This is a genomic window from Alistipes sp. DJF_B185, assembly GCF_964250025.1.
Taxonomy (GTDB): Bacteria; Bacteroidota; Bacteroidia; order Bacteroidales; family Rikenellaceae; genus Alistipes; species Alistipes finegoldii.
In genome coordinates this window covers 571,428-629,098 of sequence record NZ_CAXUDY010000001.1, presented here as the reverse complement: position 1 = coordinate 629,098, position 57,671 = coordinate 571,428, and the positions used below count along the sequence as shown (strand labels likewise).

Sequence of the window (57,671 nt, the reverse complement as noted above, 5' to 3'; positions counted from 1 at the left end):
TCGAAAGCTTCTCGGTGATGATGCAGGTCGGCTACTTCAAATACACCAAGCGCAAATACGGCGAAGGCCACCGCCTGCTGCTGATGGCTCCCGTACACCACCATTTCCAGAAGAAGGGACAGTTCGAGACCAAGATCGTCCTGCGTTTCTGGATCATCTCGCTGCTGCTGGCGGCCATCACCCTCGTAACGTTAAAGATCCGGTAATCATGAAAAAGATAGCAGTGCTGGGCGGCGGCATCAGCGGATACGGCTCCGCGATCCTCGCCAAGAAGAAAGGGTTCGACGTCTTCCTCTCCGATGCGGGGCGGATCGCCGACCGCTACAAGGCCAAGCTCGACGAGTGGCAGGTGCCCTACGAGGAGGGCGGCCATACCGAAGAGCGCATCCTCGACGCCGCGGAGGTCGTCAAGTCGCCCGGCATCCCCGAAACGGCGCCGCTGGTGCGAAAACTCCGCGCCGCAGGCATTCCCGTGATCTCCGAAATAGAGTTCGCGGGCCGCTACACGGGCCGGGCGAAGTGCATCTGCATCACCGGCTCGAACGGCAAAACTACCACCACGTCGCTCATATACAAGATCATGCGCGACGCCGGGATGCGGGTCGCTCTGGGCGGCAACATCGGCGAGAGCTTCGCCTACTCGGTCGCCACGGGCGATTACGACTGGTACGTGCTGGAGCTGAGCTCGTTCCAGCTCGACGGCATGTACAAGTTCCGGGCGCATATCGGCGTGCTGATGAACATCACGCCCGACCACCTCGACCGCTACGACCACTGTTTCCAGAACTACGCCGATTCGAAAATGCGCATCACGCAGAACCAGACTTCGCGCGACTATTTCGTCTATTCGGGCGACGACGAAGTGATCTGGCAGCAGCTTCCGAAATACGACCTGCGCATGAAGCAGCTCCCTTTCGCGGCGAAAAATGCTGTGGCCAGCGGCGCGGGGGACGCTTTCCTCTGCGACGGCAAATTCACGGCGGCCGTCGGAAAGGCCTCGGTCGAGATCGACACCGCGAAACTGCAGATCAAGGGCCTGCACAACGCCTACAACGCCATGGCGGCGGCGCTCGCAACCCTCGCGGCAGGAATCGCTCCGGCGGCGATCCGCCGTTCGCTCTACGGCTTCGCGCCCGTCGAGCACCGGCTCGAACCGGTCAAGGAGAGCGGCGGCGTGCTGTGGATCAACGACTCGAAGGCCACCAACGTCGATTCGGTCTACTATGCGCTCGAAAGCATGAAACGCCCCGTGGTGTGGATCGCCGGCGGTACGGACAAGGGCAACGATTACGGGCCGCTCAAGGATTTCGCCCGCGAGAAGGTGCACACGCTCGTCTGCATGGGCATAGACAACGCCAAACTGCTCCGGGAGTTCACGGGCGTCGTGCCCGAAGTGATCTCCACCGATTCGCTCGACGCCGCGATGACGGCGGCCAAAGCCGCCGCACGGCCCGGCGACGCGGTGCTGTTGTCCCCGGCCTGCGCAAGCTTCGACCTTTTCAAAAATTACGAGAACCGCGGCGAGCTGTTCAAGGCGTGGGTAAACGAAAAGGCATAAGGCGATGAAATTCGGCGAACGGAAACAGACACAGGGCGCGCAGCAGGCGCAGGAACCTTGGTCGGAAACGGCCGGGAACGCTCCGCGCACGGCCGGAGCGGCGGCCGCAGAGACTGCTCCGCACGGTAGCGAGGGGCGGGGCGGCCGGGGCAAGAGCCGATCCGGAGCCGAGTACGGGACCGCTGCGGACGAGGAAAACCCGCAGGCGGCGAACGCGTGCGGCGAAACGGCCGAAAAGCCCAAATTCAGGCTTTTCACGGGCGACCGCGTGTTGTGGATCATCATCGCGGTGCTGGCGGTGGTTTCGGTGCTGGTGGTCTACTCCTCGACGGCCAAAATGGCTTACGACGCCCACACGGCCCGCACCACGGCGCATTTCCTGCGCCAGCAGCTGATGATCCTGATCGTCAGTCTCGTCGTGATGGTCGCCGTGCAGAAGATCAACTGCCGCATCTACAACCTCTTTTCGCGCCCCGTCTACATCCTTTCGGTCCTGCTGACCGTCGCCGTCTACTTCATCGGCGCCACGACCAACGGCGCCGCCCGCTGGATTCCGCTGGGACCCTTCCAGTTCCAGCCCTCCGAAGCGCTGAAGGTCGCCACAGTGCTCTTCCTCGCCAGCCAGCTGGCGGGACGCCAGTCGAAGATCGACAAAATCCGCATCGTGCCGTCGCTCAGGTTCTGGACATGGCGTTCGTCGCGCGAACAGCGCCGCATCTGGCGCGAAGGGACATGGCCGATCCTGATGCCCGTGGTCGTCTCGTGCACCGTGATCTTCCCGGCCCACACCTCGTCGGCCGTGCTGGTGTTCCTCGCCTCGTGGGTGATGATGCTCATCGGGCGCGTCCGTTTCGGCGAACTGATGAAGCTCGTCGGGCTGGCCTGCGTGGGCATCGTCCTCATTATGACGCTCAACCTCGGCCGCAGCGAAACCGCCGAAGGGCGCGTCTCGACATGGATACACCTCTGGACCCGTTCGCAGACCGACAAGCCGATCGAACACCTCACCGACACCGAGCGTTCGATGATCGCCATCTACAACGGCGGCATCTTCGGTGAGGGAGCCGGACAGAGCGCCATGCGCGTGGAGATGATCCACCCCGAAAGCGACTACGCCTACGCCTTCTTCGTCGAGGAGTACGGCATCGTGCTGGCCATCGCGCTGCTGATGCTCTATCTGTGGATCTTCTTCCGCGGAATCGAAATCTTCCGGCGGTGCGGCACGGCCTTTCCGGGACTGCTGGTGCTGGGACTGGCGCTGCTGATAACCTGTCAGGCGCTGCTGCACATCATGGTGACGGTAAACCTGATCCCCGAAACGGGGCAGACGCTGCCCCTGATTTCGCGCGGCGGCTCCTCGACGCTCTTCACCACCATCGCTCTGGGCATGATCCTCAGCGTCAGCCGTCAGAACGACGAACAGTCGCACGACACGCCCCGCAGCGAATCCATTTATGAAAAGTAACGACCTATGGACGACATCAGACTGGACAAATACCTCTGGGCCGTGCGGGTGTTCAAGACCCGCAGCGACGCCGCGGACGCCGTCCGCAACAACAAGGTGACCGTGAACGGCGCCTACGCCAAACCTTCACGCGAAGTCAAGATCGGCGACGTGATCGCCGTACGCCGGATGCAGGTGACCTATTCCTACAAGGTCCTCGACCTCGTGTCGAGCCGCCAGCCGGCCAAGAACGTTTCCCTGTACTGCCTCAACGTCACGCCGCAGGAGGAGCTGGACAAACTCAACGTTCCGCGCGAGACCGTCTTCGTATTCCGCGACCGCGGCACGGGCCGCCCCACCAAGAAGGAGCGCCGCGAGCTGGACGGCCTGATGGACGAACTCTATTACGACGAGGAGTAGGCGCACACCCCGCTGCGGGGCCGCGACATGCCGGCAACGGCTATCCGCCGCCGCTCAAGACGCCGCCCGAAGGCGGCAGGCCGGCCATTCCGCCAACCGCCCGACGCTCCGCCTCCGAAATCACGCCGCATTCGCCGTGTCCACACCGCACGGCGCGATTTCCACGGCGAAACTGCCGAAAACGACAAGATTCCTGCGGAATACACAAAAACGAAAAACCGGGCCTTTCCGTGCAAGCACGAAAGCCCGGTTTCCCGTTTCATATGCCGGCAGGCATCTATTCTTGTTTTCGGCTACTTCTTGTTGAAGAAGTTCATCGTCCGCTCCACGCCGATCGTGGCGAACGACAGAATCGCGTCGCAGAAGACTTTGAGCCGTTCAGGCATCGCCTTCCGGTCCTCTTCGCTCCACTCGCCCAGCACGTAATCGACCTGATGCCCCTTCGGGAAGTCGCCGCCCACGCCGAAGCGCATCCGGGCGAAATTCTCCGTTCCCAAAAGTTCGGCAATATTCTTCAGGCCGTTATGCCCTCCGGCGCTCCCCTTCGGGCGCAGCCGCAGCGTACCGAACGGCAGTGCGATATCGTCCGAAACGACCAGCAGATTCTCCGGGGCGACCTTTTCGGCCTCCATCCAATAGCGGACGGCCTTGCCCGAAAGATTCATATAGGTCGAGGGTTTGAGCAGAATCAGCGTGCGGCCCTTGTGTTTCACTTGGGCCACATCGCCGTAACGCGCCGTGGTAAAAACAGCGTTGGACGCCTCTGCGAGGGCGTCCAACACATTGAATCCGATGTTGTGTCGGGTCCCGGCATATTCGGCGCCGATATTTCCCAGCCCAACAATAAGATATTTCATACGCTACCGGACTAATCCTGAGCCGCAGCGCCGCGCGAAGCACGGGTTACGCGAACGGCGCAGACAGCGGTGGTTGCGGGAGTAACGAATTTCAGGTTCTCGAACTTGAGGTCGCCCACGAAGATCGTCTTGCCGACGCCCAGCGTGGTCACGTCTACGACCAGTTCGTCGGGCAGGTTCTCGACCAGCGCGCTGACGACCAGCTTGCGGGCCGACAGAGCCAGCTTACCGCCGACCTTCACACCCTCGGCGTTACCCGTCAGGCGTACCGGAATCGCGATCGAAACGGGCTTGCCGTCGGCGATACGGTAGAAGTCGAGGTGCAAGATCTGCTCGCGGACGGGGTGGAACTGAGCCTCACGCAGCACGGCCTGCTCCTTCTTGCCGTCGAAATCGAACTCGACGATGTAGGAGTTGGGGGTGTAGATCAGGGGTTTGATCTCGCGGGGGTCCACCGAGAAGGCGACCGACTCGCCGTGGCCCGACAGTACGCAGGGAACCATGCCCTCGCGGCGTACGGCCTTGGCTGCTTTCTTGCCGTACTCTTCACGCTTTACGGCCTTTACAGAAATGGTTTTCATTGCAATTTGTTTTTAATGTGTTACCTTGGGCGGTTCTCAGCGAGACCTCGCGGGCCGCGCCCCAATTCCGCCTGTTTCGGAGCGCAAAGATAAGCCAAATTATCAAGAATCAAAAACCGGACGCGGAAAATTCGCCCTCGGAGCAGAAAAATTTCGGATTCGGATTTAACTTTCGCACCTTTGATGCGTCTTATTGACAAACCCTCATGGAGACGACCCGCGACATATCGGCAGAAGAGCTTGCGGCGCTGCGCGACCCCGGCGTCCGGCACGGGGCCTTCGACCGGCTGGTCGGGGCGTACCTCCGTCCACTTTACTGGCATGCGCGGCGGCTGGTGGTGGTCCACGAAGACGCCGAGGACGTGGTGCAGGAGACCTTCGTCCGGGCATACGACAGGATCGGCACCTTCCGGGGCGGGAGCGACGAGATGGGGGCATGGCTCTACCGCATCGCCACGAACACGGCCCTGACGCTGCTCCGGCGGCGCAAAACGGGACTGTTTGCCTCGCTCGACGAAGTGAGCCGGACACTGGCGGGCCGCGTGGCGGAAGAGTGCGGCGAGGACGCCGACCAAATGCAGGTGCGTTTCCAGCAGGCCGTGCTGGAACTGCCGCTCAAGCAGCGTCTGGTCTTCAACCTCCGCTATTACGACGGGATGTCCTACGGACAGATAGCCCGCGTGCTGGGACAGCGCGAACAGACGCTCAAGGTCAATTACCACTATGCAGTACAGAAACTGAAAGAAAAACTAACGCAGGAAATATGAACCGTGAATTTGAAAACAGCGGCCGGGAAATGCCTTACCGCATCCCGCCGCAGAGTCTCGAAGCGCTGCACGAGCGCATCCTCAGCCGGACCTCCCGCCGCCCGGCATCACCTCCCCGGACCGTCCGCAGATACTGCCTGACGGCCGCCGCCGCGGCTGCCGTGCTCGTCATGGGCCTGCTCGTTACCGAATACCGCACCCGCAGGGCCGACACACCGGCCCCGGACCTCGAACAGATGCTCGCCACGACCCCGGCCGAGACGCTGCGACAGGCCGCCGCGGAGAATTACGACGACATCCTTTACAACCAGCAACTCTAAAAACATTTCAGCTATGAAACATATCCTGCTTTTCCTCTGCACCCTGCTGTTCGCCCTGACGGGAAACACCGCACCGGCCTGCAACGAATCGGAACAACTGCTGGCCGAGGCCCGCACAGCGACGAACGCCGCGGGGAGCGTCTCCTCCGGCGAACTGGAACGCGCCATGGCCGAAGCCCGGCGGACCATGGAGGCGACCGGCCGGGAGATCGAACGCGCCGTGGCCGAAGCGCGCCGTGCGACGGAGCTCTCCGACCGTGAAATCGCGCGCGCCGCGGCCGAAGCCCGGCAGGCCATCGATGCGGCGGAACGCATCGACTTGGCCAACCAGTCGCTCGAAGAGCTGAACAAGGCGGCCCGCGAACAGATCGTCCGCGAGCTGGGGCTGAGCACCCGCCAGCGCAGGGAGTTCGAACCGATCTACAAGGCCTACCGCGAAGCGCTCGACAAAGCCGTCGACGCCCGTGCCGGCGCTTCCGGCGCCGACGAAGCCACGCAGAAAAACAGCCTGAAGGCCAAACTCTCGAACATCGCCGCCACGGCGCAGGTCAAGCGCGACTATGTGGACAAATTCGCCGCCGTGCTCACCGCCGAGCAGATCCGCCGGCTCTACAACACCGAAGGCGAGATCGGCACCAACATCAAGCGGGCCGCCTTCGACCGGAGCAGCCGCACCCGCAGCGGACGGCTCAAAGGCAGCGGACGCATGGTGACGCAGGACTGGGGCAAGGCGGGCGACTACACGGGCATCTCGGCCGCGGCGTTTTTCGACATCACCGTCAGCCCCGCGGCCAAAACCATCAGCGTGACGGCCGACGACAACGTCATCGACTATCTGGTGCTGGAGCGCGACGGCGGGAAGCTGAAATTCCGCGTCAACGCCAACAGCACGGAAAACATCTCGGTCTCGGTCACCGTTCCCGCATCGGCCTCGCTGCGCGAAATATCGGCAGGCTCCTACGGCAAGGTGAACTGCAAAATGCCGCTGAAAGGGCCGTCGGTTTCGGTCTCCGTATCGAGCTACGGATCTGTGAGCGCCGACATCGACACGCCCGGCGCCGCGAAACTCGACGTGTCGAGCTACGGCAAATTCGCAGGCTCGGTGCGCTGCAGCGACGGCGAGCTGCGGATTTCGAGCTACGGATCGGCGCAGGCTCCCGTGGAGTGCCGCAACAGCTGCAAACTGACAGTGGGCAGTTACGCCAAATTCTCGAACGACATCAAAGCCTCCGACCTCACGGTCGAGGTCAGCAGCGGCGCCAGCGTCGGCAGTACGCTGACCGCCGACGCGCTGACGATGCGCATCGACAGCTACGCCAAATTCTCCGGCACGGTGACGGTAAACGCCCGGCAGGCGAAGCTGACCGTCAGCAGCGGCGGCTCGTTCAACGGGACATTCAGCGGCAGTTCGCTCGAAGCGAGCGTCGGAAGCTACGGCAAAATCTACCTGAAAGGCGCGGCGCAGGTCGCCGACGCCACGGTCCGGGTTTCGTCGGGCGCGAATTTCTCGGCCCCCGAACTGCGGGTCTCGGATTACGACCTGACGGTGTCGAACTACGCCAAAGCCGACGTCTGGTGTTCGGGCCGTCTGAAAATCAACGCTTCGACGGCCGCCAAAGTGACGTACGGCGGTCCCTGCACGGTCGAAACCGTCTCCGACAACATCCAGCGCAGAAAGTAAATGCCAACAACCATAAGCGTATTTACGGAAACGGGCCGCTCTTCGGGGAGCGGCCCGTCGTTTTTCCCCGCTTCCGGCTCGAATCCGGCCTTCGGAAGAGGTTTCCCGCAACAAATCGGCGGCCGTGCGACAAATTCCGAAAGGTTATAATCCGTAAGCGCTCCCGGCCCAAAGCCGCCGGACTTTCGCCGGATGCTCTCCCCCGGCGCCGAATCTGTAATGAAAACCCCGCCCGAACGCACTCCGGCACGGGCGGCGCGGCAAACGAAACTTGCGCAGAATGAAGGGATTCGGAAATATTTTTAATATATTTGTTGCCAAGGTTAGTTAGATCAAGTCCTATTATGTGCGAAAAACTTTTTATTTTCGACACCACGCTCCGCGACGGCGAGCAGGTGCCGGGCTGTCAGTTGAACACCACCGAGAAGATCGAAGTCGCCAAACTCCTCGAAAGTCTCGGCGTGGACATCATCGAAGCGGGATTCCCGATTTCCAGCCCCGGAGACTTCAACTCCGTACTTGAAATTTCGAAGGCCGTTTCGGCCCCGACGATCTGCGCGCTCACCCGCGCCGTGAAAAAAGACATCGACGTCGCCGCCGACGCCCTGCGGCTGGCCAAGCACAAGCGCATACACACCGGAATCGGCGTATCGCCCCAGCATATCTACGACAAACTGCGCTCGACGCCCGAAAAGATCATCGAATCGGCCGTCGAGGCGGTGAAATACGCCAAGCGCTACGTCGAGGACGTCGAGTTCTACGCCGAAGACGCCGGGCGCGCCGATCCGGAATACCTCGCCCGCGTGATCGAAGCGGTCATCGCGGCCGGCGCCACAGTGGTCAACATTCCCGACACCACGGGCTACTGCCTGCCCGGCGAGTACGGCGCGAAGATCAAATACCTCGTCGATCACGTCTCCAACATCGACCGGGCGATCATCTCGACCCACTGCCACAACGATCTGGGCATGGCTACGGCCAACACCCTGAGCGGCATCCTCAACGGCGCGCGGCAGGCCGAGGTGACGATCAACGGCATCGGCGAACGCGCGGGCAACACCTCGCTCGAAGAGGTGGTGATGACCTTGCGCTGCCACAAAGAGCTGAACGTCGATACGAACATCGACGCACAGCTCATCACCAAGGCTTCGCACCTCGTGTCGAGCCTGATGAACATGCCCGTCCAGCCCAACAAGGCGATCGTCGGCCGCAACGCCTTCGCCCACTCGTCGGGCATCCATCAGGACGGCGTGCTGAAAGACCGCCAGACCTACGAGATCATCGACCCGCAGGACGTCGGGCTCAACCAGTCGGTCATCGCCCTGACGGCCCGCAGCGGCCGCACCGCGCTCGTGCACCGGCTCGAACTGCTCGGCTACAACCTCACGCAGGAGGAGACGGACGACACCTACGCCAAGTTCCTCGAACTGGCCGACAGGAAGAAGGAGATTCACGATTACGACCTGCTGTATCTGGTGGGCGACATCGACCGCATGAAACAACAGTCCCTGTCGCTCAAATTCCTGCAGGTGACCACCGGAACGCTCGTTCCGACGGCGACCGTGGTGCTGAAGTTCGGCGACCACGAACGCATGGCCATCGCCACGGGCAACGGTCCGGTGGATGCGGCCGTATCGGCCATCAAGACTCTCATCAACGAGAAGGTCGTGCTCACGGAATTCCTCATGCAGGCCATCACCAAGGGGTCGAACGACGTGGGCCGCGTACACGTGCAGGTGCAGTGCGGCAGCCGCACGGTCCACGGATTCGCCGCACATACCGACACCACACGGGCGTCGATCGAGGCGTTCCTCGACGCGCTGCGCATACTGAACGTAACCGAACGCAAGGAAAAGGAGGCGTAAGATGGGAAAGACTCTTCTGGACAAAATATGGGATGCGCACACCGTGCGCACCGAAGACGGGGGACGCTGCGTGCTCTACATCGACCGGCAGTACATCCACGAGGTGACGTCGCCCGTGGCTTTCGCCGGACTCGAACGGCGCGGCATCGGCGTGGCGCGCCCGGCGCAGATCACGGCGACGGCCGACCACAACATCCCCACCGTCAACCAGCACCTGCCGATCGCCGAGCCGGAATCGCGGCGGCAGGTCGAAGCGCTGGCGGCCAACTGCGCCCGGTTCGGCATCGAGCATTTCGGCGTGGGCGACCCCCGGCAGGGCATCGTGCACATCATCGGTCCCGAACTGGGCTTCACCCAGCCGGGCATGACCATCGTCTGCGGCGACAGCCACACCTCGACGCACGGGGCGCTGGGCGCCGTGGCGTTCGGCGTAGGGACGTCGGAGGTCGAAATGGTCTTCGCCAGCCAGTGCATCATCCAGTCCAAGCCGCGGAGCATGCGCATCACCGTGGACGGGACGCTTCGGCCGGGCGTCGAAGCCAAGGACATCATCCTCTACATCATCTCCCGGCTGACCGCTTCGGGCGGCACGGGCTATTTCATCGAATTCGCCGGCGAAGCGATCCGCTCCCTCTCGATGGAGGGGCGCATGACCGTCTGCAACATGAGCATCGAATGCGGGGCGCGGGGCGGCATGATCGCCCCCGACCAGACCACGTTCGACTACCTCCGCGGCCGCGAACGCGCGCCGCAGGGCGCCGCTTTCGACCGGGCCGCGGCCCGCTGGCGCGAACTTCACAGCGACGCCGACGCGGTTTTCGACAAGGAATACCGCTTCGACGCCGCCGACATCGCCCCGATGATCACCTACGGCACCAACCCCGGCATGGGTATGGCCGTCGATGCGGAGATTCCCGCCGACGCCGACGACAAGGCGTTGAAATACATGGGATTCGAATCCGGCGAAACGCTGCAGGGCAAACCCGTCGATTACGTCTTCGTCGGCAGCTGCACCAACGGCCGCATCGAGGACCTGCGCCTTTTCGCACGGCTGGTCGAAGGCCGCCGCAAGGCCGACAACATAACGGCGTGGATCGTCCCCGGCTCGAAAGGCGTCGAAGCCGCCGCAAGGGCCGAGGGGCTGGACCGGATTCTGGCCGACGCGGGATTCGAACTCCGCCAGCCGGGCTGTTCGGCCTGTCTGGCGATGAACGCCGACAAGATTCCGGCGGGCAAATACTGCGTTTCGACCTCGAACCGCAATTTCGAAGGGCGTCAGGGTCCGGGCGCACGGACGATGCTTTCGGGCATCGCGGCGGCCGCCGCCGCTGCTGTCTGCGGGCGCATCGAAGACCCGCGCAAGGTGTTTGAAATGTAAAAGTCAAGAAAAATGTCCATACCCAAATTCGAAACTTTCACGTCGGGGGCGGTGCCTGTCCGCACGGAAAACATAGATACCGACCAGATCATCCCGGCGCGCTTTCTCAAAGCCACCGAGCGCAAAGGCTTCGGCGACAACCTCTTCCGCGACTGGCGTTACGACGCCGAGGGTCGGAAGGTCGCTTCGTTCCCGCTCAACGACAGCCGCTACGGGGGCCGCATACTGGTCGCAGGCCGCAACTTCGGGTGCGGCAGTTCGCGCGAACACGCCGCATGGGCCATCGCCGACTACGGCTTCCGCGTCGTGGTGTCGAGTTTCTTCGCCGACATCTTCCGCAACAACGCCCTCAACAACGGTCTGCTGCCGATCACGGTGAGCGACGACTTCCTCGCAGCGATCTTCGCCGCCATAGACGACGATCCCGCGGCCCGTTTCACGGTCGATCTGGAGGGGCAAACGCTGACCGCCGAAGCCACGGGCCGCAGCGAGCGGTTCGAGATCGACGCCTACAAGAAACGCTGCCTGCAGAACGGCTACGACGACGTGGATTACCTGTGCAGCATCTCCGACCAGATCCGACGGTTCGAAGCCGCCCGAAAATAGCCCCGCGACGATGCTTCCCCCGGTCGAAATAATGGATACCACGCTGCGCGACGGCGAGCAGACGTCGGGCGTTTCGTTCAACGCCCGCGAAAAGCTCTCCATCGCCCGGCTGCTGCTGGAGGAACTGCGCGTCAGCCGCATCGAGATCGCTTCGGCGCGGGTCTCGCAGGGCGAGCAGGAGGCCGTGCGGCGCATCGCCGAGTGGGCCGCCTCCAAAGGCTATTCGGACCGCATCGAGGCGCTGGGATTCATCGACGGCGGCATATCCCTCGACTGGCTCGGCGACGCCGGATGCCGCGTTGTGAACCTGCTGACCAAAGGGTCGCTCAAGCACTGCCGCGAGCAGCTCCGCCGCACGCCCGAAGAGCACCTCGGCGACATCCGCGCTACGATCGACAAGGCCGTCGCGCGGGGCATGCGGGTAAACATCTATCTGGAAGACTGGTCCAACGGCATGCAGCATTCGCCGGAGTACGTCTACGCCATGCTCGACGCACTGGCCGACGCCCCCGTGCAGCGTTTCATGTGCCCCGACACGCTGGGCGTGCTCGATCCCTACGCCACCGAACGGTTCTGCGGCGATCTGGTGCGGCGCTATCCCCGCCTGCGCTTCGACTTCCACGCCCACAACGACTACGATCTGGCCGTCGCCAATACCGCCGCGGCCGTAAAAGCCGGATTCCACGGGGTCCACGTCACGGTAAACGGGCTGGGCGAGCGGGCCGGGAACGCACCGCTGTCGAGTACGGTCGCCGTCCTGCACGACCGCCTGCACCGCGCCACCGGCATCGACGAGACGAAGATCAACCACGTCAGCCGCATGGTCGAGACCTACACCGGCATCCGCATTCCCGCCAACCGCCCGATCGTCGGCGAAAGCGTCTTCACGCAGTGCGCCGGCATCCACGCCGACGGCGACAACAAGAACAACCTCTACTTCAACGAACTGCTTCCCGAACGGTTCGGCCGCGTCCGCGAATACGCCCTCGGCAAGACTTCGGGCAAGGCCAACATCATGAAGAACCTCGAAACGCTGGGCATCGACCTCGACGAAGCCTCGATGCGCAAGGTGACCGAACGGGTCGTGGAGCTGAGCGACAAGAAGGAGCTGGTGACCGCCGAGGACCTGCCCTACATCATTGCCGACGTACTGCGTTACGATCTGGCCGAAAATCCGGTCCGCATCCTCAACTACAGCCTTTCGCTGGCGCAGGGGCTGCATCCCGCGGCTTCGCTCAAGATCGAGATCAACGGACGGGAGTACGAGCAGACCTCGGCCGGCGACGGCCAGTACGACGCCTTCATGCGGGCGCTGCGGCAAATCTACGAGCACCAGCTCCGGCGCGAGTTCCCGATGCTGCGCAACTACACCGTCTCGATCCCGCCCGGCGGCCGCACCGACGCCTTCGTGCAGACCATCATCACGTGGGAAATGGGCGGCAAGGTATTCAAAACGCGCGGTCTGGATGCCGACCAGACCGAAGCCGCTATCAAGGCGACGATCAAAATGCTGAACATAATCGAAACAAACTATAACGACCATGAATGTTAACATAGCCCTTTTAGCCGGCGACGGCATCGGTCCTGAGATCATCGCGCAAGCCGTCAAGGCGCTGGACCACGTCGCCCGGAAGTATGCGCACAACTTCACCTACCGCGAAGCGCTGGTGGGCGCCTGCGCCATCGACGCCACGGGGGATCCCTACCCGGAGGAGACGCACAAAATCTGCCGCGAAGCCGACGCCGTGCTGTTCGGCGCCATCGGCGACCCCAAATACGACAACGACCCCAAAGCGCCGGTACGCCCCGAACAGGGGCTGCTGCGCATGCGCAAGTCGCTGGGACTGTTCGCCAACCTGCGCCCCATCGCGCTCTTCGACACGCTGGCCGACCGCTCGCCGCTCAAGGCCGAGGTGGTGCGGGGCACCGACTTCGTCTGCGTCCGCGAACTGACGGGCGGCATCTATTTCGGACGGCCGCAGGGCCGCGACGAAGGGGGCGACCGGGCCGTGGACACCTGCACCTACTCGCGGCAGGAGATCGAGCGCGTGCTGCACGTGGCGTTCCGGCTGGCCATGAGCCGCCGCCGTCACCTGACGGTAGTCGACAAGGCCAACGTCCTCGAAACCTCGCGCTTCTGGCGCGAGATCGCCCAGCAGCTCGCACCCCAATACCCCGAAGTGGAGCTGGACTTCATGTTCGTGGACAACGCCGCGATGCAGATCATCCGCCAGCCGACCCATTTCGACGTGATCGTCACCGAAAACATGTTCGGCGACATCCTCACCGACGAAGCCAGCGTCATCAGCGGGTCGCTGGGCATGCTTCCGTCGGCCAGCGTGGGGTCCGAAGTCGCGCTTTTCGAGCCGATCCACGGCTCCTATCCGCAGGCCGCAGGCAAAAACATCGCCAACCCGATGGCTGCGATCCTCTCGGCCGCCATGCTGCTCGAACATCTGGGGCTGACCGCCGAAGGGAGCGCCGTCCGCGACGCCGTAAACCGGGCGCTCACCGAAGGGATCGTCACCGAAGACCTCGCCGCACAGGGCGAACGGCGCTATTCGACCTCCGAGGTCGGGGATTTCATCGCTGCGCATATTTAGCCGGGAACCCCGCACGCAAAAGGAGAGTCACGCACACAAAAAGGGAATTCCGCACGCAACCCGGAAATCCCGCACAAAAAAAGGGCTGCAACCGCCGCGTTGCAACCCTTTTTCAATTCCATTCTTCCCGCCGTTTCGGGGCCGGGAGTCGGCTCGGCTCCAAACCGGCCCGGCCGTAACCGGACATCGCCAGTCCCTGCCGCGCAGTTCCGGAACACGGTCTCGCTGCAGCGGACAGTTCCGGAAAGGGACGGATTCCGCCATCGCGCCGCCCGCTATCCGCCTGCCGTAGAACCGTCATCGGCAAATCACCGGCATGTCATTCGCCCGTCATCGGCACCGAAACACCAGCGGGGACCGCCGCGAATCTCACACTCCGGCGACGTACTCTTCCAGCGTCCCAAGATCCACCGCCATCGGCTCCGAAACCCGTGGACGCTTCACCAGCTCCGCAAGGCGCGGGGGCAGCGGCACCTTCGCCCCGGTCACGGGCGAAATGACCTCGCCGAACTTGGCCGGATGGGCCGTCGAAAGGTAAAACCCCGGCCTGCCGCAGGCCACGGAAGCCGCATAGCCCACGGCGCTGTGCGGATCGGATAGATAACCGTAATTCCGGTACAGCCCGTCGATCGTACGGCGGATCATGGCGTCGTCGCACCGGAACCCCTGCAATTCGCCGCGCAGGGCGTCCGCATCGCCGCCGCACAGCCACATCATCCGCTCGAAGTTGCTCGGCGCTCCGACGTCCATCGCATTGGCCGGCGTCCGCACCGACGGCCGCGGACGGTAATCGCCCGTCCGCAGGAATTCGGGCACCACGTCGTTGGCGTTCGACGCCGCGACGAATCCGCCGAGAGGCAGCCCCATGCGGCGAGCCAGCATGCCGGCCGAGAGGTTGCCGTAGTTGCCGCTCGGCACCACGACCACCGGATTTTCGCCGCCCGACGCCTGCCGCCACCGGAAATACCCGTAGAAGTAATAGAACGCCTGCGGAATCCACCGCAGCAGGTTGATCGAATTGGCCGACGATACGCGGTGCGCGGCCCTGAAAGAGCTGTCCGCAAAGAGTTCCTTGACCAGCCGCTGGCAGTCGTCGAAAGTTCCGGCCACGCGCAGCGGATGGATATTGCCTCCGAGCGCGGTCATCTGACACTCCTGCAGGCGGCTGATCTTCCCTTCGGGATAGAGCAGCACCACCTCGACGCCCGGCACGTCGTAAAAACCGTGCGCCACGGCACTGCCCGTGTCGCCCGACGTCGCCGTCAGAATCACCAGCTTTTCGTCCGCGCCGCCCAGCAGGCCGACCATGCGGCCCATGAATCCGGCGCCGAAGTCCTTGAACGCGAACGTCGGGCCGTGGAACAGCTCCAGCGTATAGCGGCTGCCGACCGGACGCAGGGGAACCTGAAAATCGTAGATGCGGCCGATCTCCCGCTGCAGAATCCCGGCGTCGATATCCTCGCCGAAGAACAGTGCGGCCAGATACCCCGCCAATGCGGCATAGGACTCCCCGGCCAGCCGCTCCGCGACCGCCATATCCGCCTGCGGAATACGTTCGGGGACGAACAGTCCCCCGTCGGGCGCCAGCCCCGCCTCGACGGCTTCGCGCAGCGAACAGGGCCGTGCATGTGCTTTGTCTCTCGTACTGTAGTATTTCATGGTTTTCCTTTTTTCTTATTCTTCGATTCGCGCACCGCGGTTCGACACGCGGCCCGCATAGATGTTGCAGCCGATTCCCAGCCCGGCGAAATGGCTCTTCATCCGCTCGGCGACCCGTTCCGACACCGACCCTTCGGCGGCCAGCGCAAAGACCGAAGGTCCCGATCCGGCGATGTTCATGGCCAGAGCGCCTTCGGAGAGCACCTCTTCCTTCAAACGGTCGTAACCGGGAATGAATCCCTTGCGGTAAGGCTCCGCGACGACGTCGTGCATCGAGCGGCCGATCAGCGCCACGTCGCCCAGCGCCAGTCCGGCGACAAGTCCGCCGACGTTGCCCCACTGCGTGACGGCATGCGCCATCGGAATCTCGCGGGGCAGCACCTCGCGCGCCTCCTTGGTGCCGACCACGATGTCGGGATGCGCCACGGCGTAGAAAAAGTCATCGGGCACCACCGGCAGGCGGATGATGTCCAGCGGCCCGTATCCGCGGATCAGCACCACGCCGCCCAGCAGGGCCGGCCCGACGTTGTCGGCATGGGGCGTGCCGCCGATCAGCGCTTCGCCCATCATGGCGAACTCCACCAGCCGTTCCGCCGAAAAGGGGCGGCCCAGCAGTTCGTTCAGCCCGTAGACGGCTGCGGCCGACGAGGCGGCGCTCGATCCGATGCCGCTTCCGGGCGCTATCTTTTCGAGAATCGTGATTTCGACCCGCACGGGCTTTCCGTACGCTTCGAGCAGGGCCGCGACGGCCGGGGTTATGACATTGTCTTCGGGCTTTTCGGGGAGTCTCTTCCCGCTCTCGTTGCGGATCGCAAGCCCGCTCGCACCCGCTTCGGCGGCGACCTCGATCCGGTCGCCCACGCCGTCGAGCGTCAGGCCCATGATGTCGAAGCCGCAGCCCAGATTCGCCACCGTTCCGGGGGCGAAAACCTTGATATGTTTCATGGTAAAATCTTCTTTGAATTAAACTGCCTTTGACTGAAAATCCGGGTTTCCGCCCCGGCAGCCTCGGCCGGGTGTGCATACGGAGATGCTTCTGACGGAAAAAACAAACTAAACCCCCACAGGGGTTGTAGTAGCGGCAGTCGTGAAGATAACGGAGAGGACGGCATACGTCGTCGGAGCGCAGGTGTTCCCGCACTCTCCGAACATCGTATGATTCCGTTTCATATCCATCAGGGACAAATATAAAACAAAAAAATTTAATATCCAAATCAGGTAACGATTCGTAAGATGCCCGCCGAATAATCAGGAAGGGTTTTCACTCGGAACAAATAGCACAAAAAGGCCGGACACACCTATAATAATATAAAAACAGTAAGACATTTCAGAGCTTCCGGAGCATGGAACTCTTGCAAATCGGCCTAAAACCGGTTTTAAAGCCAAAAATAGCGATTTCAAATTGTAAGCAAATAACGAATACGACCTGAAAACAGCAACCACAGAGAACGATCTGCTTCCGGAATATCACATTATTAAATTTCTTTAGGAATTTATTTGTACGTCTGATTTTATATACTTATCTTTGAAACGGAACAAACACAGAAATCCGGCCATGACCGCTCTGAATCATTCGAACAATAACGTCATTAATCTGCTGCTCGTCGTCACTACAGGATAACGGGAGAAAGGTGATGCGTATACTCGAAAGATTATAGAAAAGCCTTTCTCCGACGGAGAAGGGCTTTTTTGCTGTCCGGGCCGTCCGCCTGAAGCGGATACGCCGAAAAAAGAGAGAAGATGAAACACACACTCAGAAGCACCGTCACGACGACGGGCCGCCGCATGGCCGGCGCCAGAAGCCTCTGGCGCGCCAACGGCATGCGCGAAGAACAGTTCGGGCGGCCGGTCGTCGGCATCGCCAATTCGTTCACCCAGCTGGTGCCGGGACACGTCCACCTGCACGAAATCGGGCAGTATGTCAAGCAGCGCATCGAAGCCTGCGGATGTTTCGCCGCGGAATTCAACACCATCGCCGTAGACGACGGCATCGCCATGGGCCACGACGGCATGCTCTACTCGCTGCCCTCGCGCGAGATCATTGCCGACAGCGTCGAATACATGGCCAACGCCCACAAGGTCGATGCGCTGGTCTGCATCTCGAACTGCGACAAAATCACCCCCGGAATGCTGATGGCCGCCATGCGGCTCAACATCCCGACGGTCTTCGTGTCGGGAGGGCCGATGGAGGCGGGCAAATTCGACGGGAGGGACATCGACCTGATCGACGCGATGGTCATGGCGGCCGACGAAGCCTGCAGCGACGAGCAGATCGCGCGCGTCGAACGCTGCGCCTGCCCCGGCTGCGGCTCGTGTTCGGGCATGTTCACGGCCAATTCGATGAACTGCCTGACCGAAGCGCTGGGACTCTCGCTGCCGGGCAACGGCACGATCGTCGCCACGCACGCCAACCGACGCCGGCTGTTCGAAGACGCCGCGGCGCTGATCGTCCGCAACGCCGAACGCTACTATTTTCTGGGCGACGAATCGGTGCTCCCGCGTTCGGTCGCGACCAAGGCCTCCTTCGAAAACGCCATGTCGCTCGACATCGCCATGGGCGGCTCGACCAACACGGTGCTCCACCTGCTGGCCGTGGCCCGCGAAGCCGGCGTGGATTTCACGATGCAGGACATCGACCGCCTTTCGCGTCGGGTTCCGGTGCTCTGCAAGGTGGCTCCCAACTCGCAGTATCACATACAGGACGTCAACCGCGCAGGCGGCATCCTCTCCATTCTGGGCGAACTGGCGCGCGCCGGCCTGCTCGACACCTCGGTCCCGCGCATCGACGGGCGGACGCTCCGCGAAGCAATCGACGCCTGCGACCTGCGCAGCGAGACGCTGACCGACGCGGCCCTGCGCCGCTGGCTGAGCGCCCCTGCGGGGCTTTACAGCCGCGAACTGGGGGCGCAGCACTCCTATTACGACGCCCCCGACGCAGACCGCACGACGGGCTGTATCCGCGACGTCGAACACGCCTACTCCCGCGACGGGGGACTGGCCGTGCTGACGGGCAACATCGCCCGCAACGGCTGCATCGTCAAGACGGCGGGCGTCGATGAGTCGCTGCACGTTTTCCGCGGCCGCGCACGGGTCTACGAATCGCAGGAACAGGCTATCGAGGGCATTCTCGGCGACGAAGTGCAGGCGGGCGAGGCGGTCGTCATCCGCTACGAAGGCCCCAAGGGAGGCCCCGGCATGCAGGAGATGCTCTACCCCACGTCGTACCTCAAATCCAAGCACCTCGACAAAGCCTGCGCGCTGATTACCGACGGCCGCTTTTCGGGCGGCACGTCGGGGCTGTCGATCGGCCACGTCTCGCCCGAAGCCGCGTCCGGGGGCGAAATCGCCGTCGTCCGGACGGGCGATGAAATCGAGATCGACATCCCGCGTCGCTCGATACGCCTTCTGACAGACGACGCCGAAATCGCCGCGCGGATGGCCGCTCAGGAGTATTTCCGCCCCGCCACACGCGACCGCAAAGTCCCCGCGTCGCTGCGCGCCTACGCCAAGCTGGTCAGCTCGGCCGACAAGGGCGCCGTACGCATCGTCGATGAAGAATAAGTAAAACAGCAGCAATCATGGATACGACGCAAACAAACATGTCCGAACCGCAGCCCGGTCCCTCCGTCACGGGAGCGCAGGCCCTGATCGAATCGTTCCTGCGCGAGGGCGTCGATACGATTTTCGGCTACCCCGGCGGGGCGATCATCCCCGTCTACGACGCACTCTACGACTACCGCGACCGCCTGCGCCACATCCTCGTGCGGCACGAACAGGGCGCCGTACACGCCGCGCAGGGCTACGCCCGCGTCAGCGGCCGCGTGGGGGTCTGTCTGGTCACCTCCGGCCCCGGCGCCACCAACACCGTGACGGGACTCGCCGACGCGCTGATGGACTCCACGCCGCTGGTGCTCGTAACCGGACAGGTCGGTTCGTCGCTGCTGGGCACCGACGCCTTTCAGGAGACCAATTTCGTGGGCATCACGCAGGCCGTCACCAAATGGAACTGTCAGGTCAAGCGCACCGAAGAGATTCCGGGCGCCATCGCCAAGGCGTTCTACATCGCCCGTTCGGGCCGCCCCGGCCCCGTGGTCGTGGACATCACCAAGGACGCCCAGTGCGGAACGGCCCCGTTCAGCTACGAGAAAGTGGCTTCGATCCGCAGCTATGTCCCCGCATCGGTTCCCTCCGAAGAGCGCATCGCCGAAGCGGCAAGGCTGATCGACGCCGCACAACGGCCTCTGGCGATGATCGGACAGGGCGTGATCCTGAGCGGCGGCGAAGCGGAGCTGCGCGCCTTCCTCGACAAGAGCGGCATGCCCGCCGCATCGACCCTGCTGGGGCTTTCGGCCCTGCCGACCGACTCGCCGCAGTACGTCGGCATGCTGGGCATGCACGGCAACTACGGTCCCAACATCAAAAACCGGGACTGCGACCTGCTCCTCGCCGTGGGCATGCGCTTCGACGACCGCGTGACGGGCAATCCGGGCTGTTTCGGGGCGAACGCCAAGATCATCCACCTCGAAATCGACCCTGCGGAGATCGGCAAGATCGTCCCGGCCGACGTGCCGCTGGTCGGCGACGTGAAACAGACCCTTCCGCTGCTCACCGGGCGCATACAAGCCCGCAGCCACCGGGCATGGATCGACGAATTCCGCGCCTGCGACAAGATCGAATACGAGAAGGTGATCCGCCGGGCGGTCCATCCCGCCGAAGGCCGTATCCGCATGGGCGAAGCGGTCGCCGCCGTGGCCCGCGCCTACGACAACGACGCGGTGCTGGTGACCGACGTGGGTCAGCAGCAGATGTTCGCGGCCCGCTATTTCGGGTTCCGCCGCAGCCGGAGCATGGTGACTTCGGGCGGGCTGGGAACGATGGGCTTCGGGCTTCCCGCGGCCATCGGGGCCAAGCTGGGCGCCCCCGACCGCGAAGTGTGCCTTTTCGCGGGCGACGGCGGCCTGCAGATGACCATTCAGGAGTTGGGCACGATCTTCCAGTCGCAGGTGGCCGTGAAGATCGTCCTGCTGAACAACTCGTTTCTGGGCATGGTCCGCCAGTGGCAGGAACTTTTCTACGACCGCCGCTATTCGTTCACCGAGCTGGCAAACCCCGATTTCGGGCTGATCGCCCGCGGCAACGGCATCGCCTACCGCTGCGTCGAGCGGCGCGGGGAGCTCTCCGAAGCCATCGCCGAGATGCAGGCCTGCCGGGGTGCATACCTGCTCGAAGTGCGCGTCGAGGGCGAAGACAACGTATTTCCCATGGTGCCGGCCGGCGCGCCCGTCGCGGCGATCCGGCTGGAGTAAAATCCGAACGAGCAATGGAAGAACAGGAGTATATCATCACCGTATTTTCGGAAAACAAAGTGGGTCTGCTGAACCAGATCACCACGGTTTTCACCAGCCGCGACGTCAATATCGAGAGCCTCACGACCTCCGAGTCGGCGCTGGCGGGCATCCATAAGTTCACGATCGTCGTCCGCACCGGACCGGAACGGGTCGAAAAGCTGGTGCGGCAGATCGAAAAGAAGATCGACGTGCTGAAGACCTTCGTCTACACCTCCGACGAAGTGGTGCAGCAGGAGATCGCCCTCTACAAGGTGACGCGCAGCCGCAGCGTCGAGCGCCTCGTGCGCCAGCACAACGTCCGCATCCTCGAAATCGACGACGACTACATCGTGGTCGAGAAGACGGGCCACAAGGCCGAGACCAAGGAGCTGTTCCGCCTGCTGCAGCCCTACGGCGTGCAGCAGTTCGTGCGCAGCGGCATCGTGGCCATCATCAAATCGCGGCGCGAACTGCTCAACGAGTACCTCGAAGAGCTGGAACGCAGCCGACGGCAGACGAATTCAAATCACTTTTAAATCATACTAATTATGGCAAAGATCAATTTCGGCGGAGTCGAAGAAAATGTTGTTACGCGCGAGGAGTTCCCCTTGGAGAAGGCCCGCGAAGTCCTGAAAAACGAAACCATCGCCGTCATCGGCTACGGCGTGCAGGGTCCGGGGCAGTCGCTCAACCTCAGGGACAACGGCCTGAACGTCATCGTCGGCCAGCGCGAGGGCAGCAAGAGCTGGGAGAAGGCCGTCGCCGACGGCTGGGAGCCGGGCAAGACGCTCTTCGGCATCGAAGAGGCCGCCGAGCGCGCGACGATCATCCAGTACCTGCTGTCCGACGCGGGTCAGATCGCCGTATGGCCCACCATCGAAAAACACCTCACGCCGGGCAAGGCGCTCTACTTCTCGCACGGCTTCGGCATCACCTACAAGGAACGCACGGGTATCGTGCCCCCGGCCGACGTGGACGTGATCCTGATCGCCCCCAAAGGTTCGGGCACCTCGCTGCGGCGCATGTTCCTGCAGGGCCGGGGACTCAATTCGAGCTATGCGGTCTTCCAAGACGCCACGGGCCGCGCCTTCGAGCGCGTGGTGGCGCTGGGCATCGGCGTAGGTTCGGGCTACCTGTTCGAAACCGACTTCAAACGCGAGGTCTACTCCGACCTGACGGGCGAGCGCGGCACGCTGATGGGCGCCATTCAGGGCATTTTCGCCGCCCAGTACGAGACGCTTCGCGCCAACGGCCACACCCCCTCGGAAGCCTTCAACGAGACGGTCGAGGAGCTGACGCAGTCGCTCATGCCGCTGGTCGCCGAGAACGGCATGGACTGGATGTACGCCAACTGCTCGACCACGGCCCAGCGCGGCGCGCTGGATTGGTGGAAACGTTTCCGCGACGCCACGAAACCCGTCTTCGAGGAGCTTTACCGCGAAGTCGCCGCCGGCAACGAGGCCCAGCGTTCGATCGACCTCAACAGCAAGCCCGACTACCGCGAGAAGCTCGACGAAGAGCTGCGCCAGATGCGTGAGAGCGAGATGTGGCAGACCGGCGCCGTGGTGCGCAAGCTGCGCCCCGAAAACAACTGACGCAATGCGGGCGACGCCGGGGAGGTGCGGCACAAAGTACGTCCCCGGCATCGGCCCGCCCGCCGGCGGCGCACGCCCGGCTTATCCTATTGACAAACCCCGGAACCGCCTATTCCAAGGGAGGGTTCCATGACAACAAACGAACAGAAAATGTGTGGATTCGTAGGACTGTTTGACATCCGGCAGAAATCGGATGCGCTGCGCACGCAGGTGCTGAAAATGTCGAAAAATATCCGCCACCGGGGACCCGACTGGTCGGGCGTCTACTGCGGCGAACGGGCGATTCTCTCCCACGAGCGGCTTTCGATCGTCGATCCCCAGTCGGGCGGACAGCCCCTTTTCAGCCGCGACGGGAAACTGGTGCTGGCTGTCAACGGCGAGATATACAACCATCGGGAAATCCGCGACGAGCTGGCCGGGGAGTACGATTTCCGGACAGGCTCGGACTGCGAGGTGATCCTGCCACTTTACCAAAAAATGGGCGTCGGACTGCTCGAAAAGATCAGCGGCATCTTCGCTTTCGCGCTGTACGACATCGAAAACGACGAATACCTGATCGCCCGCGATCCGATCGGCGTCATCCCGCTCTACATCGGCTGGGACCGCGACGAGCAGTTCTACGTGGCCTCGGAGCTGAAAGCCCTCGAAGGGGTCTGCACCACGATCCAGCCCTTCCTGCCGGGCCACTACTGGTCGAGCAAAGAGGGAAAAATGGTCCGCTGGTACGACCGCGACTGGTTCGAATACGACGCCGTGAAAGAGACCGGCGCCGACATTCCGGCCCTGCGCGCCGCCCTCGAAGCGGCCGTCAAGCGGCAGCTGATGTCCGACGTGCCCTACGGCGTGCTGCTGTCGGGAGGTCTCGACTCGTCGATCATCTCGGCCGTGGCGCGGAAATTCGCCGACCGGCGCGTCGAATCGCACGACCGCGACCGGGCGTGGTGGCCCCGGCTCCACTCCTTCGCCATCGGACTCGAAGGCTCCCCCGACCTCGCGGCGGCCCGCAAGGTGGCCGACCGGATCGGCACCGTGCACCACGAAATCCACTATACCATTCAGGAGGGTCTGGACGCCTTGCGCGACGTGATCTACTTCATCGAGACGTACGACGTGACCACCGTGCGGGCGTCTACGCCGATGTACCTGCTGGCACGTGTCATCAAATCCATGGGCATCAAGATGGTGCTTTCGGGCGAGGGCGCCGACGAGGTCTTCGGCGGCTACCTCTATTTCCACAAGGCCCCGAACGCCCGCGCATTCCACGAGGAGACCGTGCGCAAGGTCGGCAAGCTCCACCTCTACGACTGCCTGCGGGCCAACAAATCGCTCTCCGCATGGGGCGTCGAGGGACGCGTGCCGTTCCTCGACAAGGAGTTTCTGGACGTGGCCATGCGCATCAATCCCGAAGCGAAGATGGCCAAGGACGGACGCATCGAAAAGTGGATTCTGCGCAAGGCTTTCGAGGAGCTGCTTCCCGAAGAGATCGTCTGGCGGCAGAAGGAGCAGTTCTCCGACGGCGTGGGCTACGGCTGGATCGACACCCTGAAACGAATCACCTCCGAAGCGGTCTCCGACCGCGAAATGGAACACGCCGCCGAGCGGTTCCCGATCAATCCGCCCCGCAACAAGGAGGAGTACTATTACCGCACGATCTTCGAAGAGCACTTCCCGTCGCAGACCGCGGCCCAATGCGTTCCTTCGGTGCCCTCCGTGGCGTGCAGCACCGCCGAGGCGCTGGCTTGGGACGCGGCCTTCCGCGACAGGAACGACCCGTCGGGCCGCGCCGTGCTGGGCGTCCACAACACCGACCTGACGCACAGTTAGCACCGCATACGCTTAAAACACTTCACCGACCGAACCTTCCGAAAACTTCAGCATGTTTTAAGCAGAGGGAGGCCCCGGAATCCGGGGCCTCCCTAAATTTATCCGAAAGCACGCTTGCGAAGCTCTCCCCGGCAGCTTTCGCCGCCGAAACGCAGCGCCGCGGTCCGGCACGCCGGAGGCGGTTATTCGATGCCGCGGATATGCTTCTCCCATTTCCACGCCGCAGCCAGCGTCTGGTCGAGCGAACGTTCGGCCTTCCAACCCAGTTCGTCGTTGGCATACGACGGATCGGCCCAGATCGCCACGATGTCGCCCGCACGGCGGCCCACGATCTTGTAGTTGAGTTTCAGGTTGTTCACCTCTTCGAACTTACGCACCAGTTCGAGCACCGAAACGCCGCGTCCCGTGCCGATGTTGAAGATTTCGTACTTCTCCCTGTTCTTGCCCTCGATCATGCGCGCGATCGCCGTCACATGGGCTTTGGCGAGGTCCACCACGTCGATATAGTCGCGGATGTTCGAGCCGTCGGGCGTCGGATAGTCGTCGCCGAAGACCGAAAGGCATTCGCGGAGTCCGGCGGCCGTCTGCGTGATGTAGGGGACCAGATTCTGCGGCACGCCGCGCGGCAGTTCGCCGATCAGGGCCGAAGGATGCGCGCCGATGGGGTTGAAATAGCGCAGGGCGATGCCCTTCATGCCCTCGTAGGCCGCCAGCGAATCGCGCAGGATGTCCTCGCACATCTGCTTGGTGTTGCCGTAGGGCGAGGTCGCAGGCTTGCGGGGCGTCTGCTCCGTCACGGGCAGCTTGTCGGCCTCGCCGTAAACCGTACACGACGACGAGAAGACGATGTTGTGACGTCCGAACTCACGCATGAGGTCGATGACGTTCATAAACGAAACGAGGTTGTTGCGGTAGTATTCCAGCGGCTTGCCGACCGACTCGCCCACGGCCTTCGACGCCGCGAAATGAATCACCGAGTCGAAGTCGTACTTTTCGAACACTTTGCGAAAAGCGTCGCGGTCGCAGCAGTCCGCCTTTTCGAACGGCACTTCGACGCCCGTGATCCTGCGGACTCCCTCGACGGCGTCCATGTCGCTGTTCGAAAGATTATCGACGATCACCACGTCGTAACCGGCGCCTATCAGTTCCACGGCGGTATGCGAACCGATATAACCGGCGCCGCCGCTGACCAAAACACACGATTTTTTCATAAGTTGAGGTTTTTATTTGAGTCACAAATATAACAAGAAAAAGCGGTTATCCCTCAAAACCGCCCGAAATCCTGAACCTCCGCCCCGAAAAAACCCGCTCCGGGACTTCTCACCGAAGTCCGGAGCGGGCCGTATAAATCCGGAAGGGGTCCCGAAAGTCGCCGGAAGAGTTTGCCGGACGCCGCCCAAATGTGTGCCGGACACCGTCCCAATGCGCGCCGACCGCCGGAAGAGTTTGCCGGGTCAGAATTTTTCGCCCAGCTCGCGCGGCAGGTAGAACGTGTCGTTGCGGTCGATATAGACCACAGCCGAGCGCAGTTTCAGGGGCTTGCCGTCGAGGTAGGCGACCGAACCGTTGGCCGGCACGCGCAGCGTACGGCGCCCCTTGCGGACCGTCAGGCAGGGCATCTGCCCTTCGGCCGCCGAAATCGAGCACTTCGCGCCGCGGAACACCTCGGTATGCGGTGCGAACAGTTCGCCGGTCAATTCAGCCAACGGACGCTCCAAACCGAGCAGGTCGGCCATGTAGGCATGGATCTCCGTATTGGTATTGCGCCCCACGGGCAGGTCGCCCTCCGGGTGGTAAGCCGCCAGAAAGACGTCTTCGGCGGTATGGCTGCCGCTGAGAAACCCGAAATGGGTGCGGGAGGTCACGATGCGGGCGATGCTCGACACCATGTTCACGCTGTTGGCGACCTTCATGTAGTCGGCCTCGGTATAATTGCGCGAACTCCGGAGCAGGGCCAATTCATCGTCCGTAAGCTCGATGCCCGTGTATTCGCGGAACAGGGGCCGGATCTGTTCCGGCCGCGCCTTGAGCAGTATTTTTTCCAGCCCCGAAGCCGTGCGGCGCACCTTCGAGATATTCATATAGGCCGAATCGAGTCCCTTGGAGGCGTAATCCTTATAGGCCCCGTCGCCGAAACTCAGCCCCGAAGTGCCGTGGTCGGGCATGATGACAACGGCCGTCCGCCCGTCGCGGCGGGCGAAATCGAGCGCCACGCCCACGGCCTTGTCGAAGGCCAGCATCTCGGTAATCACCCCCACGGGGTCCTTGGCATGCGCCGCCATATCGACGCGGCTGCCCTCAACCATCAGGAAAAAGCCGTTTTCATGCCTGTCCAGCACCTCCAGCGCCTTGGCCGTCATCTCGGCCAGCGACGGCTGTTCGGCATCGTTCCGGTCGAGGTCGTAACTCATGTTCCCCTGCGCGAAGAGCGACCACACGGGGCCTTTGCCGTCGTAAGCGCGGAACGCCGCGGCATCCTGCTCGATAAGCGTCGCGCCGCTGCCGCGCAGATACGCCCGCATGGCGTCCGTGACCTGCTTCCGGCCGCCGCCGAACATCACGTCCAAGTCGTTGGCCGCCATCTGCGCCGCCAGCGCGGGATAGGCGTGGCGGGAGTAGTGGTGCGAAGCGCAGGCGGCGGGCGTCGCATGGCAGAAATCGACCGTCACGACGAGTCCCGCAGCCTTTCCCCGGTCGTGCTTGGCCGCTTCGAGCAGCGTCGCCAGCGGCTGACAGGCCCGTCCGGATTCGACCTCGACGATATCCTGCACGGGATTGGCCGCCGGATAGACCGAAACGTTGCCCGCCTGCTGGGGCATGCCCGTCATGTAGGCCGACATGGCAGGGGCCGAGCAGGGGATCGGCGAATCGGACGAGAACGTCCCGACTAGCCCGCAAAGGCAGGAATCGAGGTTGAGCGTCCGCTGCGAAGGGTCGTTGTAGAATTTATACCAGCGCGCCGCGGCGAGGACGCTCGTAGAGGTTCCGTCGGGAATCATCACGATGACGTTGCGCACCGGGGCGACGGGTTTGCGGTAGAAGGGCTGCGCCCCGGCCGCCAGCGCGGCGAAGAGCAGAAGCAGCAGAATTGCACTTTTTTTCATCATAATCCATTGCGGTTTTTACGGGCGTTGCACCGGAGGGCGAACGACGGCAAAGGTGTCTCGCATCGTTGGAATCGGCCTGTCGGGCAAAAACGGTAGTAAAGGTACGAAAAAACAAGAGAACGGGAAAGAATACGAAAAAAATAAGCAAATCCGGACCCGAAAATCGCCGGGAGTACGGGAGATCCGCCGCACAAAAAAACCTCGGCCCCGCCGCACGGAAGGAGTGAACCGAGGGGCTGCGCAGGCCCGGCGGAGGCCGCAAGACGAAGCGGACTAACAATTCGTAACCCCAATCGTGAAAAAGAGCGCGGAAGAATGTCTGTTTTCAGAAATTAATCGTATATTTGCTAACAGATTGACACCTCCCGCACCGGAAATTCATCAAACCATAAACGGATATGTACGGAAAAATCAAAGAACATCTGCAGCAGGAACTTGCCGAAATCAAGGCTGCAGGGCTCTACAAGAGCGAACGGGTCATCGAATCGCCGCAGCGCGCGGAGATCGAAGTTGCAGGTCGTAAGGTACTTAATTTCTGCGCCAACAACTACCTCGGACTTTCGGACAACCCGCGGCTGATCGAAGCCGCGAAACGGGCCATGGACAACCGCGGCTACGGCATGTCGTCGGTGCGTTTCATCTGCGGCTGTCAGGACATCCACAAACAGCTCGAAAAAGCCATAGCCGACTACTTCGGCACCGAGGACACGATCCTCTATGCCGCCTGCTTCGACGCCAACGGAGGCGTCTTCGAGCCGATTTTCGGTCAGGAGGACGCCATTATCTCCGACTCGCTGAACCATGCGTCGATCATCGACGGCGTGCGTTTGTGCAAGGCCGTGCGCTACCGCTACGCCAACGCCGACATGGCCGAGCTGGAGGAGTGTCTCAAGCAAGCGCAGGCGCAGCGTTTCCGCATCATCTGCACCGACGGGGTCTTCTCGATGGACGGCAATGCCGCGCCGCTGGACAAGATCTGCGCGCTGGCCGAGAAATACGACGCACTGGTGATGGTGGACGAGTGCCACTCGGCGGGCGTGCTGGGCAAAACCGGCCGCGGCATCACCGAACTCTACGACCTGCGCGGTCAGGTGGACATCCTCACCGGCACGCTCGGCAAAGCCTTCGGCGGCGCCGTAGGCGGCTTCACGACGGGCCGCAGGGAGATTATCGAGATGCTCCGCCAGCGTTCGCGCCCCTACCTCTTCTCCAACTCGCTGCCCCCTGCCGTCGTCGGCGCCGGAATCGAAATGTTCCGCATGCTGGGCGAAAGCAACGAACTGCACGACCGTCTGGTGGCCAACGTGGAGCACTTCCGCGAAGGCATGATGGCCGCAGGTTTCGACATCAAACCCACGCAGTCGGCCATCTGCGCCGTGATGCTCTACGACGCCAAGCTGTCGCAGGACTTCGCCGCCCGGTTGCAGGACGAAGGGGTTTTCGTGACGGGCTTCTACTATCCGGTCGTGCCGAAGGGTCAGGCCCGCATCCGCGTGCAGGTCTCCGCAGGCCACACGACCGAACAGCTCGACCGCTGCATCGCCGCCTTCATCAAGGTCGGCAAAGAATTGAATGTCATCAAATAAAACCCTCAAGCCTATGCCGAAAACATCCTTAGACGCGATCGACCGCAAAATCCTCAAATACCTGATCAAGAACGCCCGCATGCCCTTTCTTGAGATCGCCCGCGAATGCGGCATCTCAGGCGCCGCGATCCATCAGCGCATCCGCAAGCTCGACGATTCGGGCGTGATTCTGGGCAGCCGGCTGATCGTCGATCCCAAAATGATGGGCTTCGACGTCTGCGCCCACATCAGCATCACGCTCAAGGACCCGCAGCTGCTCAAGCAAACCGTGGAACAGCTCAAGGAGATTCCCGAAATCGTGGAGGCGCACTTCATCACCGGTTCGGGCAATATCCTCGTGAAGCTCTACTGCGTGGACAACGAGCACCTCATGCGCACGATTTTCGACGGCATCCTGCGCATTCAGGGCGTCTCCTCGACCGAGACCCAGATCTCGCTGCAGGAAGCGTTCCAGCGGCAGGTGAACATCGATTTTATCGAGGAATAGCATCCGGCGGAGAATCATCCGCCCTCCCCGCACGACGGAGACCCGATGGGGTCTCCGTTTTTTCATGCCTGCGAGGGAAAGGGTGCAACCCGATTCGTTATCATATCCCGGAAAAACCCGCCGGGCCCTGATTTTCCGGACCTGCCGGGCACCAGAACCACAAAAAGCCGACATCCTGCAATATACCCCGAAAACCGCCCGCCCCCGGCCAAACGCCGAACATGCCGGCACAAAAGGAAAGCGCCCCGCCTGAAAACAGGCGGGGCACCCCGGCAAACAATTGTTTAACTGATGATTATCCCGGAAGCCTATTCGGCGGACGAAGCCGGTGCTTCCGATGCGGAGGAGGAGTTACCCTCACTTGACCCTTCACTCTCAACCTTACTCTCCTCCTTTGCGGATTCTCCGGCAGTCGAATCCGTCTTTGCCGCATCGTCAGCCGCCGATTTCTCCTGCGTGTCGGCAGCCGGAGCCGCAGCTTCGGTCGCCTCTCTCTTTTCGGGCTGCTGGGCGCAAGCCATCGCTCCGCCAGCCATCAGCAGCAAAGCTGCCATCGTTACAATTGTCTTTTTCATCGCTTTTAAAATTAAAAGGTTCCTTTTCACTTCTTCGGTTCGGATATGTCTCGCCAACCGTTCTGATAAAATGGAGTTCAAGCGGCGTGCCATCCGGATAAAAAACGGCAAACCGCTGATAGACAGCGGTCGGCAAGGCACGCCGGAATCGTCCGGAGTGTGGAAAGGTGTGGAATCGCGCTACAAAGTGTGGAAATAATCCACACCCGGCGGCTATTCGATGCCGTAAAGATGCAACTTGTTGTAGAGGGTCTTGCGGTCGATGCCGAGCAGTTTGGCTGCCTGCGACTTGTTGCCCCCGGCCATCGCCAGCGCGCGCCGGATCTGCTCCTCCTCGCCGGCCGGATTGCGCAGCGGCACCGCAGGAGTTTCGGGGGCCTCGGACAACTCGGCGGGCAGTTCGCGGCAGGTGATGTAATCCCCCGTGCAGAGCAGCGTCGCGGACATCACCGCGTTCTTCATCTGCCGCAGGTTTCCGGGCCAGTCGTAGCGGGTCATGGCCGCGGCGGCCTGCGGATCGAAGCCCACGATCCGCTTGTCCAGCTCCCGGTTCGCCGCATCGAGAAAGAAGTCGGCGAAAAGCATGATGTCCCCGCGCATCTGCCGCAGTTCGGGCATGCGGAGCGTGAATTCGTTGATGCGGTGATAGAGATCGGCGCGGAACGCACCGCGCGCGATGGCGGCTTCGAGGTCCTCGTTCGTCGCGGCGATCAGCCGGATATCGACCGGAATTTCGCGGCTGCCTCCCACGGGACGGATGCGCCGCTCCTGCAGGGCGCGGAGCAGCTGCACCTGCGTTTCATAGGTCAGGTTGCCGACCTCGTCCAAAAAGAGCGTGCCGCCGTTCGCGGCTTCGAAGGCGCCCGTCTTGTCGCCCACGGCTCCCGTAAACGAACCCTTGACGTGGCCGAAAAACTCAGAGGCGGCCAGTTCGCGCCCAATCGCGCCGCAGTCCACGGCTACGAAAGGCTTTCCGGCGCGCCTGCTTTCGCGGTGAATCAGCTGGGCCACATGCTCCTTGCCCGTGCCGCTGGCGCCGGTCACCAGCACCGACATGTTGGTCGGCGCAACGAGCCGGACATATTCGTAAAGCCGCTGCGCGGCATCGCTGCGGCCCTCGATGTAATTGGGACGCTCCTCCCGCGGTTTCTTCGCCGAAGCGGCGGGAACGGGAGGCTTCTCACTGCCGGCAGCCGGGACGTCGAGCGCTTCGCGGATCTTTTTCAGCAGTTCGTCGGGATTGACCGGCTTGGCCACGTAATCCCGCGCGCCCAGCTTCATGCAGCGCACGGCGTTCTGTATCTCGGCGTAGCTCGTCATCACGATCACCGGAATCTCCATATGCTGCCCGGACATCCACTGCAGCAGGGCAATGCCGTCCTCGTCGGGCAGGCGCATATCGCTCAGCACGAGCGAGAATCCGCCCTCCGCGAGCGCCGTACGGGCCGCCGCGACGCTCGCCGCCGTCTCGGTCCGGAAGCCCTTTTTCGAGAGCCACGTCTTGAGCATCAGGGCGAAGGTGATATCGTCGTCTATGATTAAAATCCGTTCCATACTCAGGGCAAAGATACCTTTTTTTGCGCTTCCGCGACAATCGCGCGGATATTTTCCGCCGCCGCGCCGATCTCGCCGCGCAGGGCGTCGGTCAGCGGCCCCTCCCAGCTCTCGGCCGTGCGCAGCGTCGCAGCGACTCCGGCCGCCCCCAGCATCGTGAAGATCGGCAGCATCTTGTGCGCCACGGCTTTCAGCGCGGCGACGTCGCCGCTTTCGAGCGCCCGTTCGAGCAGCCGGCAATTCGCGGCGCTCTGTTCGGCGAAGGATTCCAGAATCCCGCGCGCCGCTTCCGCATCGTCGCCCGCATAGGCCGTCAGGGGGCCGAAATTCACACCGCCCTCCGAAACCTCCGGCGCATTGTCCGCCGCACCGTCCGCTCCCCTCTTGCCGACATGCCTCCCCGCACTGACGGGTTCTCCCGCGCCGACGACAATTCCCGCAGCGCCGCTCTTCTCCGCGCCTTCCGCATCCTCTGCGCTTCGGGCCTTTCCCGCGCCGCAAACGGCGTCCAGCACGGCAATCAGCTCGTTGGCCGTAAACGGCTTGCGCAGGCACCCCGCGAAGCCGCGGTCCGAGAAATCCCCGGCTTCCAACTCCCCGCGTGCCGAAACCGCCACCACGGGAAGCGCGGGATTCACGCCGCGCACCGCCGCAAGGACGCTGAAACCGTCGGCCGACGGCATCTGTATATCGGTCAGCACCACGTCGAAGCCGCCGTCCGCGACCAGTTTCGCGGCATATTCGGGGTACTGACAGCACTCGGCTCCGACACCCGCCTGACGGCACATCGCGGCGGTCATTTCGAGCTGCAGAGGATCGTCGTCGATCAGCAGCGCCTTCACGCCGCCACGCACCGCCGGCACGCACGCTTCCGCAGGCCGCAGTTTGCGGCCCTCTCCGCCCGAAACGGGTCCCACCGGGATCGAAACGATGAATTTGCTCCCTTCGCCCAAACGGCTTTCGAGCGATATGGTCCCCTTCAGCAGTTTCACGAGCCGATCGACGATCGACAGCCCCAGTCCGAATCCATCGACGCCCTGCGCCGAGCGCAGACGCACGAATTCCTGAAAAATCCGCTCCTTCTCTTCGCGTCCGATGCCGCGTCCCGTATCGCGGACCGAGAAGACGAGCCGGCCCTGCACCACATCGACACGGATCGTCACCGAGCCTTCGTCAGTAAATTTCAGCGCGTTGGAGATCAGGTTGTCGGCGATCTGCCGGATACGGAACGGATCGCCCGCCACCTCGCGCCCGGCCGCCGGTTCGACGTCGAGCGTCAGCCCGATGCCCTTCGCCCCGGCCTGCGCCGCAAATCCGGCGCGGATCGTTTCGAACAGCTGCGCCGGGCAGAACGCGACCTTATCGACGTCCACCTTGTTGATATCGAGGCGGTAGAAGTCCAGCAGGCTGTTCACCAGCGCCAGCAGATGTTCCGACGACTCCTTCATGTTATGCAGGTACAGCTCCTCGCGCTTGTCGCCGGTCAGGCGCGAAAGCAGGTCGATATAGCCCATCACCGAACCCAGCGGCGCCTTGATGTCGTGCGTGATGGCCAGCATCAGCTTCTCGCGCGCCGCCAGCAGCGCTTCGTTGTCGCGGTTGGCCCGCTCCAGCGCCCGCCGGTAGCGGTTGCTGCGGTTGATGTCGCGCCACAGGATGCCGACGAACAGCAGCATGAGCACCACGGCCGCGACGGCGATCACGCCCAGCGTCAGCGACGAACGGCGGCGGATGGCCTCCGTCTGCTCGAAGCGGTTCATCAGAAAAGCCGTATCCTCGGCTTCGAAATCCATGATAAGGCGGTATATCTTCGTGTTCACCAGCTCGTTGCTGTACCGCAGGCGCATCCCTTCGTTCCACGCCCGGTCGTAGATGCCGATGCGGTCGCTGGTCACCCGGTCCTGCAGCGTCCGCAGCACCACCGCGATCGTATCCTTCACCTCCGGCGCAGGCAGCGAATCCACGACCCGTTCGTGACGGGAAATGATCATCCCGGCCTCCTCCTTCGGCGGGCTGAACAGGTCGGCGAAGCGGCGGAAGAACTTGCGCTTGCGCCGCGGGACGGTCACCGTATCCTGCACGACCACGCGCGAAGCGACGGTGTCCGCCGCCCGTACGACGACGCTGTCCCCGTGCGCCGCGCTGTCCGCCGGACCGATCAGCTCGCGGATATTCTTGTCCAGCAGGCTGGACGTGGCGGCCGAACGGATCGTCCGCCGCAGGCTCATCGTCCGCCGCTCCTTGTCGGCCAAAAGACGCACGATGCTGTCCAGACGCATCGTCTGCAGCGAATCCTCCGCAGCGGTCAGCCCCCGCAGCGAGTCGATCAGGCCGCGCACGGTGCGCAGTTCGCGTTTGTAGCGGGACTCGTAGGACTGGTATCCGGCGATCATCAGCTGGCCGTAACTCTCGGCCTGATAAAGATGGTAGAGCGCCTGTCCCGCGACGCTGCGTTTGGTATGGAGCAGGGAATAGCTGCCGTCGGGAGTCGAAAAACGCACCACCGTCCGGTAGACATAGCCTACCGAAAGGACGCAGACCGCGATCAGGATCGCATATCCCGCGAAAATCTTGGTTTTGACGAATTTCGACTCTTTCATGCCTTCAAAGACAAAGGATGCGGAGCGACATTCGGCGGAAATCTACGTTTGCACACTCCCCGATCGCCGGACCCTTCCGGACAAAGATACGAAAAACCCGCGAATCCGGAATCTCTTTCGTTCCCGGATCGCAAATCCGTCCCGCCCCGAAAACAGACCGGGCCGTACGACATCGTACGGCCCGGTATTTTCAGCGATCGCGGTGCGGACTAATACTTATACCGAATCCACTTGTAAAGTTCCTTGAACGTCGGCTTTTTGCCGTACATGAAGATTCCCACGCGGTAGATCTTGGCCGCCAGCCACACCATCGCGGTAAACGAGGCGTAAAGGATCGCCAGCGAAAGAATCACCTCCCAGAGGGGAATGCCGTACGGAATACGCGCCATCATCACCACGGGCGAGGTGAAGGGGATCATCGAGAACCAGAAGGCCATCTGTGAATTGGGGTCGTTGATGACGGTTATCATCACCAGCAGGGCGAGGATGATCGGAATGGTGATCGGCGTCTGCAGCTGCTGGGCGTCCTGAATGCTGTCCACAGCCGAACCCACGGCGGCGAACATCGCCGAGTAGAAAAGGTATCCGCCGAAGACGAACAGCAGCAGGTAGGCGAAGATACGGAGGATATAGCCGAAATCGGTCACGGCGGCCATCACCTGCAGCATCTCCGGATTCATGTCTATCGACGCCGCGGCGTCGGGAACCCCTTGCTGCATGGCCTGCACCCCGGCCAGCACGTCGGCCGGCATCATGTGCACCGCCGCGGCCGCGCCGACGGCGCAGAGCACGCCCCAGATCAGCACCTGCACCACGGCCACCGAAGCCACGCCGAGTATCTTGCCCAGCATCAGGTCGAAGGGCCGCACCGACGACACCATCACCTCCAGCACGCGGCTGTTCTTCTCTTCGATGACCGACTGCATGACCATCGACCCGTAAATGAGCAGGAACATGTAGAGGATCATGCCCAGCACGAAGCCGACGCCGGTGGCGATGACCGACGACTTGGCCTGCGACTCCTCCTCCTGCGACTCGTCGTTGCGGAAGGTCTGCATGCCGACCGTGGTCTTCACCTCCTGCAGAATCTGCGAGAGGTTCTCGATATTGTACGACTTGAGTTTTTCGGCCTCGATGATCTCTTCGAGCTGCCCCGTGATATTGCTCTCGACCGTCAGCGACGACGACGAATTGACGTAAAGCTTCACGTTGTTGGGGTTGGTGAGGATGTCCGAGCCGATATAGAGCACGCCGAACTTGTCGGTCAGCTCCTTGCGGGCCGCTTCGGTCGAGAGGTCCGTAGTCTGGAAGACCAGCTCTTCGCCGCTTTGCAGCTGCGGGGCGATCAACCCGCTATCGTCGATGACGGCGATCTGCTTCTCGTCGCCGCGCGAATACTTCATGATGAGCATCGGGGCGAACATCAGGCCGATCATCAGCAGGGGCATGAGCAGCGTGGTGATGATGAAGGATTTTTTGCGGACGCGCTCGTTGAATTCGCGCCCTATGATAATGCTGACTTGTGACATGATCGTATCGTTTTAAAGGTTTCCGTTTACGGCGCGGATGAAAATATCGTTCATCGAGGGAATGATCTCCTGAAACGAGCGCAGTTCGACGGCGTCGTTCACCGCGGCGATCACTCCGCGCACCTCTTCGTCGCGCTCGACGTGCAGTTTGAGCGAGGTGTAGACCGCCTGCGCCTGCGAGCCTTCCAGAATTTCGCAACGGCCGTCGACGGCATTGCGCAGCGCCTGTTCGTCGCCGCGGTAGAACACTTCGAAGATGTTGCTTCCGTGACGGCGGCGAATGTCGTCCACACGGCCCGAAAGGATATTGCGAGACTTGTTTATCAGCGTGATATGGTCACAGATCTCCTCGACGGACGACATGTTGTGCGTCGAGAAGATGATCGTCGCCCCCTTGTCGCACAGCGCCAGTATCTCGTCCTTCAGCAGGTTGGCGTTGATCGGGTCGAAACCCGAAAAAGGCTCGTCGAAGATCAGCAGTTCGGGTTCGTGCAGCACCGTGACGATGAACTGCACCTTCTGGGCCATGCCCTTCGACAACTCCTCGATCTTTTTGTCCCACCAGTCCTGAATGCCGAACTTCACGAACCACTGCTTGAGCCGTACGACGGCCTCGCGGCGCGAAAGGCCCTTCAGCCGGGCGAAAAAGACGGCCTGTTCACCGACCTTCATCTTCTTGTAAAGTCCGCGCTCCTCAGGCAGGTAGCCGATGTGGTAAACGTCCTCAGGCGAAATTTCGCGGCCGCCGAACATCACACGACCGCAGTCGGGCGCCGTAATGCGGTTGATGATGCGGATCAGGGTCGTCTTTCCGGCGCCGTTGGGACCGAGCAGGCCGTATACCGAACCCTTGGGAATGGCAAGCGATACGTCGTCGAGGGCCTTGTGCCCGGCGTACTGCTTGGTGACATGTTCTACTGTAAGTAAATCCATAGTCGCTGCGAGTTATTTTTGGGGTTTGTTCGGCGACAAATATAACAACAAATTTTGAATATCAAAAAATATTTATCGTTTTTCGATAATTCACATCCGCCGCATATCCGACCGCCACAAAGCGGCGGACCGGAGAGACCGGCCGTTCCCTTTGTAAAAGAAATCCCTATAAAAAAAGGCGGCCGGGAGTCCCGGCCGCCTTCGATCGCAGGATGTTTCATCCCGCCGGACGATACCCTACCAGACGATCACGCGCTCCTGTTCGGGCATGAACATGGCCCCGTCGGTAATGTCGAACGCATCGTAGAACGTCTGCAGGTTGCGCAGCGTGGCGTTCACGCGCCACTTGCCCAGCGAGTGCACGTCGATCTTGGTGAGACGGGCGATCTCCTCGTCGCGGATGTTCTGCGCCCACAAGGCCGCATAGGCCAGATAAAAACGCTGGTCGGCCGTGAAGTTGTCGATCGGCGCAGGCTCCGTGCCGTTCAGCGAGTTGTGGAACGCCGTGTATGCCACGCGCAGGCCGCCCTGATCGGCGATGTTCTCGCCCAGACTGAGCGAACCGTTGGCCATGACGGCGGGCTGGCCCTCCTTGGCGGGCAGCACCTCGATCGCGTCGAACTGTTTTACGAGAATATCGGTCTTGGCCTTGAACGCCTCGGCATCCGCCTCGGTCCACCAGTTGTTCATGTTGCCGTCCTTGTCGAAGTTGCGGCCCTGATCGTCGAATCCGTGGGTCATCTCGTGCCCGATCACCACGCCGATGGCACCGTAATTCACCGCGTCGTCGGCGTCGGGGTTGTAGAACGGCGGCTGGAGAATGGCGGCCGGGAAGCAGATCTCGTTGGTCGTGGGGTTGTAGTAGGCGTTCACCGTCTGGGGCGACATATGCCACTTCTCCTTATCCACGGGCTTGCCGAGTTCCGAGATATTGTCGGCCGTATACCAGCGGTTGGCATTGACGATGTTCTCCCAATAGCTCTTCGAGGGGTCGATCTCCAGCGTCGAATAGTCCTTCCACTTGTCGGGATAGCCGATCTTCACCGTAAAGGCGGCCAGCTTCTCCTGCGCCTTGGCCTTGGTGGCGTCCGACATCCAGTCGAGCGCCGCGATGTGCTGGCCGAGCGCCGTCTGCAGGTTCTTCACCAGCGTTAGCATGCGCTCCTTGTCCTTGGCGGGGAAGTATTTGGCGACGTACATCTCGCCGACAGCCTCCGACAACGTGCCGTTGGGCACCGACATCGCGCGCTTCCAGCGGGGTTTCATCTCCTGCTGGCCCGACATCACCTTGCCGTAGAAGTCGAACGACGCCTGCTGGAAGTCGTCGCTCAGGTAGGGTGCCGCAGCGTCGATATACTGCGCCGCGAGGTAGTAGCGGATATCCTCCAGCGGGGCGTTTTTCAGCAGGTCGTTGGCGTTGGCGACGGCCGACGGCGTGGTGACGATGATCGTCTCGAAGTCGCCGATGCCCATGGCCTTATAGTAGGCCTCCCAGTCTACGGCGTCGTAAGTCTTCTCGAAATCGGCCTTCGCCGTGGGGTTGTACTGCGCGGGAATGTTGCGCAGCTCGACGTTCGACCACGACTTCTCGGCCAGCTTCGTCTCGACGTTCATCACGCCGGCGACCGCCTTTTCGACATCGGCTTCGGGAATGCCCGCAAAACGGAATATCCTGCCCAGATACTCCTTGTAGCCCTTGCGGATATGCTCGTTCTCAGGATCGAGGTAGTAGTCGCGGTTGCCCATCGTCAGCCCCGACTGCGAGATATAGAGGGCGTTGATGTCGCTGTTCATCAGATCGGCCTGCACGCCCACGCCGAAGAACGGATTGGCTACCGTCGTGTGGAGTTTGGCCACGATGCCGGTCAGTTGCCTGCGGTCCCCGACGGAGAGAATCTCCCCGACGGCGCTCTTCAGCGGCGCGGCGCCCTCGGCGTTCAGACGCGTCGAATCGAGACCCATCTTGTAGAGGTCCGAAATCTTCTGCTCGACGCTTCCCGGCGCGGCGCTGATCTTGGTCATCTCCGAGAAAAGCTCGTTGATGCGCTTCTCGTTGTTGTCGCGCAGCACGTCGAACGAGCCGTAACGCGAATATTCGGGCTTCAGCGGGTTGTTCTTCTGCCAGCCGCCCGTGGCGTACTGGTAAAAATCGGCGTCGGGAGCGACCGAAAGGTCGAAATTGGCCATGTCGATAGCCGGCGTCTTGGATGTATTCTGACAACTTGCCATACAAGCTACTGTTGCTGCAAAAATGAAAATCTTTTTCATAGGTTCGGGTTTTTAGTGACGACAGGGGTGTCCGTACTTGCCGGAGCACCCCTGTCTGTTCGTATCTTGTTCGGAAGCCCGGCTTATTTGCGGATGGCCGCAACGCCCGGAAGCTCTTTGCCCTCCATGTACTCCAGCAGGGCGCCGCCGCCCGTCGAGACATAGGAAACCTTGTCGGCCAGCCCGAACTTGTTGATGCAGGCTACCGAGTCGCCGCCGCCGATGAGCGAGTAGGCGCCCTTCGAAGTGGCTTCGGCGATCGCTTCGGCCACGGCGCGCGAACCGGTCGCGAATTTGTCGATCTCGAACACGCCCACGGGACCGTTCCAGAGGATCGTCTTGCACTTGAGAATCTCCTCGCGGAAGACCTTCTTGCCCTCGTCGGCGATGTCCACGCCTTCCCAGCCGTCGGGAATGTTGTTGGCCGGAGCGACGTTCGTATTGGCGTCGGCCGAGAATGCGTCGGCGATCAGCGCGTCGGGCGACATCACGACCTTCACGCCCTTCTCCTTGGCCTTGGCCAGAATGTCGAGCGCCGTCTGGAACTGATCCGGCTCGCAGATCGAGTTGCCGACCTTGCCGCCCTCCGCAGCTGCGAAGGTATAGGTCATGCCGCCGCCCAGCACCAGCACGTCGACCTTTTCGAGCAAGTTCTCGATGATGGTGATCTTGGTCGAAACCTTCGAACCGCCCAGAATGGCGCAGAACGGACGCTCCGGATTGAGCATGATGCCGTCGATGGCCTTCAGCTCGTTCTCCATCACGTAGCCGAACATCTTGTCGTTGGGGAAATAGTCGGCGATCAGGGCCGTCGAAGCGTGTGCGCGGTGCGCCGTGCCGAACGCGTCGTTGATGTAGCAGTCGGCATACGATGCGAGCTTCTTGACGAACTCCTTCTGCGGACCCTCCTTCAGCGCCTTCTTGGCGGCCTTCTTCTCCTCGTCGGTGGCGTCTTCGGCCAGACCGCGGGGCTTGCCCTCCTCCTCGGCGTAGAAACGCAGGTTCTCCAGCAGCATCACCTCGCCGGGCTTGAGGTTCTTAGCCATCTCGGCGGCCTTCTCGCCCATGCAGTCGCCGGCGAACATCACCTTCACGCCCAGACGCTTCTCGATGGCGGGAACGATCTGCTCCAGCGAGAACTTGGGATCGGGATTCTTCTTGGGACGTCCCAGATGCGACATCAGGATCACCGAACCGCCCTTTTCGAGCACTTTCTTGATCGTGGGGATCGCCGCACGGATACGGGTGTCGTCCGTCACCTCGCCCTTTTCGTTGAGGGGCACATTGAAATCCACGCGGATGATTGCGCGCTTGCCTTTGAAATCGTAATTGTCGATTGCGAACATAGCTCTTTGATTTTGAATTATTTTGATGAATTGATCTTTCAGCTCCTTATTCCGGGGCAAATTTATGAAAATATTTTAGAAATCTGTTATTCCGATAACAGAAAAAATGATGCGGAACCGGGTCCGGAAAGCCGGAAATCCTTCCGCCGGCGCTTCGCCGGCAGGGGCCGCTCCACCCCGCGGGCCGTCAATAGAAGGTTCCCTTCGGGGCGAAGATCGCATAGCCGAAGTTGAACGTCAGGTACATGTTCTTCCAGTTACGCAGGTCGTATTTCGTGAGCGCGAGACTCACCGGACCGATCGGGGTGTGATAGACCAGCGACGCCTCGGCGATATAGTGCCAGCGTTCGTCCGCGGTCGTGCTCAGCGATCCGGGCACATAGTCGCGTTTGGCGCGGAACATCGTATAGAAACCCGTGCGGAAGAAGAAGTTGGGCATCAGGTCGAAGGTCGGCATCACGCCGCCCGCGACGAAACGCTTGCCCCGGAAGTCGGGCATGTAGATCATCTGCGCATGCGAAACCGGCGTATAGGCAGGCATCGACATCAGCGTCGCGCCTCCCGTGGTGAATTCGGGATGGTTGGTAATCACGCCGTCGACGTTGACGCCCAGCGAGAACCACCCCGTGCCGGGCATGTCGAAATACTTGTCCCACGTGAAACGCGCCCCGACCCACCGGCGGGTGGTCCGCGACAGGAACCGGTCGGCATTGAAAGGCTCGTACTTGTCGCGGCCCGTCACGAAAATGCCCGAAAGCCGCATGTCGGAGCCTTTGCGCGGATAGAGGAACTTGTCGAGGGTGTTGCGGGCCAGCTCGGCCTTGAGACCGAAGAACGAATAGCGCGAATGGTCGGTGTCGTCGGCGAAAAGCACGTCGGAATCGTATCTGTAATTGATGTGTCCGCCGTTGGCGCGGAGCAGGAAGACCCCGCGGTGGGCGAGGGGCATGCCGGCGGCCACCGAGAAGAAGCTCTCGCTGTTCTTGACCTGCTGGGTGTTGTCGATCTTGGTGAGGTTGCCGAAGGCGCCGTGCCGGAAGTTGCGCACCGCGAAATTATAGGAGTAGTCGAGGAACACCGGCTTCCACATGTAGAAATCCGTACGTCCGCCGATCGCGCCCCACGTATAGATCGGCCCCAGATAGAGATCGGCGCCCAGCTGCTGGCCCACGCGGCCGATCGTCTCGTAGTTGACGCCGATATAGGCTTGGTTGAAGGCCGTGGAGGAGATGTTGCCGCCGATGGTCAGTTTGAAGTTTGGCTTGGTGTGGAACTGCGCGGCGAACGAATAGCTCCCCCGGAGCGAGTCGTAGCGCACATGCGGGAAATCCATCGTGAAATCGCCGCCGGCGAGCACCGCATACAAGTTGTCGCGCAGCTCTTCGAATCCCATCGGGCGCTGGCGTCCGGGCGTGCGCCGGTCCACCTTCACGAAGTCGCGGATGTAAGACTCCGGCGCTTCGGCCAGCCCCTCCAGCTTATAGTCGCTGAACCACAGCGGCGGCCATTTGGCACGGAACTCCTCGCGTCGCTCGGCGTAACGTTCGGGCGACCAGCGTTCGGAAACGCGTTCCAGTATCTGCGGCATGGCCGCCGTCGCATCGGCATAGCCGGCGTCCATGATCGCCACGGCGCTGTTGAAATCGAGCATGTTGACATCCACGGCGCGGCGCACCGTCACGCTGCGCCCTTTGGGCAGGTCGTAGTCGGTGTCGTGCATCGCCAGCATGAAAGCCTGATCGAGGATGCTGCTGTTTTCGCTCGGCGGGGCGTTTCCCGCGGTGCAGATACTGCCCACGATCAGATCGGGGCGGAATCCCACGTCGAGGGGCCGCCACGGAAAGTTATCGTAGATGCCACCGTCGTAGAGCAGCATCGAATCCTTCTTCATCGGTTTGAAAACCAGCGGAATGGACATCGACGAACGCACCGCTTCGCTCAGGTCGCCGTTGCGCATCACCACGGGTTCGCGGGCGTTCATGTCGCTCGAAACGCACAGGAAAGGCACCATCAGGCGGTCGAAATCGCCCTCGGCGGCTGCCGTCGCCGGCGCGAAAAGCTCCGTCAGCGCCATGTCGATCGGCGTCGAGGAGAGCAGGTTCGTCACCCGGAACCGCTTGCCGGCGCCTCCCACGTTCATACGCACGCTCAGAAACGCCGGATTGTGCCCGATCTGCCGGTAATAGGGAGTATAGCGGGGGTCGATGCGCCCCGAAACCCAGTCCTTGACCACGCCCGACGCAACGATCTCGCGCATCTCGGCGGGCGAATAGCCCGCGGCGTACATCGCGGCGATGATCGAACCCATCGAGGTTCCGGCCACGTAGTCGATCGGCACGCCGTTCTCTTCGAGCGCTTCCAAAACGCCGATATGGTAAAGCCCCTTTGCGCCGCCGCCGCTCATCACGACGCCCACCGTACGGGGCCGCGCAGCCGGAGTCTCCGGATTCTGCGCCCCGGCAGCCCCTGCGCCCAGCAGCAGCACCGAGATAAATGAGAGGGTTTTACGCAACATATCTCAATTTTTTTATAACTTTGCACGTTATACGAGTGGTAAAAGTAGGGAAAAAGCGTAAACAAACAAAATATGACCGACAAAATCAATGAACTCCTCCGACGTGTCGAAGAGTTTAACCCCAAGGCAGCGGCCGAGATCGAGGAATTCCGCATCAAAATCCTCGGCAAGAAAGGCGAACTGAACGCCCTGATGGAAGATTTCAAAACGGTGGCTCCGGAACTCAAACGCGAGCTAGGCCAGCAGCTCAACAAACTCAAAACCACGGCGCTCGACCGCATCAACAGCCTGCGCGAACAGCTGCAGGACGCAGCCTCCGACGACGGCGCCGCAACCGAAGACATGACCCGCCCCGGTTCGGCCGAACAACTCGGTTCGCGCCATCCGATTTCGCTGGTCAAGAACCAGATCGTCGAGGTCTTCTCGCGGCTGGGCTACACCGTCGCCGACGGTCCCGAAATCGAGGACGACTGGCACGTCTTCTCGGCGCTCAACTTCCCGCCCGAACACCCGGCGCGCGACATGCAGGACACCTTCTTCATCGAGAAGAATCCCGACATCCTGCTGCGCACGCACACCTCGTCGATTCAGGTGCGCACCATGGAGCACCAGAAGCCGCCCATCCGCGTCATCTGCCCCGGCCGCGTCTTCCGCAACGAAGCCATCTCCTACCGCGCGCACTGCATCTTCCACCAGATCGAAGGACTCTACATCGACGAAGGAGTCTCGTTCGCCGACATGAAGCAGTCGCTGCTCTACTTCGCCAAGGAGGTCTTCGGCGAACAGACCGTCATCCGCATGCGTCCCTCGTACTTCCCCTTCACCGAGCCTTCGGCCGAGGTGGACGTGTCGTGCAACCTCTGCGGCGGCAAGGGCTGTCCGGTCTGCAAGGGCACGGGCTGGCTCGAAATCATGGGCTGCGGCATGGTCGATCCCAACGTACTGAAAGCAAACAACATAGACCCCGAAAAATATTCGGGATTCGCCTTCGGCATGGGTATTGAGCGCATCGCAATGCTCAAATACGGCGTGAAGGACCTGCGTCTCTATTTCGAAAACGACGTGCGGTTCCTCCACCAGTTCGACACGGCACTCTAAAACCGCGATCCATGAAGCGTCTGACAGCGACAACGGCACTCTGCGTACTCTTCTGCACGGCTTTCGCCGCGGGGAAGGGTCCCGCCGCGACCGTACCCGGCAGTTACCCCGATTCGCTGCGCAGCGTCTGGCTCTATACCGAGGGCATCAAACAGAATACCATTTTTCACGATACGGTCCGGGCGCGGGAATATCTCACCGAGGCGATCCGCGCCGATTCGACCTACGCGCCGGCTTATTACGAAATGGCGACCAACGGCATGTACTCCACGCCCGACGAGGCGGTGGAGCTGGCCCGCCGCGCCTACCGGCTCGACACGACGAATAAATGGTATCACCAGTTCCTCGGACAGGCCCTGATCTTCGCCCAGCGTTACCCCGAAGCCCTCGGCGTCTACAAGCGCCTGCGCGCCGCAGATCCGCAGAACCCCGACAACTACCGGCTTCTGGCGGCGCTCTACGAGCAGGTCCAGCAGCCCTATTCGGCCATCGCCACGCTCGACTCGGCGGAACTCCGCTTCGGGCGCATCCCGATGCTGAGCGCGATGAAACGCCAACTGCTGATCTCCACGCGGCAGTTGGACAAAGCCGTCGACGAAGCCAAGGCCATGGTCGAAGCCGCTCCCTACGAAGCGCAGCACCATGTGGTGCTGGCCGACCTCTATGCGATTCTGAACAAGGACTCGCTGGCCATGGCGGAGTACGACCGCGCCATGCAGATCGACTCGACCGACGTCGCCACGCTGATGTCGCTGGCCGACTACTACAACGGCCGCCGCGATTACCGGTCGGTACTCAACGTCACCCAGCGACTCTTCGACTCGGACCAGATGCCGCTCGACGCCAAGATCAAACGCTTCGAGCAGCTCACCTCCGACATGCGGTTCTACCGCGAATACTACATCCAGCTCAACGCGCTGGCCTCGACGCTGGCCGTGCGCTATCCGCAGGACCGGCGCGTGGTGGAACTCTACGCCAAGCACCTGATCGCCTCAGGCGAACTGGAACAGGCGCTGGCGCTCTACAAACTCCACCTCGACGACCAGCCGCCCGTCGAAAGCTACTACCGGTCGGTGATCGACATCGAGAGCTATCTCCAGCATCCCGACTCGGCGGCCCTCTACATCAACCGGGCGCTGGAGCTTTTCCCCGGAGAGATCGACTTCCAGCTCTCGAAAGGCCATGTGCTGAATTACACCAAGCAGTACGACAAAGCGATAAAAGCCTATCAACAATCGCTCCGTTATGCGCACACCGATTCGCTGCGCGGCGCGATCTGGGGAATGATCGGCGACACCTGGCACCAGAAAGCCGCGGCGGGGGAGTCCGGCGACGAAGAGGATTTCGTGCAGATCAGCCGCAAAGGCTCGTTCCGTGCGGCCATGAAGCAGTGCTACAAAGCCTATGACAGGAGCCTGCGCTACGATCCCGACAACGCCATGGTGCTGAACAATTACGCCTATTTCCTCTCGCTTGAGGAGCGCGATCTGGAAAAGGCGCTCGCCATGGCCAGCCGCGCCACGGCCCTCACGGACAACAACCCCACCTACCTCGACACCCACGCTTGGGTGCTCTTCAAACTGGGACGTGTGGACGAAGCCCGGAAAATCATGCAGCAGGCCGTCGCCCTCGACGCGCAGGAAAGCGCCGCGCTGCTGGTCCACTACGGCGACATACTGAAGGCGCTGGGCGAGAATTTCATGGCCGAGATATACTGGCGCAAAGCCCTCGAAAAGGGCTACGACGCCGGGCGCATCGAACGCCGGATAACGGAAAGCAAAGCAAAAAAAGAGTAACCCTGCAAATGCGATGAAGCCGACGAAAAGCTGCATACTGACCCTTTTCCTGCTGTTCGCCGCCCTTGCGGCCTCCGCTCAGGCCGACCGCAAGATCGAACAGCAGAAGCGGGTTATCGCGGCACTGGAGCAGAAAATCGCCGCCGAGGAGCGGGAGATTTCGAAGCTCAAGGAGGGCCGCGCCGCCACCGAGGAGCGCATACGGCGTCTGGCACGCCAGATAGATTCGCGGAACCAGCTGCTCGAAGAGACCGAGAAGCAGGCCCGCCTGCTGCGCGGGGAGATCGACCGCACGGACAGCGTCGCCGGAGACCTCGGCAGATCGCTGGACCGCAACCGTACCCAATACGCCGAAATGGTGCGCGAAGCCTATCGCAACTACCGGCACAACAATTATCTGACCTATATCTTCTCGTCGCGCGACTTCGCCGACATGGCCCGCAAGCTCACCAACCTGCGGGAAGTGGCGTCGATGCGCGAACGCAAACTGCAGGACATCGCGGCGCTCTCGAAGCAGGTCGCCGAGGAGAAGGAGCTGCTCGACCGCCGCAAACGGTCGCTCGACTCGGTAACGCTCAAACTGAAAGCCCAGAAACAGAAGCTCGAACGCGACGCCCGCAACGCCCGCACCAGCATCCGGCAGCTCTCCCAGAAGGAGAAAACGGCCCTCCAGCGCAAAATATCGCAGGAGCAGCAGCTCGACATGGCCATCGGCGAACTGCGCAAACTGACCAAGGGCAACAAGGAGGGCGATTCGTTCTCGACCAAAACCACGGGACTGCGGCTCCCCGTCACGGCGGGCCGCGTGAAGCGCTACAAGGAGAACATGGCCGAAATCACGGGTCCCAAGGGGGCGCACGTCATTTCGATCTACGACGGCAAGGTCGTGGACGTCAAGCGCAATCGCATAACCAACAAATACGACGTTTACGTGGCTCACGGCGAATATATAACCTCCTATGCCAACATGGGGTCGATCTGCGTCGAGAAGGGCCAGAAAGTAGCCAGAAACGCACAGTTGGGCACCATCGGTTCGGCGGTGAACATCATGACCATGGAAACGGAGTACAAACTCGTCTTCGGCATCTATCCGCCGAATCCGGGCCAGAAGCTCCGTGCCGAGAACTGTTTCAAGAAATAACATGAGGACGACATGCGACGGTGCGGTTTCCCGAAACCTGCTGCCGGCATCCGCAGGCAGACACCCGATTCCGGCAGTGGCCGGATCTCCGTCCAGCACCGGAAATCCGTGTCCCCAACGCCGAAAATCTCCGTCCAGCGCCGGAAATCCGCGTCCTCAGCAGCGAAACACCCCGGACGAAGGAGGAAGGACGTAAAATCTGAAAAATACGAAAAAATGGCTGTCAAATATTATACGGACGATTGCAGCTACCGGCTGCCCCGGAAACGGCTGACCGCGGAGTGGCTCCGCCGGGTCGCCGAAGCGGAAGGGTATGAGCTGGGCGAGGTGAGTTATATCTTCTGTTCGGCGCAGCGGTTGCTGGAGATGAACCGCCAGTACTTGGGCCACGACTATTTCACCGACGTCATCACGTTCGATTACAGCGACCGCAAAGGCGCCCGCGTAATTTCGGGCGACATCTTCATCGACGTCGAAACCGTCGCCGACAACGCCCGGCTGTACGGATTCTCGACGCTTCAGGAGATGCGCAGGGTAGTGGTCCACGGCGTACTGCACCTCTGCGGTCAGGGCGACAAAACCCCCCGCACCAACGCGCAGATGCACCGCAAAGAGGACAAATACCTGAAGTTCTGGGAGGAGCAATAACAGCCCTCTTTTGCGTGCGATTCCGGCAGGGCAGGGCCGAAAAAACGCCCCCAGCCGGAGAACCAAACAAGAATTGAGAACAGAGCAATGATTTTAGAATACGATATTATCGTCATCGGCGGCGGACACGCCGGATGCGAAGCGGCCTCGGCCGCCGCGCGTCTCGGCTCGCGCACGCTGCTGCTTACGATGGATATGACCAAAATGGCCTCGATGTCCTGCAACCCGGCAGTCGGCGGAGTCGCCAAAGGTCAGATTGTCAGAGAGATAGACGCTTTGGGCGGACAAATGGGCCGCATCACGGACCTCACGACCATCCAGTTCCGGATGCTCAACCGTTCGAAGGGCGCCGCCATGTGGAGTCCGCGCGCCCAGTGCGACAAATCGCGCTTCTCGGCCCAATGGCGGCACACGCTCGAAAACACCGTGAACCTCTACATCTGGCAGGATGCGGCGACGGAGCTCCTCTTCGACACCGCCGGGGTCAAACCCCGCATAAAGGGAGTAAGGACCCAAATGGGCATCGAGTTCGCCTGCCGCGCCGTCGTGCTGACTTCGGGAACCTTTCTCGGAGGAATGATGCACTGCGGCACTTCGCACGCCGAAGGGGGCAGGGCGGGGGATGCCGCTTCGCACGGAATCACGGAATCCCTGCGCGCCATAGGATTCGAAACGGGACGCATGAAAACAGGCACTCCGGCGCGTCTCGACGCACGCACGATCGACTTCGAATCGCTCGAACCGCAATACGGCGACGAAAATCCGGCCAAGTTCTCTTTTTCACCTGATACACAACCGGTTAAGCATCAACTGCCTTGCTTTCTGGTCTACACTACGGCCGAAGTGCACGACCTGCTGCGCACCGGTTTCGACCGTTCGCCTCTGTTCAACGGAACGATCAAAGGAATAGGTCCCCGCTATTGTCCCAGCATCGAAGACAAGCTCCGGACCTTTGCCGACAAGGATCAGCACCAGCTCTTTCTGGAGCCCGAAGGCGAATCGACCAACGAATATTATCTCAACGGATTTTCCTCGTCGCTGCCTTGGGACATACAGTGGGAAGCGCTGCACAAAATCCGGGGATTCGAAGATTTGCACATATTCCGCCCCGGCTACGCCATCGAATACGACTATTTTCCGCCTACGCAACTGCACCATTCACTCGAAACGAAACTCGTTTCCGGCTTATATTTCGCAGGTCAGGTCAACGGAACTACCGGATACGAAGAGGCCGCGGCGCAGGGACTCATGGCCGGAATCAACGCCCACCGGGCGCTGAAAGGGGAAGAAGCCGTGGTATTGCAGCGCGACGAAGCCTACATCGGAGTGCTGATCGACGACCTCGTTACCAAAGGTGTGGACGAACCCTACCGCATGTTTACCTCGCGGGCCGAATACCGCATTCTGCTCCGGCAGGACAATGCGGATATCAGACTTACTCCGATCGGATATAAAATAGGGCTGATTTCACAAAAAAGATACGCCCATTTCACCGAAAAAAAAGCATCCGTAGAATCGCTTATTTCCTTCGCCCGCCGGCAGAGCATCAAAGCAGCCGAAATTAACGACTATTTAAAATCGGTAAATTCGGAGCCTTTGACTCAGGGAAGGAAGCTTTACGACATCCTGATGCGCAATAATGTTACGTTCGAATCGCTCTCGGAAGCACTTCCAAAACTCCGAAAATTCATCTCGGACAACAACATTTCAGCCGAAGCAATCGAAGAAGCCGAAATTCAAATAAAATACAAAGGCTATATAGAACGTGAAAAATTCATCGCAGAAAAGCTTCACAGACTCGAAAACATTCGCATTCCCGAAGATTTCGACTTTCATTCGATGAACTCACTGACGATAGAAGCCCGTCAGAAACTGACCCGGATACGCCCGGCAACAATAGGGCAGGCGTCCCGGATTCCGGGAGTTTCCCCGGCTGACGTCAATGTATTGTTGGTGAAATTCGGAAGATAAAACCAAAAGTGCTCAACACAGTTCCACGTGGAGCAATTTAGTGAACACAAACCCCTATATGATCACAAACCACAACACATAGTTCCACGTGGAACAAACTTAAAAGGCCGCTCGAATGAGCGGCCTTTTTGATGCAAATAAAGAGAATATCACTCTACAATTGTACACCAATTATACTTATCCTCGGCACGACCGTATTGAATATCCTGAAGACGTGTGTAAAGTTCCATACAAACCTTACCTACTTCAGTGCCATATTCATAAATATCATTCGTCTGCATATCGAAAATCTTCCCGATAGGGGAGATAACAGCCGCCGTTCCGCAGCCGCCGCACTCCTCGAAGGTAGGAAGCTCCTCGACAGGAATCAGACGGTCTTCGACCTCAAGCCCCATATCCCGCGCCAACTGCCGCAGACTCTTGTTGGTGATCGAAGGCAATACAGAAGAGGATTTCGGCGTAATATATTTACCCTCCTTGATACCGAAGAAATTGCAGGCTCCGCACTCTTCGATGTACTTATGCTCTGCGGCATCGAGATACATGATATTCGAATAGCCCAATTTATGGCCGTTTTCACCCGACAGCAGGCTGGAAGCATAGTTGCCGCCGACCTTCACGTCGCCTGTTCCACGTGGAGCAGCGCGGTCCTGTTCACGGTCTATGGCAACGGAGATAGGCTTGATGCCGTCTTTGAAATAAGCACCCACGGGAGAGCAATAAACGATCAGCAAAGCATCCTTGGCAGGTTTGACCCCCAATCCGGCAGTCGTACCGAACATAACGGGACGCAGATAGAGTGATGCGCCGGTACCATAGGGAGGAATATATTTTTCGTTACGTTTAACCACTTCGACGCAGGCCTTGACGATCATTTCGATCGTCGGGACGGGAAGGCAAAGACGTTCCGCCGAAGACTGCAACCGCTTGGCGTTCTCCTCTACACGGAAAAGACGGACTTTCCCATCGACGCCCCGAAAGGCTTTCAGCCCTTCGAACAGCTCGATACCGTAATGCAGACACGACGCCGACATGTGTATCTTGATATACTCGTCGCCCGTGACCTCCATCTCACTCCATTTGCCGTCCGTATAATAATAGCGAACGTTTGCGTCGGTCTTGCGATAATCGAATCCCAAGGCACCCCAATCCATATTTTCCATTATAATAAGTTTTAAAGGTTTTACAACATTATCCCACGACGGCGCCGCTGTTCGTCGCCTCATTCGGGCTCAGCAGACGCAGTTTTCCGGAGGCATCCTCGGCCATCAGAATCATGCCGCGCGACAAAATCCCCTTCAATTCGCGGGGGTGCAGATTGACCAACACGAGCACCTGACGTCCGACCAACTCCTCAGGCGTGAAGTATTCGGCAATTCCCGATACTATTTCGCGCTGATCTATACCCGTATCGACCGTCAATTTCAACAGTTTCTTCGTTTTCGCCACCTTTTCAGCCGCAAGAATCGTCGAAACCCGAATATCCATTTTCTGGAAATCGTCGAAACTTACCGCATCTTTCTGAGGTTCAACCTGTTGCGCTGCCTCAGCCGCTGCGTTGGCCTCTTTGGTCGCCGCAAGTTTGTCCAGCTGGCGCTGAATCACGTCGTCCTCGATCTTCTCGAACAGCAAAACCGTTTCTCCGATCTTATGCCCGGCCGCAATCAGATCCATCGTCCCCAGCTGTTCCCATCCGAACTTCTCGACAGAGAGCATCTTCAGTATCTTCGCTGCGGAGAAGGGCATGAAAGGTTCGATAGCAATGGCCGTATTGGCCGTGATCTGCAGTGCGATGTTGAGAATCGTCCCGACACGTTCGGGATCGGTCTTGACGACTTTCCACGGCTCGGTATCCGCAAGGTACTTGTTACCTATGCGGGCGATATTCATGGCGTCTTTCAGCGCTTCGCGGAAATGGTAATGTTCGATATTGGACTCCAGCGACGCCTTCACCGCAGCCACCTCGCCGACAGTCTGGCGGTCATAGTCATTCAGCTCGCCGCAGGCCGGAACCTCCCCGTCGTAATATTTCCGGGTCAGCACCAGCGCGCGATTCACGAAATTGCCCAGAACAGCAACCAGCTCGTTGTTGTTGCGGGCCTGAAAATCCTTCCACGTAAAGTCGTTGTCCTTGGTTTCGGGCGCATTGGCGCAGAGTACGTAACGAAGCACATCCTCCTTGCCCGGAAACTCTTCGAGGTATTCGTGCAGCCACACGGCCCAGTTGCGCGAGGTCGAAATCTTGTCGCCTTCGAGATTCAGGAACTCATTCGCCGGCACGTTTTCGGGCAGGATATAGCCGCCGTGCGCCTTGAGCATCGACGGGAAGACGATGCAGTGGAAAACGATATTGTCTTTGCCGATAAAATGGACCATCTTGGTGTCCTCCGACTTCCAATAGGTCTCCCAATCGGGTGTAAGGTCCTTTGTAGCAGATATATAACCGATCGGAGCGTCGAACCAGACATAAAGCACCTTCCCTTCGGCGCCCTCCACCGGCACGGGAATGCCCCAATCGAGGTCGCGGCTTACGGCACGGGGCTGCAAACCTCCGTCCAGCCAGCTCTTGCACTGTCCGTAAACATTGCTTTTCCACTCTTTGTGCCCTTCGAGAATCCACTCGCGCAGAAATCCTTCGTACTGATCCAGCGGCAGATACCAGTGTTTCGTCTCACGCTTCACGGGCACGGAACCCGACACGGCGCTGTGCGGATCGATCAACTCGTCGGGCGAGAGGGTAGAGCCGCACTTCTCGCACTGGTCGCCGTAAGCGCGGTCGTTGCCGCACTTAGGACAGGTGCCGACGATATAACGGTCTGCGAGGAACGTCTGCGTCTCCTCGTCGTAATACTGCATCGAAGTCTGCTCGATGAACTTCCCCTCGTCGTACAACTTGCGGAAAAATTCCGAAGCGGTCTTGGCATGCGTCGCCGACGAAGTCCGCGAATAGATGTCGAACGACATTCCCAGCCCCTCGAACGACTTTTTGATCATATTGTGGTAACGGTCCACGATCTGCTGCGGCGTCACCCCTTCCTTGCGGGCCTTGATGGTGATGGGCACGCCGTGTTCGTCGCTTCCGCAGACCGAAATCACGTCGCGGCCCCTGAGCCGCAGGTAACGGGTATAAATGTCCGAAGGTATGTAAACTCCCGCCAGATGGCCGATATGCACCGGACCGTTGGCATAGGGAAGAGCCGAGGTAACGAGATAACGCTTGAATTCTTTTGCCATAAAAACAGATACAGTATTACTAATTTCTGTCAAAATTAGTAATTTTTAGGCTAAAAAAAAGCAAAGCGCCATTATTTGTTTACAGATGGTAAGAAACAAAAACCGGAACCTGAAATCAGGCCCCGGTTCAACGGTCGATTCCGCACCGATCAGTCGATCGACAACTCGTCGATCAGCCATTTCGCGCCGGCGAACTTGTCGATGACGAAGAGCACGTAGCGGACATCCACGGCGATCGTGCGCTGCAGCTGCGGCTCGAAAGCCACGTCGCCCGACATCGCTTCCCAGTTGCCGTCGAACGCCAGACCGATCAGCTCGCCCTTGGCGTTCATCACCGGCGAACCCGAATTGCCGCCCGTAATATCGCAGTCGGCCAAGAAAGCTACCGGAAGTTCGCCCTCGGCGTTGGCATACCGCCCGAAATCCTTCGCGGCGTACAGCTCCTTGAGCTTGTCGGGAACCGTAAACTCCGTAGGATTCTTGGGATCTTCCTTCTCCATCACGCCCTTGAGCGTCGTATAATAGTTGTAGCGAATACCGTCCGCCGGATCGTAGGGCAGAACGCGGCCGTAAGTCAGGCGGATCGTAAAGTTCGCATCCGAAGCCCACGCCTTGTCGGGCTGCATACGCATCAGACCGGCGATGTAGAGACGGTGCCCGTCCTTGAACCTGCGGTTATTCTCCCGCTGGGCATCCGCCAGTTCGAGCAGTTTCGCATCGAGCGAACGCACGAATACGACCGCCGGATCGGCATCGCGTTTTTCCACCGAAAAATCATCCACGAAGGCCAGCGTGCCTTCCTCGGTGGCAAAAATCGAGTTATCGTACAGATAATCGACATAAGCATCCGTATCGCCGCCGAACCGCTTGTCGATCACTTCGGCGAACACCGTCGGAAGGTCTCCGCATTTCTCCTTGACGATCTGCATCATGCGCTTGGCTACACGTCGGTCCGTCGCCGGGTTGTAATCCTTGTAGAAGGCCCTCATGGCCTCCTTCGAACGCGCCGGGTCGGTGATCTTCTCCACGGCGAGGAACGAACGCGCCGGCGTCAGAATCTCCACGGCACGGTAAAGCGCCTCCCTGAGCACCTGCTCGGCCGCAAAAGCGGAAGCGTTGCCTTCCACCGCTTCGCGGATGCGGTCCAGCGCATCCATATAGCCTTCGGTCGGCAGCGTATTGGCTTCGGCCCATTTCCGGAAAGCCGCCTCCTGCGCCTCTTTCTGCGCCTTGACGTTCAGTTTGCGGATGCCGCGCGACATGCCGATCGAATTCTTCCAGTAGTTCGACGACTGGGCGTATTTCGAAGCGTACTGAATCCGCACCTTATCGCTTGCGGCCATATCCTCCTTGAGAATAGCCTGACGCTCGCCGCGGATGAAGATGCGCTGCGGATTCTCGATATCCAGCATGCGGTCGATCTCGAACGAAGTCATGTAACGCGACGTCGAACCGGGGAAACCCATGATCATCGCGAAATCTCCCTCCTTGTATCCGTCCACCGAAACCTTCAGAAACTTGTCGGCCTTGTAAGGGCGGTTTTCGGGCGCGTAATCGGCCGGCTTGTTGTCGGGTCCGGCATAGACGCGAAAGACCGAGAAATCGCCCGTATGACGCGGCCACATCCAGTTGTCGGTGTCTCCGCCGAACTTGCCGATCGAAGTGGGGGGAGTTCCCACCAGACGCACGTCGCTGAAAACCTCGATCACGAAGGCGAAAAACTGGTTTCCGCCGAAGAAATCCTTCACCAGCACCTCCATGCCGGGATTGTCCTGAGCAATGCGGCTGCGCACGGCCGCAGCATGTTCGGCCACGATGCGCGCCCGCTCTTCGCCCGAAGCCACGTCGGGCACATATCCCAGAATGTCGGAAGTGACGTCCGAAATCTTGCGGATAAAACGCACCTTGAGTCCCGGAGCCGGGATCTCCTCTTCGCGCGACATGGCCCAGAAACCGTTTTTCAGGTAGTCGTGTTCGACGGACGACAGCGCCTGAATCGAACCGTAGCCGCAGTGGTGGTTGGTAAACAGCAGGCCGTCGGCCGAAACGATCTCGCCCGTACATCCGGGACCGAAGATCACGATGGCGTCCTTGAGCGAGGATTTGTTGACGCTGTAAATCTCCTCAGCCGAAAGTTTGCACCCGCGGGCCTTCATCTCCTTGATATTCATTTTCTGAAGGTAGGGCAGCAGCCACATTCCCTCGTCGGCCGCAGCGGTCAAAGAGGCGCACGCCGCGGCGATCAGTAAAAAGAGTTTCTTCATACAGGATTGTTATTTGATATTTATCATGTTCAGGATCGAACGCTCGGCCCTGCGTCGCACCTCTTCATCGAGCACGATTTCGGGCGATTCGTTTTCGAGACACGCGCAGATGTTTTCGAGCGTCACCATCTTCATGTACTTGCAGTTGTTGCATCCGCAGGTCTCGTCGTCGGGGGGTGCCGGTATAAACGTCTTGCCGGGGTAACGCTTCTTCATCTCGGCGAGGATGCCCGATTCGGTCACCACGATGAACTCGTCGGCGCCGCTGCGGCCGCAGTAGTCGAGGATCGCCGCCGTGGACCCTACGAAGTCGGCCACTTCGACGATATAGGCCCGGCATTCGGGATGCACGACGACCTTGGCGGCCGGATGCTCCTTTTTGAGCTGCAGCAGCTTCTCCAGCGAAAATTCCTCGTGCACATGACATGCGCCGTCCCACAACACGATATTCTCGCGTCCCGTCAGCTTTTTGATATACCCTCCCAGATTGCGGTCGGGCGCGAAGATGATCGGTCGGTCGGCCGGAATCGACTGCACGACCTTCAGCGCATTGGACGAAGTGCAGCAGATATCGGTCAGGGCCTTGACGCCGACCGTGGTATTGACGTACGAAACGACCGTATGGCCGGGATATTTCGCCTTGAAGACCGCAAAATCCTTCTCATCGCACGACTCGGCCAGCGAACATCCCGCTTCGGGGCAGGGAATCAGCACCTTCTTGTCGGGGCAGAGCACCTTGGCGGTCTCGGCCATGAAGTGCACGCCGGCGAACAGGATGATGTCGGCGTCTACCGACTGCGCCTTGACCGAGAGGGCCAGCGAGTCGCCCAGAAAGTCGGCCGCCTCCTGCACTTCGGGCGTGGTGTAGTAATGGGCCAGTATGACGGCGCGCTTGCGGCGCTTGAGTTCGTCGATCCGGCGGCGGATCTCCGCGGAGTTATTGACCTTCATTTTTTATTTTTACTATTTATTAATTTTAAATAAAGATATAAGAATAGAAATAATAGCTGTTGATACTGTTCACAAGTTCCCCCGCGATTTTTCTCTCAACATTTTCTCCTCTTCTTTTTCTTCCGTTTTTATTTCAATAATTTGATTATCAATCCATAAAAATAATAATCGACAATTGTTCACAACTGTTTTCAACATTTCGACAGCCCTTTTTTGTGAACATTCCGTTGTTCTTTTGGGAGTCGGCCGCTGACTATAATTCGGCAAAACTTTTTTTGGTTTCGGCGAAAACTTGTATATACCCTTCCCGTTTTGGGAATTGCAACTCTTCGGGGCTGGAAGTTTTCATTATTTATCGCCGGTTATCAACAGGGTTTCTAACACGATTTCATCACCTTTTCGACAGTCTTTTCGGCGATTTCGCGGTACCATTTTTCGACCCTCGGATCGATCCCCGCCGCAGGGCGTCCCTCGTCGGAACCCTCCATGATGGACTGTACGATGGGTATTTCGCCCAGAAAATCCACGCCGTTCTCTTCGGCGTAACGGCGCGCGCCGCCTTTCCCGAAGATATAGTACCGGTTTTCGGGCAGTTCTTCGGGCGTGAACCACGCCATGTTTTCTATCACGCCCGCTACCGGGATGTTCACGTTTTCGTTGCGGAACATCTCCACACCGCGCACCACGTCGGCGACCGCCACCTGCTGGGGCGTCGAGACGATCACCGCGGCGTCGATTTTCAGTTCGCCTATAATAGAGAGGTGTACGTCGCCCGTTCCGGGGGGCAGGTCCGCGAGCAGGAAATCGAGCGTTCCCCATTTGGTCTGGTGGATCATCTGCTTGAGGGCGCTGACCGCCATGGCGCCGCGCCACAAAAGGGCGTCGGTCGGTTTGATGAAGAATCCGATCGACATGAGGCGTATGTCCATCGACTCGGCCGGAACGATGCGGTCCGTTCCCTCCTCCTGCACCGCATCGGGCAGGTACCCCTCCACGCCGAACATCTTGGGCTGCGAGGGACCGTAAATATCGGCGTCGAGAATTCCGACGCGGTAACCCATGTTGCGCAGTGCGACGGCGAGGTTGGCCGTCACGGTGGACTTTCCTACCCCGCCTTTGCCCGATGCCACGGCGATCACTTTGGCGATGCCGCCGGTGGTCGTCTTGAGCTTGGGTTCGGGCCGCGGCGCGGCGCCGCCCTCCTTGATGACGACCATGACGTTTTGCTGCGGGAATTCACGCCGGAGAATCTCCTCGGCTTGGTTTTTGATTTTCACCGCGAATGGGTCGCGGGCCTTGGCGAAACGGAGTACGACGGTGATCTTGCCGGCTCCGGAGGCGATATGCTCGATAAAGCCGCTGCCGACGATGTCCTGTCCCGTTTCGGGATGGACGACGGACGTCAGCAGATGTCTGATTTTTTCTTCCATGATTCGTGTTGTGACTACAATCGCAAAGATAACGTATATTTTGCAGAATAAATATAGCAGGGCCTATTATTTTATCGAAAAACGATAAATTTTATTTGTTTTTCGTAAAATTTCCTTATATTTGCAAAGGAAATCCGGACTCGGAACGAAACA

At 60.7% G+C, this 57,671-nt stretch carries 43 protein-coding genes (1 of these 43 only partly in view); 25 read left to right on the top strand and 18 right to left on the bottom strand.

Annotation, left to right across the window (positions count from 1 at the left end; genetic code table 11):
• The 4 genes in view from mraY to ACESTR_RS02815 are tightly spaced (at most 6 nt apart) and all read left to right on the top strand, a layout consistent with a single transcriptional unit that may run on beyond the window.
• Positions 1 to 206, top strand: the 3' end of a protein-coding gene (gene mraY / locus ACESTR_RS02830; RefSeq protein WP_279063688.1) for a phospho-N-acetylmuramoyl-pentapeptide-transferase. The gene continues 1,039 nt to the left of window position 1, outside the view; only the last 206 of its 1,245 coding nucleotides appear in the window; its start codon lies off the left edge, out of view; the stop codon is at positions 204 to 206.
• 2 nt (positions 207 to 208) lie between these two features.
• Positions 209 to 1,558 (top strand): UDP-N-acetylmuramoyl-L-alanine--D-glutamate ligase, encoded by a 1,350-nt coding sequence (murD, locus tag ACESTR_RS02825; RefSeq protein WP_014775315.1) that lies wholly within the window; start codon positions 209 to 211, stop codon positions 1,556 to 1,558.
• Positions 1,559 to 1,562: 4 nt separating this feature from the next.
• On the top strand, positions 1,563 to 3,023 hold the full coding sequence (locus tag ACESTR_RS02820; RefSeq protein ID WP_009599084.1) for an FtsW/RodA/SpoVE family cell cycle protein: 1,461 nt from the start codon (positions 1,563 to 1,565) through the stop codon (positions 3,021 to 3,023).
• Between the two features lie 6 nt (positions 3,024 to 3,029).
• Positions 3,030 to 3,422 (top strand): RNA-binding S4 domain-containing protein, encoded by a 393-nt coding sequence (locus ACESTR_RS02815; protein ID WP_009599111.1) that lies wholly within the window; start codon positions 3,030 to 3,032, stop codon positions 3,420 to 3,422.
• A 293-nt stretch (positions 3,423 to 3,715) separates the two neighbouring features.
• Here ACESTR_RS02815 and pth read toward each other — a convergent pair whose 3' ends face one another.
• Positions 3,716 to 4,279, bottom strand: a complete 564-nt coding sequence (gene pth, locus ACESTR_RS02810) for an aminoacyl-tRNA hydrolase (protein WP_195559072.1) — start codon at positions 4,277 to 4,279, stop codon at positions 3,716 to 3,718.
• A gap of 11 nt (positions 4,280 to 4,290) precedes the next feature.
• Positions 4,291 to 4,860, bottom strand: coding sequence for a 50S ribosomal protein L25/general stress protein Ctc (locus ACESTR_RS02805; protein ID WP_009599152.1), 570 nt, complete (start codon positions 4,858 to 4,860; stop codon positions 4,291 to 4,293).
• Positions 4,861 to 5,066: 206 nt separating this feature from the next.
• Here ACESTR_RS02805 and ACESTR_RS02800 point away from each other — a divergent pair, with 206 nt between their 5' ends.
• The 8 genes from ACESTR_RS02800 (at position 5,067) to leuB (ending at position 14,080) form a co-directional block, all read left to right on the top strand.
• Positions 5,067 to 5,627, top strand: a complete 561-nt coding sequence (locus tag ACESTR_RS02800) for an RNA polymerase sigma factor (protein ID WP_014775317.1) — start codon at positions 5,067 to 5,069, stop codon at positions 5,625 to 5,627.
• Positions 5,624 to 5,947 (top strand): hypothetical protein, encoded by a 324-nt coding sequence (locus ACESTR_RS02795; RefSeq protein ID WP_014775318.1) that lies wholly within the window; start codon positions 5,624 to 5,626, stop codon positions 5,945 to 5,947. Before ACESTR_RS02800 ends, ACESTR_RS02795 begins: the two co-directional genes overlap by 4 nt.
• Positions 5,948 to 5,960: 13 nt before the next feature.
• The gene (locus ACESTR_RS02790) at positions 5,961 to 7,628 is read left to right on the top strand and encodes a GIN domain-containing protein (protein WP_014775319.1); all 1,668 of its coding nucleotides are present in this window, start codon (positions 5,961 to 5,963) and stop codon (positions 7,626 to 7,628) included.
• Between the two features lie 344 nt (positions 7,629 to 7,972).
• Positions 7,973 to 9,493, top strand: a complete 1,521-nt coding sequence (locus ACESTR_RS02785; protein ID WP_302268483.1) for a 2-isopropylmalate synthase — start codon at positions 7,973 to 7,975, stop codon at positions 9,491 to 9,493.
• A gap of 1 nt (position 9,494) precedes the next feature.
• Entirely contained in the window at positions 9,495 to 10,871 is a 1,377-nt protein-coding gene (gene leuC, locus ACESTR_RS02780) for a 3-isopropylmalate dehydratase large subunit (RefSeq protein WP_278433802.1), read from the top strand.
• Positions 10,872 to 10,883: 12 nt separating this feature from the next.
• Entirely contained in the window at positions 10,884 to 11,477 is a 594-nt protein-coding gene (leuD, locus tag ACESTR_RS02775; RefSeq protein WP_278433799.1) for a 3-isopropylmalate dehydratase small subunit, read from the top strand.
• 10 nt (positions 11,478 to 11,487) lie between these two features.
• Complete coding sequence (locus ACESTR_RS02770) at positions 11,488 to 13,029, top strand: alpha-isopropylmalate synthase regulatory domain-containing protein (RefSeq protein WP_009599096.1); 1,542 nt, start codon at positions 11,488 to 11,490, stop codon at positions 13,027 to 13,029.
• Positions 13,019 to 14,080 (top strand): 3-isopropylmalate dehydrogenase, encoded by a 1,062-nt coding sequence (gene leuB, locus ACESTR_RS02765; protein WP_009599112.1) that lies wholly within the window; start codon positions 13,019 to 13,021, stop codon positions 14,078 to 14,080. The genes ACESTR_RS02770 and leuB overlap by 11 nt, the downstream gene beginning before the upstream one ends.
• A gap of 369 nt (positions 14,081 to 14,449) precedes the next feature.
• Here the strand turns inward: leuB and thrC are convergent, their stop codons facing one another.
• Together thrC and ACESTR_RS02755 are read right to left on the bottom strand one after the other, a co-directional pair.
• Positions 14,450 to 15,739, bottom strand: a complete 1,290-nt coding sequence (thrC, locus tag ACESTR_RS02760) for a threonine synthase (RefSeq protein ID WP_278714397.1) — start codon at positions 15,737 to 15,739, stop codon at positions 14,450 to 14,452.
• A gap of 15 nt (positions 15,740 to 15,754) precedes the next feature.
• A complete protein-coding gene (locus tag ACESTR_RS02755; RefSeq protein WP_227042251.1) occupies positions 15,755 to 16,684 on the bottom strand; it encodes a homoserine kinase in 930 nt (309 codons plus the stop codon).
• A 795-nt stretch (positions 16,685 to 17,479) separates the two neighbouring features.
• Here ACESTR_RS02755 and ilvD point away from each other — a divergent pair.
• From ilvD to asnB, 5 genes are all read left to right on the top strand, one after another.
• Complete coding sequence (gene ilvD / locus ACESTR_RS02750; protein ID WP_279063702.1) at positions 17,480 to 19,300, top strand: dihydroxy-acid dehydratase; 1,821 nt, start codon at positions 17,480 to 17,482, stop codon at positions 19,298 to 19,300.
• Positions 19,301 to 19,317: 17 nt separating this feature from the next.
• Positions 19,318 to 21,045, top strand: coding sequence for a biosynthetic-type acetolactate synthase large subunit (gene ilvB / locus ACESTR_RS02745; RefSeq protein WP_130063716.1), 1,728 nt, complete (start codon positions 19,318 to 19,320; stop codon positions 21,043 to 21,045).
• A gap of 14 nt (positions 21,046 to 21,059) precedes the next feature.
• Positions 21,060 to 21,602, top strand: a complete 543-nt coding sequence (gene ilvN / locus ACESTR_RS02740; protein WP_009598443.1) for an acetolactate synthase small subunit — start codon at positions 21,060 to 21,062, stop codon at positions 21,600 to 21,602.
• A gap of 12 nt (positions 21,603 to 21,614) precedes the next feature.
• Positions 21,615 to 22,661, top strand: a complete 1,047-nt coding sequence (gene ilvC, locus ACESTR_RS02735) for a ketol-acid reductoisomerase (RefSeq protein WP_014775328.1) — start codon at positions 21,615 to 21,617, stop codon at positions 22,659 to 22,661.
• Between the two features lie 150 nt (positions 22,662 to 22,811).
• Positions 22,812 to 24,485 (top strand): asparagine synthase B, encoded by a 1,674-nt coding sequence (gene asnB, locus ACESTR_RS02730; protein ID WP_009598448.1) that lies wholly within the window; start codon positions 22,812 to 22,814, stop codon positions 24,483 to 24,485.
• A gap of 182 nt (positions 24,486 to 24,667) precedes the next feature.
• Here asnB and galE read toward each other — a convergent pair whose 3' ends face one another.
• Together galE and ACESTR_RS02720 are read right to left on the bottom strand one after the other, a co-directional pair.
• The gene (gene galE, locus ACESTR_RS02725; protein WP_014775330.1) at positions 24,668 to 25,696 is read right to left on the bottom strand and encodes a UDP-glucose 4-epimerase GalE; all 1,029 of its coding nucleotides are present in this window, start codon (positions 25,694 to 25,696) and stop codon (positions 24,668 to 24,670) included.
• 243 nt (positions 25,697 to 25,939) lie between these two features.
• A complete protein-coding gene (locus ACESTR_RS02720) occupies positions 25,940 to 27,592 on the bottom strand; it encodes an alkaline phosphatase (RefSeq protein ID WP_302575780.1) in 1,653 nt (550 codons plus the stop codon).
• A gap of 398 nt (positions 27,593 to 27,990) precedes the next feature.
• Between ACESTR_RS02720 and kbl the strand changes: the two genes are divergently transcribed.
• From kbl to ACESTR_RS02705, 3 genes are all read left to right on the top strand, one after another.
• Entirely contained in the window at positions 27,991 to 29,178 is a 1,188-nt protein-coding gene (kbl, locus tag ACESTR_RS02715; RefSeq protein WP_009598459.1) for a glycine C-acetyltransferase, read from the top strand.
• Between the two features lie 13 nt (positions 29,179 to 29,191).
• A complete protein-coding gene (locus ACESTR_RS02710; RefSeq protein ID WP_009598456.1) occupies positions 29,192 to 29,665 on the top strand; it encodes an Lrp/AsnC family transcriptional regulator in 474 nt (157 codons plus the stop codon).
• Positions 29,666 to 29,956: 291 nt separating this feature from the next.
• Positions 29,957 to 30,439 carry a hypothetical protein gene (locus ACESTR_RS02705; protein WP_373178768.1) on the top strand — a complete coding sequence of 161 codons (483 nt, stop codon included), beginning with the start codon at positions 29,957 to 29,959 and terminating at the stop codon, positions 30,437 to 30,439.
• A 14-nt stretch (positions 30,440 to 30,453) separates the two neighbouring features.
• Here the strand turns inward: ACESTR_RS02705 and ACESTR_RS02700 are convergent, their stop codons facing one another.
• From ACESTR_RS02700 to ACESTR_RS02670, 7 genes are all read right to left on the bottom strand, one after another.
• Positions 30,454 to 31,794 (bottom strand): sigma-54-dependent transcriptional regulator, encoded by a 1,341-nt coding sequence (locus ACESTR_RS02700; RefSeq protein ID WP_270390892.1) that lies wholly within the window; start codon positions 31,792 to 31,794, stop codon positions 30,454 to 30,456.
• 2 nt (positions 31,795 to 31,796) lie between these two features.
• Positions 31,797 to 34,394 (bottom strand): hybrid sensor histidine kinase/response regulator, encoded by a 2,598-nt coding sequence (locus tag ACESTR_RS02695; RefSeq protein WP_009598439.1) that lies wholly within the window; start codon positions 34,392 to 34,394, stop codon positions 31,797 to 31,799.
• A gap of 209 nt (positions 34,395 to 34,603) precedes the next feature.
• Positions 34,604 to 35,923, bottom strand: a complete 1,320-nt coding sequence (locus tag ACESTR_RS02690; protein ID WP_278433781.1) for an ABC transporter permease — start codon at positions 35,921 to 35,923, stop codon at positions 34,604 to 34,606.
• A 12-nt stretch (positions 35,924 to 35,935) separates the two neighbouring features.
• Complete coding sequence (locus tag ACESTR_RS02685; RefSeq protein WP_373178765.1) at positions 35,936 to 36,856, bottom strand: ABC transporter ATP-binding protein; 921 nt, start codon at positions 36,854 to 36,856, stop codon at positions 35,936 to 35,938.
• A gap of 237 nt (positions 36,857 to 37,093) precedes the next feature.
• On the bottom strand, positions 37,094 to 39,124 hold the full coding sequence (locus ACESTR_RS02680; RefSeq protein WP_315976103.1) for a M13 family metallopeptidase: 2,031 nt from the start codon (positions 39,122 to 39,124) through the stop codon (positions 37,094 to 37,096).
• Positions 39,125 to 39,207: 83 nt separating this feature from the next.
• Positions 39,208 to 40,470, bottom strand: a complete 1,263-nt coding sequence (locus tag ACESTR_RS02675; RefSeq protein ID WP_009598440.1) for a phosphoglycerate kinase — start codon at positions 40,468 to 40,470, stop codon at positions 39,208 to 39,210.
• Between the two features lie 187 nt (positions 40,471 to 40,657).
• Positions 40,658 to 42,985 carry a patatin-like phospholipase family protein gene (locus ACESTR_RS02670; protein WP_014775344.1) on the bottom strand — a complete coding sequence of 776 codons (2,328 nt, stop codon included), beginning with the start codon at positions 42,983 to 42,985 and terminating at the stop codon, positions 40,658 to 40,660.
• Between the two features lie 72 nt (positions 42,986 to 43,057).
• Here ACESTR_RS02670 and pheS point away from each other — a divergent pair, with 72 nt between their 5' ends.
• The 5 genes from pheS to mnmG all read left to right on the top strand — a co-directional run bounded on the left by pheS (position 43,058) and on the right by mnmG (position 49,639).
• Positions 43,058 to 44,083 carry a phenylalanine--tRNA ligase subunit alpha gene (gene pheS, locus ACESTR_RS02665; RefSeq protein ID WP_014775345.1) on the top strand — a complete coding sequence of 342 codons (1,026 nt, stop codon included), beginning with the start codon at positions 43,058 to 43,060 and terminating at the stop codon, positions 44,081 to 44,083.
• An 11-nt stretch (positions 44,084 to 44,094) separates the two neighbouring features.
• Positions 44,095 to 45,879, top strand: a complete 1,785-nt coding sequence (locus ACESTR_RS02660; protein WP_281808983.1) for a tetratricopeptide repeat protein — start codon at positions 44,095 to 44,097, stop codon at positions 45,877 to 45,879.
• Positions 45,880 to 45,892: 13 nt separating this feature from the next.
• On the top strand, positions 45,893 to 47,020 hold the full coding sequence (locus ACESTR_RS02655) for a murein hydrolase activator EnvC family protein (RefSeq protein WP_195559088.1): 1,128 nt from the start codon (positions 45,893 to 45,895) through the stop codon (positions 47,018 to 47,020).
• Between the two features lie 216 nt (positions 47,021 to 47,236).
• Entirely contained in the window at positions 47,237 to 47,668 is a 432-nt protein-coding gene (gene ybeY / locus ACESTR_RS02650) for an rRNA maturation RNase YbeY (protein ID WP_278433774.1), read from the top strand.
• Positions 47,669 to 47,755: 87 nt separating this feature from the next.
• Complete coding sequence (gene mnmG / locus ACESTR_RS02645; protein WP_373178762.1) at positions 47,756 to 49,639, top strand: tRNA uridine-5-carboxymethylaminomethyl(34) synthesis enzyme MnmG; 1,884 nt, start codon at positions 47,756 to 47,758, stop codon at positions 49,637 to 49,639.
• Between the two features lie 149 nt (positions 49,640 to 49,788).
• On the opposite strand, the gene ACESTR_RS02640 is transcribed toward mnmG, so the two are convergent.
• The 5 genes from ACESTR_RS02640 to ACESTR_RS02620 form a co-directional block, all read right to left on the bottom strand.
• Positions 49,789 to 50,802 (bottom strand): branched-chain amino acid aminotransferase, encoded by a 1,014-nt coding sequence (locus tag ACESTR_RS02640; protein WP_014775348.1) that lies wholly within the window; start codon positions 50,800 to 50,802, stop codon positions 49,789 to 49,791.
• Positions 50,803 to 50,830: 28 nt separating this feature from the next.
• On the bottom strand, positions 50,831 to 52,873 hold the full coding sequence (gene metG / locus ACESTR_RS02635) for a methionine--tRNA ligase (protein ID WP_373178761.1): 2,043 nt from the start codon (positions 52,871 to 52,873) through the stop codon (positions 50,831 to 50,833).
• A 149-nt stretch (positions 52,874 to 53,022) separates the two neighbouring features.
• The gene (locus ACESTR_RS02630; protein ID WP_009598446.1) at positions 53,023 to 55,137 is read right to left on the bottom strand and encodes a S46 family peptidase; all 2,115 of its coding nucleotides are present in this window, start codon (positions 55,135 to 55,137) and stop codon (positions 53,023 to 53,025) included.
• A 9-nt stretch (positions 55,138 to 55,146) separates the two neighbouring features.
• A complete protein-coding gene (gene nadA, locus ACESTR_RS02625) occupies positions 55,147 to 56,088 on the bottom strand; it encodes a quinolinate synthase NadA (protein WP_276807309.1) in 942 nt (313 codons plus the stop codon).
• Positions 56,089 to 56,465: 377 nt separating this feature from the next.
• On the bottom strand, positions 56,466 to 57,518 hold the full coding sequence (locus tag ACESTR_RS02620; protein WP_009598444.1) for an Mrp/NBP35 family ATP-binding protein: 1,053 nt from the start codon (positions 57,516 to 57,518) through the stop codon (positions 56,466 to 56,468).
• Positions 57,519 to 57,671: the final 153 nt, after the last annotated feature.

What these genes read in the sequence shown, in the direction of transcription:
- ACESTR_RS02795 (WP_014775318.1), top strand. Translation starts at nt 5,624, where the DNA reads ATGAACCGTGAATTTGAAAACAGCGGCCGGGAAATGCCTTACCGCATC.
- ACESTR_RS02675 (WP_009598440.1), bottom strand. Translation starts at nt 40,470, where the DNA reads ATGTTCGCAATCGACAATTACGATTTCAAAGGCAAGCGCGCAATCATC.
- ACESTR_RS02815 (WP_009599111.1), top strand. Translation starts at nt 3,030, where the DNA reads ATGGACGACATCAGACTGGACAAATACCTCTGGGCCGTGCGGGTGTTC.
- thrC (WP_278714397.1), bottom strand. Translation starts at nt 15,739, where the DNA reads ATGAAATACTACAGTACGAGAGACAAAGCACATGCACGGCCCTGTTCG.
- ACESTR_RS02755 (WP_227042251.1), bottom strand. Translation starts at nt 16,684, where the DNA reads ATGAAACATATCAAGGTTTTCGCCCCCGGAACGGTGGCGAATCTGGGC.
- galE (WP_014775330.1), bottom strand. Translation starts at nt 25,696, where the DNA reads ATGAAAAAATCGTGTGTTTTGGTCAGCGGCGGCGCCGGTTATATCGGT.
- ACESTR_RS02685 (WP_373178765.1), bottom strand. Translation starts at nt 36,856, where the DNA reads ATGGATTTACTTACAGTAGAACATGTCACCAAGCAGTACGCCGGGCAC.
- ACESTR_RS02640 (WP_014775348.1), bottom strand. Translation starts at nt 50,802, where the DNA reads ATGGAAAATATGGATTGGGGTGCCTTGGGATTCGATTATCGCAAGACC.
- leuC (WP_278433802.1), top strand. Translation starts at nt 9,495, where the DNA reads ATGGGAAAGACTCTTCTGGACAAAATATGGGATGCGCACACCGTGCGC.
- ilvD (WP_279063702.1), top strand. Translation starts at nt 17,480, where the DNA reads ATGAAACACACACTCAGAAGCACCGTCACGACGACGGGCCGCCGCATG.
- ACESTR_RS02700 (WP_270390892.1), bottom strand. Translation starts at nt 31,794, where the DNA reads ATGGAACGGATTTTAATCATAGACGACGATATCACCTTCGCCCTGATG.
- ilvB (WP_130063716.1), top strand. Translation starts at nt 19,318, where the DNA reads ATGGATACGACGCAAACAAACATGTCCGAACCGCAGCCCGGTCCCTCC.
- asnB (WP_009598448.1), top strand. Translation starts at nt 22,812, where the DNA reads ATGTGTGGATTCGTAGGACTGTTTGACATCCGGCAGAAATCGGATGCG.
- nadA (WP_276807309.1), bottom strand. Translation starts at nt 56,088, where the DNA reads ATGAAGGTCAATAACTCCGCGGAGATCCGCCGCCGGATCGACGAACTC.
- leuB (WP_009599112.1), top strand. Translation starts at nt 13,019, where the DNA reads ATGAATGTTAACATAGCCCTTTTAGCCGGCGACGGCATCGGTCCTGAG.
- ACESTR_RS02630 (WP_009598446.1), bottom strand. Translation starts at nt 55,137, where the DNA reads ATGAAGAAACTCTTTTTACTGATCGCCGCGGCGTGCGCCTCTTTGACC.
- murD (WP_014775315.1), top strand. Translation starts at nt 209, where the DNA reads ATGAAAAAGATAGCAGTGCTGGGCGGCGGCATCAGCGGATACGGCTCC.
- ACESTR_RS02690 (WP_278433781.1), bottom strand. Translation starts at nt 35,923, where the DNA reads ATGTCACAAGTCAGCATTATCATAGGGCGCGAATTCAACGAGCGCGTC.
- ACESTR_RS02820 (WP_009599084.1), top strand. Translation starts at nt 1,563, where the DNA reads ATGAAATTCGGCGAACGGAAACAGACACAGGGCGCGCAGCAGGCGCAG.
- pth (WP_195559072.1), bottom strand. Translation starts at nt 4,279, where the DNA reads ATGAAATATCTTATTGTTGGGCTGGGAAATATCGGCGCCGAATATGCC.
- pheS (WP_014775345.1), top strand. Translation starts at nt 43,058, where the DNA reads ATGACCGACAAAATCAATGAACTCCTCCGACGTGTCGAAGAGTTTAAC.
- metG (WP_373178761.1), bottom strand. Translation starts at nt 52,873, where the DNA reads ATGGCAAAAGAATTCAAGCGTTATCTCGTTACCTCGGCTCTTCCCTAT.
- kbl (WP_009598459.1), top strand. Translation starts at nt 27,991, where the DNA reads ATGTACGGAAAAATCAAAGAACATCTGCAGCAGGAACTTGCCGAAATC.
- ACESTR_RS02670 (WP_014775344.1), bottom strand. Translation starts at nt 42,985, where the DNA reads ATGTTGCGTAAAACCCTCTCATTTATCTCGGTGCTGCTGCTGGGCGCA.
- ACESTR_RS02695 (WP_009598439.1), bottom strand. Translation starts at nt 34,394, where the DNA reads ATGAAAGAGTCGAAATTCGTCAAAACCAAGATTTTCGCGGGATATGCG.
- ACESTR_RS02620 (WP_009598444.1), bottom strand. Translation starts at nt 57,518, where the DNA reads ATGGAAGAAAAAATCAGACATCTGCTGACGTCCGTCGTCCATCCCGAA.
- ACESTR_RS02710 (WP_009598456.1), top strand. Translation starts at nt 29,192, where the DNA reads ATGCCGAAAACATCCTTAGACGCGATCGACCGCAAAATCCTCAAATAC.
- ACESTR_RS02655 (WP_195559088.1), top strand. Translation starts at nt 45,893, where the DNA reads ATGAAGCCGACGAAAAGCTGCATACTGACCCTTTTCCTGCTGTTCGCC.
- ACESTR_RS02720 (WP_302575780.1), bottom strand. Translation starts at nt 27,592, where the DNA reads ATGATGAAAAAAAGTGCAATTCTGCTGCTTCTGCTCTTCGCCGCGCTG.
- ACESTR_RS02790 (WP_014775319.1), top strand. Translation starts at nt 5,961, where the DNA reads ATGAAACATATCCTGCTTTTCCTCTGCACCCTGCTGTTCGCCCTGACG.
- ybeY (WP_278433774.1), top strand. Translation starts at nt 47,237, where the DNA reads ATGGCTGTCAAATATTATACGGACGATTGCAGCTACCGGCTGCCCCGG.
- ACESTR_RS02805 (WP_009599152.1), bottom strand. Translation starts at nt 4,860, where the DNA reads ATGAAAACCATTTCTGTAAAGGCCGTAAAGCGTGAAGAGTACGGCAAG.
- ACESTR_RS02770 (WP_009599096.1), top strand. Translation starts at nt 11,488, where the DNA reads ATGCTTCCCCCGGTCGAAATAATGGATACCACGCTGCGCGACGGCGAG.
- ilvC (WP_014775328.1), top strand. Translation starts at nt 21,615, where the DNA reads ATGGCAAAGATCAATTTCGGCGGAGTCGAAGAAAATGTTGTTACGCGC.
- leuD (WP_278433799.1), top strand. Translation starts at nt 10,884, where the DNA reads ATGTCCATACCCAAATTCGAAACTTTCACGTCGGGGGCGGTGCCTGTC.
- ACESTR_RS02680 (WP_315976103.1), bottom strand. Translation starts at nt 39,124, where the DNA reads ATGAAAAAGATTTTCATTTTTGCAGCAACAGTAGCTTGTATGGCAAGT.
- ACESTR_RS02705 (WP_373178768.1), top strand. Translation starts at nt 29,957, where the DNA reads ATGATTATCCCGGAAGCCTATTCGGCGGACGAAGCCGGTGCTTCCGAT.
- ACESTR_RS02800 (WP_014775317.1), top strand. Translation starts at nt 5,067, where the DNA reads ATGGAGACGACCCGCGACATATCGGCAGAAGAGCTTGCGGCGCTGCGC.
- ilvN (WP_009598443.1), top strand. Translation starts at nt 21,060, where the DNA reads ATGGAAGAACAGGAGTATATCATCACCGTATTTTCGGAAAACAAAGTG.
- ACESTR_RS02660 (WP_281808983.1), top strand. Translation starts at nt 44,095, where the DNA reads ATGAAGCGTCTGACAGCGACAACGGCACTCTGCGTACTCTTCTGCACG.
- mnmG (WP_373178762.1), top strand. Translation starts at nt 47,756, where the DNA reads ATGATTTTAGAATACGATATTATCGTCATCGGCGGCGGACACGCCGGA.
- ACESTR_RS02785 (WP_302268483.1), top strand. Translation starts at nt 7,973, where the DNA reads ATGTGCGAAAAACTTTTTATTTTCGACACCACGCTCCGCGACGGCGAG.